51 protein-coding genes, 1 tRNA gene and 1 pseudogene (1 of these 53 running past the window's edge) are annotated in these 57,671 nt (G+C 41.1%); 25 read left to right on the top strand and 28 right to left on the bottom strand.

Translation table 11 applies throughout. From position 1 onward, the window contains the following. The 4 genes from I2I33_RS17320 to I2I33_RS17305 all read left to right on the top strand — a co-directional run. Window positions 1-110, top strand: partial view of an acyl-CoA carboxylase subunit beta gene (locus I2I33_RS17320; protein ID WP_087421607.1) — the final stretch only. It extends 1,435 nt beyond the left edge of the window; only the last 110 of its 1,545 coding nucleotides appear in the window; its start codon lies beyond the left edge, outside the window; the stop codon is at window positions 108-110. Between the two features lie 17 nt (window positions 111-127). Further along, window positions 128-442 (top strand): biotin/lipoyl-containing protein, encoded by a 315-nt coding sequence (locus I2I33_RS17315; RefSeq protein ID WP_087421606.1) that lies wholly within the window; start codon window positions 128-130, stop codon window positions 440-442. Between the two features lie 44 nt (window positions 443-486). Continuing rightward, window positions 487-1,407: an ABC transporter ATP-binding protein gene (locus I2I33_RS17310; RefSeq protein ID WP_087421605.1), complete on the top strand. Its 921-nt coding sequence runs from the start codon at window positions 487-489 to the stop codon at window positions 1,405-1,407. A gap of 117 nt (window positions 1,408-1,524) precedes the next feature. Then, window positions 1,525-2,865 carry an ABC transporter permease gene (locus tag I2I33_RS17305; protein WP_087421604.1) on the top strand — a complete coding sequence of 447 codons (1,341 nt, stop codon included), beginning with the start codon at window positions 1,525-1,527 and terminating at the stop codon, window positions 2,863-2,865. Window positions 2,866-2,911: 46 nt separating this feature from the next. Here the strand turns inward: I2I33_RS17305 and I2I33_RS17300 are convergent, their stop codons facing one another. The 4 genes from I2I33_RS17300 to gcvT all read right to left on the bottom strand — a co-directional run bounded on the left by I2I33_RS17300 (window position 2,912) and on the right by gcvT (window position 7,695). Further along, the gene (locus I2I33_RS17300; protein WP_087421603.1) at window positions 2,912-4,162 is read right to left on the bottom strand and encodes a DUF1015 domain-containing protein; all 1,251 of its coding nucleotides are present in this window, start codon (window positions 4,160-4,162) and stop codon (window positions 2,912-2,914) included. 114 nt (window positions 4,163-4,276) lie between these two features. After that, a complete protein-coding gene (locus I2I33_RS17295; protein WP_087421602.1) occupies window positions 4,277-5,194 on the bottom strand; it encodes a 3-phosphoglycerate dehydrogenase in 918 nt (305 codons plus the stop codon). 104 nt (window positions 5,195-5,298) lie between these two features. Next, complete coding sequence (gene serC / locus I2I33_RS17290; protein WP_087421601.1) at window positions 5,299-6,372, bottom strand: 3-phosphoserine/phosphohydroxythreonine transaminase; 1,074 nt, start codon at window positions 6,370-6,372, stop codon at window positions 5,299-5,301. A gap of 225 nt (window positions 6,373-6,597) precedes the next feature. After that, window positions 6,598-7,695, bottom strand: coding sequence for a glycine cleavage system aminomethyltransferase GcvT (gene gcvT, locus I2I33_RS17285; RefSeq protein WP_087421600.1), 1,098 nt, complete (start codon window positions 7,693-7,695; stop codon window positions 6,598-6,600). A 240-nt stretch (window positions 7,696-7,935) separates the two neighbouring features. On the opposite strand from gcvT, the gene I2I33_RS17280 reads away from it, so the two are divergent. Next, the gene (locus I2I33_RS17280; protein ID WP_087421599.1) at window positions 7,936-8,280 is read left to right on the top strand and encodes an STAS domain-containing protein; all 345 of its coding nucleotides are present in this window, start codon (window positions 7,936-7,938) and stop codon (window positions 8,278-8,280) included. 38 nt (window positions 8,281-8,318) lie between these two features. Here the strand turns inward: I2I33_RS17280 and I2I33_RS17275 are convergent, their stop codons facing one another. The 11 genes from I2I33_RS17275 to I2I33_RS17225 form a co-directional block, all read right to left on the bottom strand. After that, window positions 8,319-8,501, bottom strand: a complete 183-nt coding sequence (locus I2I33_RS17275; RefSeq protein ID WP_140402602.1) for a hypothetical protein — start codon at window positions 8,499-8,501, stop codon at window positions 8,319-8,321. 211 nt (window positions 8,502-8,712) lie between these two features. Further along, window positions 8,713-11,319 (bottom strand): zinc-dependent metalloprotease, encoded by a 2,607-nt coding sequence (locus tag I2I33_RS17270; RefSeq protein WP_162613820.1) that lies wholly within the window; start codon window positions 11,317-11,319, stop codon window positions 8,713-8,715. Window positions 11,320-11,344: 25 nt separating this feature from the next. Then, on the bottom strand, window positions 11,345-13,978 hold the full coding sequence (locus I2I33_RS17265; RefSeq protein WP_087421596.1) for a zinc-dependent metalloprotease: 2,634 nt from the start codon (window positions 13,976-13,978) through the stop codon (window positions 11,345-11,347). A gap of 98 nt (window positions 13,979-14,076) precedes the next feature. Then, window positions 14,077-15,627, bottom strand: coding sequence for a PKD-like family lipoprotein (locus I2I33_RS17260; RefSeq protein ID WP_162613819.1), 1,551 nt, complete (start codon window positions 15,625-15,627; stop codon window positions 14,077-14,079). Window positions 15,628-15,645: 18 nt separating this feature from the next. Continuing rightward, window positions 15,646-16,299, bottom strand: coding sequence for a DUF4843 domain-containing protein (locus I2I33_RS17255; RefSeq protein ID WP_162613818.1), 654 nt, complete (start codon window positions 16,297-16,299; stop codon window positions 15,646-15,648). A gap of 18 nt (window positions 16,300-16,317) precedes the next feature. Next, window positions 16,318-17,790, bottom strand: a complete 1,473-nt coding sequence (locus I2I33_RS17250) for a RagB/SusD family nutrient uptake outer membrane protein (protein ID WP_087421593.1) — start codon at window positions 17,788-17,790, stop codon at window positions 16,318-16,320. A gap of 13 nt (window positions 17,791-17,803) precedes the next feature. Beyond that, window positions 17,804-21,226: a SusC/RagA family TonB-linked outer membrane protein gene (locus I2I33_RS17245; RefSeq protein ID WP_087421592.1), complete on the bottom strand. Its 3,423-nt coding sequence runs from the start codon at window positions 21,224-21,226 to the stop codon at window positions 17,804-17,806. Window positions 21,227-21,315: 89 nt separating this feature from the next. Further along, a complete protein-coding gene (locus I2I33_RS17240; protein WP_158572061.1) occupies window positions 21,316-22,497 on the bottom strand; it encodes a FecR family protein in 1,182 nt (393 codons plus the stop codon). Between the two features lie 63 nt (window positions 22,498-22,560). Beyond that, on the bottom strand, window positions 22,561-23,106 hold the full coding sequence (locus tag I2I33_RS17235; protein ID WP_087421590.1) for an RNA polymerase sigma factor: 546 nt from the start codon (window positions 23,104-23,106) through the stop codon (window positions 22,561-22,563). Between the two features lie 199 nt (window positions 23,107-23,305). Beyond that, window positions 23,306-24,307: an ornithine carbamoyltransferase gene (locus I2I33_RS17230; protein WP_087421589.1), complete on the bottom strand. Its 1,002-nt coding sequence runs from the start codon at window positions 24,305-24,307 to the stop codon at window positions 23,306-23,308. 136 nt (window positions 24,308-24,443) lie between these two features. After that, window positions 24,444-25,412, bottom strand: a complete 969-nt coding sequence (locus tag I2I33_RS17225; RefSeq protein WP_087421588.1) for a carbamate kinase — start codon at window positions 25,410-25,412, stop codon at window positions 24,444-24,446. Between the two features lie 316 nt (window positions 25,413-25,728). On the opposite strand from I2I33_RS17225, the gene I2I33_RS17220 reads away from it, so the two are divergent. The 6 genes from I2I33_RS17220 (at window position 25,729) to I2I33_RS17195 (ending at window position 31,846) form a co-directional block, all read left to right on the top strand. Further along, window positions 25,729-25,974 (top strand): FtsB family cell division protein, encoded by a 246-nt coding sequence (locus I2I33_RS17220; protein WP_239428311.1) that lies wholly within the window; start codon window positions 25,729-25,731, stop codon window positions 25,972-25,974. Between the two features lie 4 nt (window positions 25,975-25,978). Continuing rightward, on the top strand, window positions 25,979-26,404 hold the full coding sequence (gene ruvX / locus I2I33_RS17215) for a Holliday junction resolvase RuvX (RefSeq protein WP_087421586.1): 426 nt from the start codon (window positions 25,979-25,981) through the stop codon (window positions 26,402-26,404). Between the two features lie 2 nt (window positions 26,405-26,406). Next, window positions 26,407-26,961, top strand: a complete 555-nt coding sequence (gene def / locus I2I33_RS17210) for a peptide deformylase (RefSeq protein WP_087421585.1) — start codon at window positions 26,407-26,409, stop codon at window positions 26,959-26,961. A 103-nt stretch (window positions 26,962-27,064) separates the two neighbouring features. After that, complete coding sequence (locus I2I33_RS17205; protein ID WP_087421584.1) at window positions 27,065-28,993, top strand: ComEC/Rec2 family competence protein; 1,929 nt, start codon at window positions 27,065-27,067, stop codon at window positions 28,991-28,993. A gap of 64 nt (window positions 28,994-29,057) precedes the next feature. Beyond that, on the top strand, window positions 29,058-30,401 hold the full coding sequence (trkA, locus tag I2I33_RS17200) for a Trk system potassium transporter TrkA (RefSeq protein WP_087421583.1): 1,344 nt from the start codon (window positions 29,058-29,060) through the stop codon (window positions 30,399-30,401). Further along, window positions 30,398-31,846: a TrkH family potassium uptake protein gene (locus I2I33_RS17195; RefSeq protein WP_195666858.1), complete on the top strand. Its 1,449-nt coding sequence runs from the start codon at window positions 30,398-30,400 to the stop codon at window positions 31,844-31,846. The genes trkA and I2I33_RS17195 overlap by 4 nt, the downstream gene beginning before the upstream one ends. Before the next feature lie 133 nt (window positions 31,847-31,979). Here the strand turns inward: I2I33_RS17195 and I2I33_RS17190 are convergent, their stop codons facing one another. The 8 genes from I2I33_RS17190 to I2I33_RS17155 form a co-directional block, all read right to left on the bottom strand. Continuing rightward, window positions 31,980-32,588, bottom strand: coding sequence for an L-threonylcarbamoyladenylate synthase (locus I2I33_RS17190; RefSeq protein WP_087421581.1), 609 nt, complete (start codon window positions 32,586-32,588; stop codon window positions 31,980-31,982). A gap of 9 nt (window positions 32,589-32,597) precedes the next feature. Continuing rightward, window positions 32,598-33,254 carry a fructose-6-phosphate aldolase gene (fsa, locus tag I2I33_RS17185; RefSeq protein ID WP_027201604.1) on the bottom strand — a complete coding sequence of 219 codons (657 nt, stop codon included), beginning with the start codon at window positions 33,252-33,254 and terminating at the stop codon, window positions 32,598-32,600. Window positions 33,255-33,393: 139 nt separating this feature from the next. Next, on the bottom strand, window positions 33,394-34,641 hold the full coding sequence (locus tag I2I33_RS17180; RefSeq protein ID WP_087421580.1) for a YeiH family protein: 1,248 nt from the start codon (window positions 34,639-34,641) through the stop codon (window positions 33,394-33,396). Between the two features lie 89 nt (window positions 34,642-34,730). After that, window positions 34,731-35,111 (bottom strand): SRPBCC domain-containing protein, encoded by a 381-nt coding sequence (locus I2I33_RS17175; protein ID WP_087421579.1) that lies wholly within the window; start codon window positions 35,109-35,111, stop codon window positions 34,731-34,733. Window positions 35,112-35,220: 109 nt separating this feature from the next. Beyond that, window positions 35,221-35,814: an OmpH family outer membrane protein gene (locus tag I2I33_RS17170; protein ID WP_087421578.1), complete on the bottom strand. Its 594-nt coding sequence runs from the start codon at window positions 35,812-35,814 to the stop codon at window positions 35,221-35,223. Window positions 35,815-35,903: 89 nt separating this feature from the next. Then, window positions 35,904-36,578 carry a hypothetical protein gene (locus tag I2I33_RS17165; RefSeq protein ID WP_087421577.1) on the bottom strand — a complete coding sequence of 225 codons (675 nt, stop codon included), beginning with the start codon at window positions 36,576-36,578 and terminating at the stop codon, window positions 35,904-35,906. Then, on the bottom strand, window positions 36,565-37,185 hold the full coding sequence (locus I2I33_RS17160; RefSeq protein WP_027201599.1) for an RNA polymerase sigma factor: 621 nt from the start codon (window positions 37,183-37,185) through the stop codon (window positions 36,565-36,567). The genes I2I33_RS17165 and I2I33_RS17160 overlap by 14 nt, the downstream gene beginning before the upstream one ends. Further along, on the bottom strand, window positions 37,176-38,306 hold the full coding sequence (locus I2I33_RS17155; RefSeq protein ID WP_087421576.1) for a glycosyltransferase: 1,131 nt from the start codon (window positions 38,304-38,306) through the stop codon (window positions 37,176-37,178). Before I2I33_RS17155 ends, I2I33_RS17160 begins: the two co-directional genes overlap by 10 nt. A 129-nt stretch (window positions 38,307-38,435) precedes the next feature. Between I2I33_RS17155 and I2I33_RS17150 the strand changes: the two genes are divergently transcribed. Beyond that, window positions 38,436-39,626 carry a 6-phosphofructokinase gene (locus I2I33_RS17150; protein ID WP_087421575.1) on the top strand — a complete coding sequence of 397 codons (1,191 nt, stop codon included), beginning with the start codon at window positions 38,436-38,438 and terminating at the stop codon, window positions 39,624-39,626. A 73-nt stretch (window positions 39,627-39,699) separates the two neighbouring features. Here I2I33_RS17150 and I2I33_RS17145 read toward each other — a convergent pair whose 3' ends face one another. After that, window positions 39,700-39,912 (bottom strand): hypothetical protein, encoded by a 213-nt coding sequence (locus I2I33_RS17145; RefSeq protein WP_140402600.1) that lies wholly within the window; start codon window positions 39,910-39,912, stop codon window positions 39,700-39,702. Between the two features lie 575 nt (window positions 39,913-40,487). Between I2I33_RS17145 and I2I33_RS17140 the strand changes: the two genes are divergently transcribed. The 4 genes from I2I33_RS17140 to lysA all read left to right on the top strand — a co-directional run bounded on the left by I2I33_RS17140 (window position 40,488) and on the right by lysA (window position 45,560). Further along, entirely contained in the window at window positions 40,488-41,849 is a 1,362-nt protein-coding gene (locus I2I33_RS17140; protein ID WP_087421573.1) for a TrpB-like pyridoxal phosphate-dependent enzyme, read from the top strand. A gap of 50 nt (window positions 41,850-41,899) precedes the next feature. Then, window positions 41,900-42,751, top strand: coding sequence for a 50S ribosomal protein L11 methyltransferase (gene prmA / locus I2I33_RS17135; RefSeq protein ID WP_087421572.1), 852 nt, complete (start codon window positions 41,900-41,902; stop codon window positions 42,749-42,751). Window positions 42,752-43,079: 328 nt separating this feature from the next. Next, window positions 43,080-44,396 carry an aspartate kinase gene (locus I2I33_RS17130; RefSeq protein ID WP_087421571.1) on the top strand — a complete coding sequence of 439 codons (1,317 nt, stop codon included), beginning with the start codon at window positions 43,080-43,082 and terminating at the stop codon, window positions 44,394-44,396. A gap of 18 nt (window positions 44,397-44,414) precedes the next feature. Then, window positions 44,415-45,560, top strand: a complete 1,146-nt coding sequence (gene lysA / locus I2I33_RS17125; RefSeq protein ID WP_087421570.1) for a diaminopimelate decarboxylase — start codon at window positions 44,415-44,417, stop codon at window positions 45,558-45,560. Window positions 45,561-45,645: 85 nt separating this feature from the next. Here the strand turns inward: lysA and floA are convergent, their stop codons facing one another. Then, entirely contained in the window at window positions 45,646-46,632 is a 987-nt protein-coding gene (floA, locus tag I2I33_RS17120) for a flotillin-like protein FloA (RefSeq protein WP_027201591.1), read from the bottom strand. 3 nt (window positions 46,633-46,635) lie between these two features. Next, the gene (locus I2I33_RS17115; protein WP_087421886.1) at window positions 46,636-47,103 is read right to left on the bottom strand and encodes an NfeD family protein; all 468 of its coding nucleotides are present in this window, start codon (window positions 47,101-47,103) and stop codon (window positions 46,636-46,638) included. Between the two features lie 364 nt (window positions 47,104-47,467). Here I2I33_RS17115 and folE point away from each other — a divergent pair, with 364 nt between their 5' ends. From folE to I2I33_RS17080, 7 genes are all read left to right on the top strand, one after another. Next, window positions 47,468-48,094, top strand: a complete 627-nt coding sequence (folE, locus tag I2I33_RS17110) for a GTP cyclohydrolase I FolE (RefSeq protein ID WP_087421569.1) — start codon at window positions 47,468-47,470, stop codon at window positions 48,092-48,094. 18 nt (window positions 48,095-48,112) lie between these two features. Beyond that, window positions 48,113-48,988, top strand: a complete 876-nt coding sequence (fabD, locus tag I2I33_RS17105; RefSeq protein ID WP_087421885.1) for an ACP S-malonyltransferase — start codon at window positions 48,113-48,115, stop codon at window positions 48,986-48,988. A gap of 217 nt (window positions 48,989-49,205) precedes the next feature. Next, window positions 49,206-51,266 carry an HD family phosphohydrolase gene (locus I2I33_RS17100; RefSeq protein WP_087421568.1) on the top strand — a complete coding sequence of 687 codons (2,061 nt, stop codon included), beginning with the start codon at window positions 49,206-49,208 and terminating at the stop codon, window positions 51,264-51,266. Window positions 51,267-51,284: 18 nt separating this feature from the next. Further along, window positions 51,285-52,319, top strand: coding sequence for a LacI family DNA-binding transcriptional regulator (locus I2I33_RS17095; protein ID WP_087421567.1), 1,035 nt, complete (start codon window positions 51,285-51,287; stop codon window positions 52,317-52,319). Window positions 52,320-52,448: 129 nt separating this feature from the next. After that, a complete protein-coding gene (locus I2I33_RS17090) occupies window positions 52,449-53,375 on the top strand; it encodes an ATP-binding cassette domain-containing protein (protein ID WP_087421566.1) in 927 nt (308 codons plus the stop codon). A 3-nt stretch (window positions 53,376-53,378) separates the two neighbouring features. Beyond that, a complete protein-coding gene (locus I2I33_RS17085; protein ID WP_087421565.1) occupies window positions 53,379-54,101 on the top strand; it encodes an ABC transporter permease subunit in 723 nt (240 codons plus the stop codon). A gap of 17 nt (window positions 54,102-54,118) precedes the next feature. Next, the gene (locus tag I2I33_RS17080; protein WP_087421564.1) at window positions 54,119-55,618 is read left to right on the top strand and encodes a GldG family protein; all 1,500 of its coding nucleotides are present in this window, start codon (window positions 54,119-54,121) and stop codon (window positions 55,616-55,618) included. A gap of 4 nt (window positions 55,619-55,622) precedes the next feature. Here I2I33_RS17080 and dapA read toward each other — a convergent pair whose 3' ends face one another. Both dapA and I2I33_RS17070 read right to left on the bottom strand, forming a co-directional pair. Continuing rightward, window positions 55,623-56,498 (bottom strand): 4-hydroxy-tetrahydrodipicolinate synthase, encoded by an 876-nt coding sequence (gene dapA / locus I2I33_RS17075; protein WP_087421563.1) that lies wholly within the window; start codon window positions 56,496-56,498, stop codon window positions 55,623-55,625. Window position 56,499: 1 nt separating this feature from the next. Further along, window positions 56,500-57,009 (bottom strand): DUF6913 domain-containing protein, encoded by a 510-nt coding sequence (locus tag I2I33_RS17070; RefSeq protein WP_087421562.1) that lies wholly within the window; start codon window positions 57,007-57,009, stop codon window positions 56,500-56,502. A gap of 198 nt (window positions 57,010-57,207) precedes the next feature. On the opposite strand from I2I33_RS17070, the gene I2I33_RS17065 reads away from it, so the two are divergent. Together I2I33_RS17065 and I2I33_RS17060 are read left to right on the top strand one after the other, a co-directional pair. Next, a tRNA-Arg gene (locus I2I33_RS17065) sits at window positions 57,208-57,280 on the top strand. Window positions 57,281-57,478: 198 nt separating this feature from the next. Beyond that, window positions 57,479-57,671, top strand: a pseudogene (locus tag I2I33_RS17060) (IS256 family transposase); the annotation flags it as partial.

Below are 57,671 nucleotides of genomic sequence, written 5' to 3'. Positions count from 1 at the left end.
CCGTGATCGAACCCGAGGAAACCCGGAAGATCCTGAAACACTCCATCGAGGTATCCAGCAACAAGTCGGTATTAACCCCGGCTAAAAAACATGGAATTCCTCCATTTTAAACTAAAATTATACCACGATGAGTACACCAAAATACGATTTATTAGAAATCGACGGCTTAAAATATAAAACCCAGTTTACCGAAAAATTTATTAATCGGAAACAATGGGAAAAACCCGATCCGGGAGCCGTTATCACATACATACCGGGATCTATCATCGATTTGTATGTAAAAGAAGGTCAAGAAGTTAAAGCAGGAGATCTACTTTGCCTCTTGGAAGCCATGAAAATGCACAATAAAATCCTGGCTCCCATAAGTGGTACGATCATGAAGATCCATGTCAACAAAGGAGATAAACTCCCTAAAGACGCTTTAATGTTTGAAATAAAATAACTTCAAAGGCTGCCGAATCGGCAGCCTTTGACAAATATCCGATTATGAGTTTCTTCAAAGCCTTGAACATCGTCAAAACCTATGCAAACCACAAGGCATTGGATGACGTGTCAATCAACATCCCGGAGGGAGCCATCTACGGGCTACTAGGCCCTAATGGAGCCGGAAAAACTTCTTTAATTCGAATTATTAACCAAATCACAGCCCCTGATTCAGGAGAAATATTTTTCAGAAATGAACATCTGAAACCGTCTGATGTCAACCGGATTGGTTACCTTCCCGAAGAGCGAGGACTCTACAAAAAAATGAAAGTCGGAGAACAGGCCGTTTACTTGGCTCGCTTAAAAGGAATCAGTAAACACGAGGCGATCGTCCGTCTTAAAATGTGGTTCGAGAAATTCGAGATTGAAGCTTGGTGGGATAAAAAAGTAGAAGAACTATCCAAAGGTATGGCACAAAAAGTGCAATTTATCACCACGGTACTTCATGAACCGGAATTGCTGATTTTTGACGAACCCTTTAGTGGTTTCGACCCCATCAACGTTGAATTACTGAAACGGGAAATTCTCGAATTACGCAAGAAAGGAACAACCATCATCTTTTCCACACACAACATGGGATCGGTTGAAGAAATCTGTAGCCATATCGCCTTAATCAACAAATCACGCAAGATCATCGAGGGACCAATCAATCAGATTCGTGAAAAGTATGCCAGTAACACATACCAGCTCAGCTGTCGCTACAACCCGGAATTCTCACCCGCACAAACAATCGGCTCAGAATTCGAGATAGTATCTCAACGTGTCGAAGGAGACCGTCAGGATATTATTTTGCAACAAAACACTTATTGCCCGGCAAACACCCTTTTGTCAAGAGTCCTGCCCAAAACAGACATCATCTCTTACCAAAAGATCATTCCCAGCATGAACGATATCTTTATAAAACTCGTAAAAGAGCAAGCCTAAATAATTTTTAGATTTATGATTTCAAATTTTAAATTAAAATAATTATCCCAGATTGAAAATCAGAATGACGTTTCCAAAACCTCATTTTCAATTTTCAATTTTCAATTTTCAATTAAAATGAACAAGATACTCATTATCATAAATCGGGAATTTACCACAAGAGTCCGTAAAAAGACCTTCCTTGTCGTCACAATTTTTGTCCCGATCCTGTTCGCGTTATTCTACGCTTTCCTCATGTGGATGCTACTACGAGACGACAGCCAAGAGCGTACAATTGCCGTTATCAACGAATCAACGTTAGAAACCCCGTTTCAAAAAATCAATAACACGAGTTTCACATATATCGATCAGGAGATACCGGAAACAGACTATATTGATTTCCTGAAAAAGAACGATTTTTACGCCATTACCCGCATCCCGGCCAATGTCATGACCCATGCCGAAATCCCGGTATTCTCAACGTCTCAAGTTCCCATGGAACTGAAAAACGAGATTGCATCACAATTACGCCAGAAAATAGAAACTGTCAAACGTGCTGAAGTGATTGCTAAAACCCAAATGCCGAATTTGGAGACGGAATTGGATGCCACCAAAACCCCCGTACTGGTGAGGACATTACTCGTCACGGACACCGGAGATGCCAAAGAAAGTTCGTCCGAAATCACGTCAATCATCGGACTGGTTGCCGGGCTAATCATCTACTTCTTTATTTTCATGTATGCCTCTCAAGTCATGAAAGGTGTTATCGAGGAAAAAACGAATCGGATTATTGAAGTGTTAGTTTCTTCGGTAAAACCCTTCCAGTTCCTATTGGGAAAGATTATCGGTGTGGCAGCCGTGGGACTTGTACAATTTTTGATATGGATTGTTTTGGGAGGAGGTATTATTTTAATTTCTCAAGCTTTTTTCATGCCGAATCTTGACTTGGAAGCCTTAAAAAATGCCAACGACCTAAATATGTTTGCTCAAGGAACAGAAATTAACCCCGAGCAATTGGCGATCATCCAAAATCTCGTAAAAACTATTGATCCCATGTTTATCTTGAAATTCGTGGGAGCCTTCTTATTCTATTTCATCGGAGGATATTTATTATATGCATCCTTATTTGCCGCCATTGGTGCTGCCGTTGATAATGAAACGGACTCCCAGCAATTCATGACCCCTCTGTCTATCATTCTGGTTGTCGCTCTCTACATCGGTGTTGCTGCCATGAAAAGCCCCGAATCACCCATGGTATTCTGGAGTTCTCTCATCCCTTTCACCTCTCCGGTCGTCATGCTTGTACGCATACCGTTTGGTGTTCCTGCATGGGAAATCATCACTTCAATGGGTTTACTCGTCGGATCCTTCCTTTTCTTCACGTGGTTATCCGGTAAGATTTACAGGGTAGGTATCCTCATGTACGGGAAGAAAGTCACCTGGAAAGAATTATACAAATGGCTTCGCTATAAAGCATAAGAAAAGCGACTCTTTCGAGTCGCTTTTTTATTGAGTCCAAGTCTTATTAGATCTTGTGGATTACCATTCCAGAACGAAGTTTCGGTTCGAACCAAGTCGTCTTCGGAGGCATGATATTACCGGTATCGGCAATATTGATCAATTGCTCCATAGAAACAGGGTACAAAGCGAAAGCCACTTTCATCTCGCCATTATCAACACGACGTTTCAATTCTCCCAATCCGCGGATACCTCCCACGAAATCAATCCGTTTAGAAGTACGCAAATCCTGAATATCCAAAATGTCAGCCAATACATGGTTAGAAAGGATTGTTACATCCAATACCCCGATCGGGTCATTGTCATCGTAACTTCCCGGTTTAGCCGTCAGCTTATACCATCTTCCACCTAAGTACATGCTGAATTCATGTAATTTAGCCGGGTGATAAATCTCCGTACCCATATCTTCAACCGTGAAATGTTCGCCCAATTTAGCCAACAATTGCTCTTCAGTCAAACCGTTCAAATCTTTTACAACACGGTTGTAATCAATGATTTTCAACTGATGATCCGGGAAGTGAACAGCCATGAAGAAATTATATTCTTCCGTACCGTCGTGGTTCGGGTTCTTTGATTTGAACTCGGCACCGATACGAGCAGCAGCAGCAGTTCTATGATGTCCGTCAGCAACATACGTGTAAGGAACTTTTGTTGCAAATAATTCCTCCAAACGTTTGTTGGTCTCCGGGCAGTTGATTGCCCAGAAATGATGACCGAACCCGTCTTCCGCCACGAAATCATAGTCAGCTTTTTTGCTCTTCACGATATCTTCAACGATAGCATCAATTTCCGGAACAGCCTTGTAAGCAAAGAATACCGGTTCCAGGTTAGCTTTTACATAACGGGTCAAGATCATACGATCCTCTTCCTTATCCGGACGGGTCAACTCGTGTTTCTTGATAATTCCGTTCATGTAATCCTCACAAGCAGCACAACCTACGATACCATATTGAGTTCTTCCGTCCATCGTCTGGGCGTAGATATAAAATTTAGCATCCTCATCCTGAACCAACCATCCCTTTTCCTGGAACATATTGAAATTCTCCACGCTCTTGTTATAAACAGTCTCGGAGTGAATATCAGTTCCTGCAGGGCAGTCAATCTCAGCTCTGGTAACATGTAATAATGAACGAGGTTTTCCTGCAGCCATTTGTGCTGCTTCCTCTGAATTCATCACATCGTAAGGTAGACACGCCAGTTCCTCACAAACTTCTTGAGATGGTGTACGTAATCCTTTGAATGGTTTTACTATTGCCATAAGTATATTTATGATTTAACGATTTACGATTTAATGATTCCAACCACACAGATCCACGCTTCAAATAGCGTCGTGAAAAATCACAGAATCATAAATCGTAAATCTAAAATTGATTTATTTGTTTACTCTGAATTTCTCGTCACCTTTCTCTATGAAGTTCACGATCTGGTGAGCAGCAGCCAATCCTGCGTTAACGTTAGCCTCTTCTGTTTGAGCACCCATCTTTTTCGGGGTAGCGAAGAAACGGCCTTCGAATTTGCTGAAACAATCACAATCCGGAGCGATATCCGTGATATAGTGGAAATCAGCTCTTTCTTCCATCAATTTAGCCAAACCTTCCTCGTCGATAACTTCCTTACGAGCGGTGTTCACCAAAACAGCACCCTTCGGCATATCTTTCAACAAATCATAATTGATTGATTTCTTGGTTTGTTCTGTTGCCGGGATATGCAAAGAGATGTATTGACACATCTTGTACATTTCCTCAGCTGAATGTAACGGGGTTGCCCCGGCATTTTTGATTTGCTCGTCTGTCATGAACGGGTCGAAAGCGTAAACTTCCATTCCGAATCCGCGAGCGATACGTCCAACGTTTTGTCCAACATTTCCGTAAGCGTGGATACCGATCTTCTTACCTTTCAATTCGGAACCTGATTTTCCGTTGAAGAAGTTACGAGCCATGTAAACCATCATACCGAAAGCCAACTCGGCCACAGCGTTTGAGTTTTGTCCCGGAGTGTTCATAGCCACTACATTGTGAGCAGTACAAGCAGCCAAGTCGATGTTATCGTATCCTGCACCGGCACGAACGATTACTTTCAAATTCTTAGCAGCCTCGATTACTTCTTTGGTAGCTTTGTCTGAACGGATGATCATAGCGTCAACATCAGCAACTGCAGCGATCAACTCGTCTTGTGAAGTATATTTTTCTAATAAAACTAACTCATATCCTTGAGCTTCTACGATTTCTCTGATTCCGTTAACGGCAACCGGAGCAAACGGTTTATCTGTAGCGATTAATACTTTAGTCATGATAATTACAATTTTAAATGAAAAAAGATTTACGATTTCAGACCATCATTGCCTTCATTTTCATGAAAGACAATTCTACATCCGAAATCGTAAATCGTCAATTATTAGATATGTTTTGCTTCAAATTCTTGCATTGCAGCAACCAAAGCTTTCACGTCTTCGATTGTACAAGCGTTGTAAGTAGAAGCACGGAATCCACCTACTGAACGGTGTCCTTTCAATCCTACCAAGTTTTTAGTCTTAGCGAAATCAAGGAATTCTTTCTCCAATGACTCGTATCCTTCTCTTAACAAGAAAGGAATGTTCATTCTTGAACGAGAACCTTCTTTTACAACCGGACGGAATACTTTGCTTCTTTCCAATTCAGCATAAAGCATATCAGCTCTTTCGATAGCTAATTTCTCCATAGCTTCAACACCACCCATTGCTTTTACCCATTTCAAGGTTTCTTTCACCCCGAAAATATTGATACATGGAGGAGTGTTGTACATTGATTCTTTATCCACGTGAGTTTTGTATCTCAACATAGTCGGGATCATTCTGTCAGCTACCACGTTGTTCAAGAAATCATCTTTAATGATCACGAAGGTAACACCGGCAGGTCCGAGGTTCTTCTGGCATCCCCCATAGATCATGGCATATTTAGACACGTCAACCGGACGGCTGCAAATATCAGAAGACATATCACAAATCAAAGGTACCGGAGAGGTCGGATCATAGAAAATTTCCGTACCGCGGATCGTGTTGTTTGAAGTGATGTGCATGTAATCCACGTCTGAAGGAATCGTGAATTCAGGATAATAAGTAAATCCGTCAGCCTCAGAAGAAGCAACGATTTCAACTTCACCCCACATTTTAGCCTCTTTAATAGCTGCAGTTGACCAAGTTCCGGTATTTACATAGGCAGCTTTCGTTTTCAAGAAGTTGAAGGGGATCATGCAGAACTGCATACTAGCACCACCACCCAAGAAAAGAACCGAGTATCCTTCCGGAATATTCAATACTTCTTTGAACAAGGCAACAGCCTCTTCGTAAACAGCTTGAAAATCTGCAGAACGGTGAGACACTTCCATGATTGATTGTCCCGTGTTACCGAACTCTAATACTGCTTTTGATACATTTTCCAATGTAGAATCCGGCAATTTACATGGTCCGGCATTAAAAATGTGTTTTCTCATCTCTAAAATATTTAAGTAGATAATTAATTAAAATCTTGTTTGCAATCGCGTTACAAAGATGCAAAATAAGTCCATATAAAAGACTTTTTTCCGTAATTTTTATTCGTTTTTCTTACCGCTTAATAATCAACAGTTTCAACATCTTCGAAAACGTTTTTGCTTCTATAAAAAGACTAAGCACCCGTTCCCGGGTGCTTAGTTATCGTCTAGCTCAAAAGCACCCGACTAAAAGAACGGGGTCTTGACAATTTTAGCTTTCAAAGCTTTGTTTCTTACACGAATGAAGATCTCCGTATCCAGCTTGTGGAAACCACTCTTCACGTATCCCGTACCGATTGACTTCCCGGTCCAGGGAGAAACAGTTCCGGAGCAAACGACCCCGATCTCGTTTCCTTCTGCATCCTCGATCACGTATCCTTGGCGAGCAATACCCTTATCTTGAAGTTCGAACGGTTTCATGTAACGGCTTGGCTTATCTGCTTTCATTTTTTCATGATAAGCACGGTTAATGAAATCATTTCCCGGCACGAATTTCGTGATCCAGCCCAAACCAGCCTCAATAGGAGAATGATCATCGTCAATTTCGTGTCCGTACAAGCAGAAACCTGCTTCCAAACGCAAGGTATCACGAGAACCTAACCCGGCAGGTTTGATTCCGAATTCAGCCCCAGCCTCAAACACGGCATGCCAAAGTTTCTCAGCATCTTTCACGTATGCATAAATCTCGCAACCACCCGCTCCGGTATATCCAGTCGTGGAGAAGATCACTTTATCGATTCCTGCAAACGGGATCTCTTGGAAAGTATAATATTCCATATCTACCACGTTAGCCGTGGTTAATTTTTGCATTGCCTTCAATGCCAAAGGACCTTGAACGGCAAGCTGGCAAATATTATCAGAAGCGTTTTCCAAATCGGTATCCACGTTCATACCTAATTCTTTTGCCCATTTCGTACACCATGCCCAGTCCTTCTCGATATTGGCAGCATTCACAACCAACAAATATTTTTCGGCACTGAAACGATATACCAAAAGGTCATCCACGATACCACCCGTTTCATTCGGAAAACAGCTATACTGGATTTTACCATCCGTGAGAGCTGCCACATCGTTAGAAGTAATCTTCTGTACCAATTCGAAAGCTTTCGGGCCTTTTACCCAGAATTCACCCATGTGAGAAACATCAAATACACCCACTTTTTCACGAACCGTGTTGTGTTCGTCTTTAATACCGGTATATTCAATCGGCATATTGTAGCCGGCAAAAGGAGCCATTCTTGCCCCAAGCTCCTCATGGAAATGTGTAAATGGAGTAGTCTTCATTTTTATATCGTTTAAATATTCATTATATTATAAAGTATAACTATAACACTCCGCAAAGTTAAAACTTTTATTGTTCTTGCCTACCCTTTCTAAAAAAATATTAGCACGTCAATTGAATCTTCGAAATCAGAAACAAACCGCCCGTTAACTTATTTGCAATCTCGGTAAAAATGATTACTTTTGTTCAATTCAACTGTGAATAAATTTACTACATATTAATCCTTAGAAACTAATTGAACAATGATTCTAAAAGTAATAGAACAAAATGGTATCACCATTGTCGAATTCGTAGACGTGACTCGTTTCACGTTAGCGTCGGCTGACGAAGTGAAAACGGAACTCAGACCTTTGTTAAATAATAAAGATTGTCGAATGCTCTTCGACTTTCACGACATTGAATTTGTAGATAGTAGTGCCATCGGTTGCATCATCGCCCTTTTCAAAACAGCGAAAAGCGTCGGATCCAGCCTAAAACTTTGCAACCTCACGCCGGAAGTGTTGAAAATATTTGAGCTCTTGCACCTGCAAGTGATCTTCGATATCACCGGAACTCGTGAAAGCTGCATGGCAGACTACGTAAAATAAAAGATAAAGCCTCCCTTTCAGGAGGCTTCACTTTTTTATTAAGCTATCGTCAGACAAACACTATCCGATGCAGCCTTTCCATTTTTCGTGGTAGCAAAAGCATACCCTTTCACATTCGTGGAATCCCACTCTTCTGGTAAGGATTCACTCGTGTTCCCGTTCTCTCCACGAGCTCTCAACAAAATAAGCTTACCTCTCTTCAACACGGTTTCGTACAACACGGCATACACCTGATCGTCAGCAGAAGAATAACCATCATTTTATTAAAAATAACATTTTCCATCATATACAACTTTCCAAATAATAAAAGAAATCGCTTCTCCTAAAATAGAATACCCTCTAAAAGTCTTTTATTTAACTTTTAAAGGGTATTTTTATGATATGAAATCTTAGAGAACGGTTACATATCATGAATCAAGCAAAGGTAATAAACTAATCCTTATTTTTCAAGGCTTTATCTATCCTATAAAGCAAGTAATTATAATGTGAACGAGTATCTCCCGAGCTTTGGGTTATAGCACTGGACAACAACTCTTTCACCTCTAACAGCATATCATAAAACAAATAAGCCGTCGTATTATCCTTGATTTTTACTTTAGACATGGGTTCAAAACCTTCTTCACGGGCAGAATGTTTCAACACGATCTTCGATATTGCATAGTTCGAAAAAGACTTCTGTACAAATTCATTCAAATATTGAGAACGGCTTGACAAAGCCAATGCATCGTCCTCTGAAGCAGGTAAAAAATTCTGAGCAGGTCCGGTTATACTGGAAGTAGCCATAATATTAGCAACAAAAAGATTTTGCAAATTCATATCCGTCTTCGTCAACTTTTGATTTTTTAAAGTCTTGTCCCAAATAATCCGGTAGAGATCAGACAGGTACTCTTGGGGTGTATAAGCTTCCAGCGATTTCTCAGCACCTAATGCAACATAACTAACCCTATTAAATAATAACCCGATAAGTTCTTCCTGTGCAGCTTCAGGAACCAAGTCTTTCAAGTTATACAGATACTTCAAGTCTCCATTATCCAACCAAGATAAATCTTTGGCAACATCAATCACATACTTCAACGCTTCTTTTTGTCTTTCTTTGGACTCCACTTGATAAGTCGTCCCCTTATCACCTTCACAAATTTCATTCAAATAGATTCCTCCAATATAAGCCATGACATTATTCATGCTATTTTTAAAAGTAAACACCAGATTATCATATAGCAGACCTCTCAACTCCAAGTCCCTATCTCCCTCCTTATACCACTCGTGATAATGCTGGAGTGCCCTTTTCAAATTACGGATATAATAATCCGTCGCTTTCAGATGATCATTTCCCAAATCGCCGTATAACGCAGTCGGATCGTATACAGTCGAAGTATATTGTCTCTTTTTGTAACGAAACATCGGATCTTCTGCAACTTCTTTTATCCATTTATCTAGAGTGGCAAATTCACTTTCTGGGGTCGTGGTTCCTTTGATTGGACAATACAACCACTTTATTGCATAATAGTCATACGGCCCAAGACCTTTAGGAGTAAGCCGAACCCCATTCTTCACATCTTCCGGTTGGGCTATATAATTATAAGCTATATCATCCATTATGGAGGCACTCAAACCATACTGTTGCGTGAACGAAGCTGAACGCAAAGAATCTACTGGATAAGCATAAGAAGCTCCAAAGTTAGAAGTTAACCCCAAACATTCACCCACGGATTGCATAATGCTGGTACGAATGAGATCCCCCATAACTTCTTCGGCAAGTACAGCCTGCCTCACGGAAGGGTCTGTTGCCATCGTAGATAATACCCGGGATAGATACAATGCATACCTCACATTATCGCTAATATAAATGGAAGCATTCAATATCTCTCCGGTACGAGGATCCGTGTGCATAGAAGTCAGGATTTCATCCAGTGTCAAGGGAGCATAACGAATAGTGGAATAATTCAAGTCATTAGCATTAAAAATCGAATCATTTTGAGGAAATTCAAGTACCCGCACGACATCCTTAAAACCAATTTTTTCAAAAGCCAAATTCCACTCTTCCGCTCCCGACCGGATATATTTTTTCCAAGTTTGAGGCATCAATGTATCCAAGTAAAACACAATCGGCTTTTGGGGTTCCACTAATTCTCCAGAGGCGTAAGCAACCGGATCCACAGGTTCAATCCGCCAACGATTAGAATAGAATACCTTTTTCAAACCGGTTTTAGCATTCTCCAATACGGCTCCCGTGTAATAAGAAGTTCCGATTCGAGGATCGGCCAAACGGGCCTGCATTGGGGTCTCCGGTAGCAACATTAATATTTTATCTACCAAAACGGTCACCGGAACATCTTGATTCATTATCATTGCTCCGAAAAACATATAATCCACATCATAACTCATCTCGCATCCCACAATAATACTGTTCTGATAGGCATGAGCATCCCTCAGGAACGAACGCTCTTCATCGAATTCATGTTCCCGAGTTACTAATCCGTAAAGTGAATTAGCTGCATATCCGGGGAAAGGCGAAGAATAATATGAATCTTCCAAGAACAGGCTGGTCATATCAACCACCACCGCACTACTATCTGGAGTCGGTGCTACAATTTTAAAACTCTGATATATTCCGCCAGTATTTGCCTCCTCAATAGCCTCTTCCACGGCTTGTTCTCCGATCCGGTTTACCAATCGATTCTGCAATATTAACCGAGCCTCCAAAATAGAATCGTTTTTCGTGAAAACCATGTGTAAAGGCTTTCCTGCAAACTCCCCAACAACACCTTCTCCATGATCACTGGTCTTTTGGATCGAAGAAGTCAACAACATATCTTTCCCGAGCAGAGATAACGGAAATTCAACAAACACATTCCCTTCCATAACATGAACAGTCATCATTCCTTTGGAAGTATGTACTTGCTTTCCCTTAAATAATTTCTCGTATGCGTTTTCCGTCTTTTGAACCTTTTTCGTTTTCTTACGTTTCGCCGCACTCCCTTCTATACTTATCCCAGTGAAAAGGACAAAAAGCACCAGTGCGTAAACTATTGTTCTCATAACTTTCTGCTGTTTCATCCCTCGTTTATTTTAAAGCTTGATTAATCTTGTATATCATTAATCGATAATGTTTACGGGTATCCTCCGATCCGGTATTCACCTTGCTCTCTAACAAAGTTTTTACTTTTCTCAAAGCATCATAATAAACATGCCCCATCGGTTCGCTTGGCGGAACTGCATCCACAGAAAATCCAAAAGCCTGTCGCTCGGCATTTTGGTAAGTCCTGGCTTGAACGTCATAAGAAGAAACTTCTTTATTCGTGTAAATTCCGACCAGACTTTCCGGTAAAACCCCATAAGTTTCCCGACTTTTCTCCTTAATAAAATCCGGAATAGGTATCATCTGGCCAGCCAGCCCGATCGAACTTCCTCCCATTCCTTTTTCTTCAATTCCGGATATACCCATAACAAAAGAAAGATAATTCAACTGTAACTTCTTATCCACCCGGGTTAAACTCTTACCTTGTCTCGTCGGCTCCCAAACAAAATTATAGATTCCATTCAGACAATCCACTTGTGTGTACGGGTTCTCTTTCATCTTGTCGGCACAACGAGCTACATGGGGAATACGTTTAAGTATCGATTCGAACATCATATCTTCCAAAACGGAAACAATATTGCCCTGCAAAGGCAAATTTTTCAAAAACTCCGGATTATTTAACCACTCCATATTCTTGATCTCTTTCATCATAAAGGCTAACGCCCGTTCTTGCTTTTCACGAGGTACAGGAGAATATCCCGGTAATTGGTCTCCCTCATAACGTTCATTCAAGTAAATACCACCAATATTAATCAACACGTTGTTCATATAACGTAAATACTGGTACATGATTTCGTTGTACATATTCTGCCGGAAAGTGAAATCCTTATCTTCATCAGCAACCCATTCATTCAAATGCTTAATCAAAAATTTCAAATTACGGATACCATACTCTGAGGCTTTCATCGCATCGTCACCTAAATCTTCCTCACATGAACTGGGATCTATTCTATAGGTGAATTGTTGTTTTCCATAACGATAAATCGGATTTCCCGATTTCTCACTGATCCAACGGTCCAAAGTAGGCACTTCCTCCTCGGACGTCTTTGCATCCAACAAGGGTGTATATAACCACTTTATAGAGAAATAATCAGCTAAACCCAAATCTGGCGGGGTCAATCTAACCCCTCTCTCCTTATCTCCTGGTTGAGCCACATAATTATTCCGGGCATAGTCCATGATGGAATAAGTCGTTCCGTATTTCTGCGTGAATGACGGAGAACGCAAAGAATCTACTGGAATCGAAGCAGAGCCCGCCATATTATGCATCAATGCTAAAGTATGCCCCACCTCGTGGGCAACAACGTACCGGATACAATCTGCGATCACATCATCACCGAGGACTACTTTCCGTACGTCCGGATCAGCCGGAGCCGTGTGTAAAAAGCGCCAATTCTGAACTAGTTCTATCAAATTATGATATAAATACACAGATGCATTAATAATCTCTCCGGTACGGGGATCAGTCCATGATGGCCCCATAGCGTTCGCAATCCAAGAGGGAGCATAACGTACGCATGAGTACTTGAGATTATCCGGATCAAATTCTGGGTCATCTTTCGGAAAATCTTTAGCCACAATAGCATTCTTGAATCCGATTTTCTCGAAAGCGGCCTGCCATCTTTCAACAGCATCTTTCACCGGCTGTTTCCAACTTTCTGGGAATTTATCGTCGATATAATAAACAATTGGTTGTTTGGGTTCCACCAATTCTCCACGCTTGTAAGCTTCCACATCAGAAGGTTCTAACCGCCAACGATTAGCAAAATGCACCTCTTTCACACTTCTTCCGTCATTACAGAATTCTGACATCTTTTGCGTGAATATATTGATCCGGGGATCAGCAATTCTCGGACGCATCGGATTCTCCGGAAGTAATATCAAACTCCGGGTCACGACAGCAGTGAATGGCATCTTATACACATAATAGTATTTCCGATCTCTCACACTCACAGAATAAGTCAACGAAGACTGAATCCCTACATTATCAGAAAAAGCTTTTATCTTTCCTACATGAGAAATCTCTTGCTTGAATTCCTTCTGCAAGGTCATTTCCTCACTTGACATGGCAGAATAGGGCGAGAAAGGACCTAGCTTTTCGTTGTCACTCACGAAATAGTCCGTTACGTCAAACAGAACCGCCGTACTATCCGTGTTATAAGTTTCAATATCAAAGTTCCCGATTATAGCCGGACGCGTACTTTCACTTAATCGTTCCGCTATATTTTTATCTTTCGTCAAATACTTCGTGGTCACTTCACGTAATTGTACCTGCGAATCGTTTTTCGTAAAAATCACATGTATCGGATCATATGGCTTTTCTCCGACACATCCGAAACGGTTATCCGTAATCGAAGTTATTGTTGACCCTAGCAACATATCCTTCTCCAGTAAATGTAAGGGGAGTTCAAAATATAATTTTCCCTCCATTTTATGCATCGTGATCAATCCCCGAACGGTCTCATATTTCTTACCTTGAAAAAACTCCTCATAGGGAGAATCTTGTTTTTTCTCAATCCTATTTTCCTGTTTGTTTTTCTTTTTGGAACGCACACTCGCATTTACCCACAAGGAAGTTCCAAGTAAAGTCAGAACAACAACTAAAATTTTAAATCTCATACACCATAATTTAATTTACAAACATTACAAACAACACAATAGTCTGCCAGGGAAATCCATTCAGGTTCCCCGGTAAACAATATTTCATACTTAATCCTTTAATTCCAATAGAAACCGTACATTACTTTAAAACGTGTATCCACAATTGATCCATAGGAAATTTCCGGATCATGATACAACACTTTAGGAACTAAATTATTCACGGCATCCCGACTAAAATTCATCACAAAAAAATGTCCGTTTTTCAGCCCCACACCGACACGCGTTCCGTCTTTTGACTCGGAATCAATAGATACAATCTCATCGGCAAACGTGTAATATTCTTCTAAAGATGCCCCGGTTTTACGGTTATACATATATAATACATTCCCCTTAGCAATCAACACATAAGGTGTAACATCGTAAGGCATCACGTTAAAAATAACCGGAGTAACACCATCAACAACTCCCCCCAAATCCAACTCTTCCTGGGTAACCTCAGCATAAGGATCGCCTCGATCTACCGACTCCACAAGAAAATCATAGCTGTATAATTGACCATCTACATCTTTCAATATAGCATAATATCCTTGATCCCATCGTCCCGTACGATAATACCCGCAATGTAAAACTTCCACATCTCCAAGATCATCCAAAGGCAAGCAATCCCGATCATAATCCTCAACGTCAAAATGTCTTATATCCCCTGCTTCCTGTTCATTAATATCCACGACAGCCAGAAAACGATTTCTGGATTTATCTATCGGACGATCGTACAGAACAGTTAAATCCATGTTGGCAGCAGGAGCTATGATTAGATTCCGCCCATCAATCTCTTCTCCCTCAAAAGTTAAAGGACGATTCAAGAACAATCCGGAATTAAACAATTTATCCGTTGTTTTTTTACGTGTATAAATTTTACCATCTTGATTCACCACAAAAGTAATCCACCTCATATCCAACATATTAATGGGTTCAAAATTAGCCGGTAGATCATTATCCAAGAACATATCTTTCATGGCAACATCCTTATGATAGGTTATCCCATCAATATCTATACATCCGTTCCCACCTTTTTGCATGATCCAGAATTGACTATTGCTCGTGTTAGACACAAAATGTTCCAACATTTTTATCGGTCCGGTACCCAGTTCTTCATTATTAACCAAGTTATACACATCCGGATGAGCTATATATTCATAAGTGATCGAACCATCCACCTCATTCTCGTTTTCATCTTCACGAATATAACTCAACATCGATTTTCCATCTTTTTCAGACAAGATCATCCATCCTCTCGCTCCATACGGAGAAGTAATATATAACGGAACTTGAGCTAAATATACAATATTGGTAACCGTGTCTTTCACACGTAACATCAAGTAGTCACGAGCCGTCGTATCTGCCTTAAATTCCAAATTACGATCCCGAGATATGATTTTTCCCAAAAAAGACCATTCAAATTTCAGCGCCTTTTGATCCTCCTTAATAGTAAACGACAATTGGGGTTCTATTTTTACAACTTCTCCCAGTACAGCACTATAAGAACGTTCATTAAACGTGATGGTGATGTCATTCATTGCTTCATAGTTATAATTTCCTTTATCATCATAACAAGCAGCTAACAGGGTTCCGATCATCACCCATAATATCATCAATTTCGTTTTCATAATCATTTATTTATTCGATTAAATAATAGGAACCTCTAAAGGCAGGTTATGTAAAGCAATATAATCCTTGAACTCTAAAGCTAATGCCCGTTTTTTAGATGGATCCATATCCGTTAGATCGGTCACTCCGGTACAACGTATAAATTCACTATACTTTAATGGTGAATACTCTCCTAAATACACCCGTTCGATCTCGTCATCCCACCACAGAGGCTGACTGGGCATATCATCAAATACGACACGAAACAAACGTTGTTCCACAAATCCCGGTTGAAAAACTTCATTTTCTTTAATCGTAAATACTAAATAACAGTTATCATCCTGTAATCTTGCAGTCCGCTTTAAAGTAATGTAGATCGTATCCTTTATCTGATGTGACGGAAATACGGGATTCAAATCCAACTCATAATCTTCCGTCGTAGCGGTTGTTAAAGAATCGACAATCTCCAGATTATACCCCATAGGTTCATCCAACGGGTCTCCGACTAACTGTACCTCACAAGCTACTTGACGAACATTATCATTCGGATAATGTGAAAAAGAAAGGAATACACTATCTTGATTCCGCATTGAAAAATAAAGTAATCTTTCTCCGCTAAAACGCTCGATATTATCCTTGTCACACGAAAAGAGTAACAAGGTTGTCAATGCCAATAATATATATCGTTTCATATGTTCCATGTTATTACATTAGTGAATAGTTTGGTTATCAGGCAACGGAAATACAAATTCAGCTTTACTATCCGGTTTTTGATTGAAACGCTTGTAGTAATAAAATGCCTGTCCTTCACACACCAGATCTTTTATAGCTTCTTTTAAAAGTTCATACTCCATCTCACTTTCATCACTAATCAACTCCTCCAATTGCCCTCCGCGAATTCCTCGTTTCATACGTACCCAGTCCAATAAAGAAATACCGTCACTAACATTTCCTAATTTATATTGAGCCTCAGCTGCGATATAATACATCTCACTTAAACGAATCATCGGGATCATATTATCCCCGTAAGAACCAGCTGTCTGTTTCATATATTTCTTTGACATCGCCCCGTCAATCGAGGTCGAAAACAATTTTTCATACCGTTGATCGTCGGAGTCATATTCATAAATATCATCGGCCAAAACAAACAGACGTGTATTACTGCTACTAGCTCCTGTCGTATAAGTACTGTAATCATCCACCATTCTCTTATTTGACAACGTAAATATCAATTCATCATAGAGTTTGTAATTATTCGCAAAATCAGTTGTTGCCGTAAAATTAAAGCAAGGATAACTGATTCCCGATTCCACAAATTTGGCATCAATCACCTCCATTGCCTGCTGATAAGCCTCTTGATGTTTACCCGCATATGAATACACTCTAGCTAATAAAGCTGTAACGGCATAATAATTCATCCGATATCCCCGATAAGTATAAAACAAATCTTTCGGTATATTCGGGTCATCAGAACCCTCACCTCCTGCCATCCGGTAGGAAGTTTTATGCCATATCATATGTTCTGCTATCGTATCACAAGCACCCACTAACTCTTTTGCTTTCAGCAAATCCCGTTCAACTTTAGAAAGAATATCCGTTACACTCAAATTCGGTTCAGAAATAGAACCATATCTCTCGTAATAAGGAATGTACCCCTTGTCATCCCCAGCTGCTTTCACCACCCGGGGAGAAGGAGCAAATAATCTCAACATATCAAAATGGATAAAGGCACGTAAAGCCAAGGCTTCACCCCATATCAAATTTCTTTCTTCTTCCCCTTCGGCAAATTTGGAAGGATCTTCCTTCTGAGCCCGATCAATCAAGTTATTACAATTAGCCACAGCATTGTAACTATTCGACCAAATACTTTGTATCAAAGATTTAATCTCTTTATCCTGATATTTGTATGACAAAGCCTTATCATAGATATGTCCGCTATTAATAGACCATGAATCATAACATTGAGCCAACACATCTAGAAACCCCCATGTCATTTCCCGTCCATATAGAGAAGTCACGGATAAATCCTTGTACACACCGTTCAATGCCGTCCGATACCCCTCTCCCGTTTTAAAGAGAGTCTCTTCATTTACCTGATCATCCGGTGCCACATCCAACCACGAATCACATGATCCTAGCGTGAACGCAAACAACACCAATCCTATTAATATTTTATTTTTCATAACGTTATCTATTTTAGAAACTAGCTCTTAAAGAAATATTTACAGTTCTCGCATATGGATAATTTAATCCTCGTTCCTCCTTCACGGAAGAGATACGGAAGATTTCGTTTGCTCCAAGCTCTAAACGTAACATACTCAATCCCCAAGATTTAATCAACTTTTGATTAAAATCATATCCCAGCGTGATAGAATTCAGTGATAACATATTATAATCCTGAACGAAACGTTCCGTTGGGTTCGTGGTTTTTATTTCATCCACACCGCTCTGTAGCGCCTTGTATTTCGCCCGGTCACCCGGTTTTTGCCAACGTCCGGTCAACACTCGTTTATCAACATTCTCATTATAAATATCCGCATTTTCCACCTTTTCCACCAATGTCGTATTATAGTGTTGTCCACCACATTCATACAAAAAGCTGGTATACAAGGAAAAATCTTTATACCGGACATTAAACCCGAACGATCCCTGAGCTTTAGGTTCAGTATTTCCAACCACAACCTGCTCTGAAGCATTCCAATCATACGTGTATGTACCATCACGACGAATCAATAACTCCTCTCCTGTTGCTGGATCAATACCTTTTGAACGCATCGCAAAAATAGACGTTGTCGATCCTCCTTCAATATATTGCGTGAAAGGTTCGGCTGTTGACCCGTCGTATTGATTCGAATTGATATAATGATCTTTTACTTGATCATTATATGCCTTCAAACTCTCGGAAATCTTCAATATTTCATTTTTATTGTGTGCCAAGTTCCCGTATAAGGCAACCATCAAATCTTTTCGGTTTACAAGAGTACTTCTGAACTGGAGCTCAAAACCTTTATTCATCATCTCCCCGATATTATCCATATACGTCGTGAAACCGGAAGCACTTGGGATCGTTACGTCATTAATCAGATCCACGGTTTTCTTCCGATAATAACTGGCTTCCAAATGGAATAAACCGTCATAAATCTGAAACTCAAAACCTAAATCTAATGTTTTTGTCCTTTCCCAACCTAAATTCTTATTTCCCAAAGCCATCAATGAAGCTCCGAAACCGGTTTGGTACCATTCGTCATTCTGAATCTGATACATAGTTTGAGCTGCATAAGGAGGGAAGTTTACTTTTCCCGTAATTCCGTATGAACCACGTATTTTTAATATATCTAACCCGTTAATACCCTTCATGAAATCATACTGGTGTATATTCAACCCTAAACCTCCGGCCCAAAACGTTGCAAAGCGACGATCCGAACCAAACTCGGAGGAACCATCCGAACGAACAGAGAAATCCATCAAGTATATATCATTATACGTGTAGTTAAGACTACCTACAAAACCGATAAGTCGAGTCCTATTCTGTGTTACCGTGGGTTTCGTCACGATCTCTTCAGCATAATTGGGAGAATTTAGCTCACCTGTCGGAAATCCTTGATACTCGGCAATAGTAGAAGAGGTCTCATTCGTACGAGCATTCATGGCCAAGTTCACATTCACATGATTTTTTCCAAAAGAACGGTTCATGGCCAATTGTACGTTCATATCAAATGCTAATCCTTTCCCGTTAGTTAAAGTCAACTCTCCAGAAGAATGATTATCAATACTCAAAGGCTTACTATTCTTCTTAGATCGGGGATCCAGAAAGTCCTTACCCTCCTCTATGGTTTTTGTTAAACTCAAAGTGCCTTTCAATTGCAACCAATCTGCAATATACCAATTCACCCCCAAATTATCCACGATCTCCTCTGTCTTATCCCGATTAAAACTAGACAATCCGGCCTCATAAAGAGGATTTGCACGTTCTTCCTCCTCTTCCCCATGCCATTGTCTCGTTACATCCAAATAATTCCCGTTTTCATCTTTATACTCATCATATGGTAATTTACGGGTATAATCCGAAAATGTCCCATAAGGAGAATCTGCAGAACGAGTCATATTGTACGAAACGTAATTCTTTATCTGTAAAGAACCAACCCGATAATCCACGTAAAATCCGGCTCCCGTTCTATCCCGGTAAGAACCCTTCATTACTCCGTCATCATTATTATACAAAAGATCTACCCCGAAACGAATATCTTGAGAACCACCTTCAATATACACGCTGTGTTTATGATTGAACACTGTACGCAAAGGTTTTGATAACCAGTAGGTATTCACCCCTTTGGTTATATTACTCAATTTACCATTATATTCTTGATCTAATTTGTATTGCTCATCTCGATCCTCACTCTTATATATCCCGGCTGCTATCTCCGTTGCAAACTTCTCCTTTGCATTCATCAAATTATAATCTGACAGATCCGGCATGTTCAAAGTTCCAGTCATACTATAAGACACGTTTACCTTTCCGGGTGTCGGGGCCACGGTCGTAATAATTACTACACCATTGGCAGCACGAGAACCATACATTGCGGTAGCAGCAGCATCTTTTAGGATTACGATACTCTCAATCCGGTTAGGATCGAAGTCGTACAATTTTTGCACACTGATCTCATATCCATCCATAATGAACGTCGGTAGATTCGGATTATTATCCAATTCAGATTTCGAAAGTGCATTCCGATCCAAATCCTTCACTCCAATTCCAGAACGACCTCTTATATACATTTCCGGAACGGCATTCGGATCTGATCCCCAGCGATTATTATCTTGAATACGAAAAGAAGGATCAAATACTTGTAAAGCTTGAATCACATTGGTCTTGGAAACTTTCAATAAGTCTTCCTTCTTAACGATCACCGAATTTCCTGTAAAACTTTCTTTTTTAATATTCGCATATCCGGTAACAACAACCTCCTGCATCTCTTTCACATCTTCCTGAAGACGAATAATAATCTCTTTTTCATCATCTTTAGGATCATTGGATAAACAGTATTCCTGTGAAGTCATCCCTACAAAAGAAAACACCAAAATAGTACTATCCATCTTAGAAACTTCTATCGAGAATTTTCCATCAATATCCGAAACCACACCAAGAGAGGTTCCTTTGATAATCACAGTTACTCCCGGAAGTTCCAATCCTTTATCATCCAACACTTTCCCCTTGATTTTCCGCATTTCCTTCTTCTCTTTATTATCATTTTCCTCTTTTTTCGAAATGACCAAAAAATCTTCCACCAACTTACACTCCCAACCACTCCCTTTCAGTGCGGCATTCAAAGCTTCTTTGGCATTCACGTTTGTCAAGTGAACCGTTACCCGATTCATGCTTTTCAATAAAGTGTTGTTATACACTACCACATACCCGGATTGGGTTTCCACCTCCTTGATAATGTCCTCAATCAAGGCATTTTCAAAGGAAATACTCACTTTTTCCTGCGCAACTCCAGTCTCAGCATGAAGCTGGAACAAAGTCACCAAAACAATCAATAATTGTAATCGCATAATTTTCCAAAATTTGGACCATACTTTTCCCGTCCGGAAAAGTTTATCCTTTAAAAATTTTTTCATAGATTTGTGTAACTATTTGTTTAAAATTCTCTCTTGCAGGAGAGGGTTATTAAAGCGAAAAAAGGGGAAGAGGCCAATCTTCCTCTTTTTCATTTTTTACTTATCCATATCATACCATCTTTTTGTATTGAAAATTTTACTGATTGAGTATTTTCTAATAATCTGAGCATAAAATCTATCGGTCTGTTCCGTAAAGCTGCCCCCGAGAAACAAACATCTTGCAAGGATTCGTCCTCAAAACGAAATTCGACATCATACCAGCGCCCCAAAGCTCGCACAATTTCTGACAACGGGGTATTGTAGAAATGGAAAGTCCCATGTCTCCAAGAGGTGTAATATTTCAAATCGACCGGATTAATTGTCACCTCACCTGATTTCTTGTCATAAACCGCCCGTTCCCCAATATTCACCTTATTTACGGTATTGTTTGCCAACAGATTGATGCGTCCAGTTTCAAGTATTGCGCAACAGTTATACTCATCCGGATAACAGGATGCATTAAACGAGGTTCCAGTAACTTCAATGGTTGCCCCATCCATCACAACATTAAATTTCCGTTTTACATCTTTCTTCACTTCAAAATAAGCCTCGCCCTTCAAACGAACTTCCCGAACATCCAAACCGAAACATAACGGGTATTCCATTTCTGTCTCTGAATTTAACCAGACTTTCGTCCCATCAGACAGTATCAACATGTATTCCCCTCCCCGAGGAACCACGATTTTATTATAAACGACCTTTTCAACTTGCCTTATGCCTCGAGAAGGGTCATAATAATTCAAAGTATTGCTCGTTCCTCGCAATAAAATTTCCTGTTCGGCTAATCCATCTCGTAAAGTGGAATCGCCTAATTGTAAAAGATCGATTTCCTGACCGTCTGATAAATAAAGAGTGGCTTTCGACATACCCGGCTGAATCTGATGGGCTATTACCGGGGACTCCATAGTCTCATTAGGAGCCATAAAATAATAAGCTATGGCAACGAGTATCAAGGGCAGAAGAATTCCAGCAGCATAACGTAACCACACATACCGATGAATGGAACGAGGTTTTATCCGCCTCATCACCTTTTCCAAAGCATTTTGCTCGTTCAATACATCATATCCTTTTACAAGTTCTCCTGATTCTATAATCGAGCGAATCTGTTCAAAGACAAGCCTATTTTTTTCAGAGGCTTCTATCCATTCTTGTAAAGAAAGTTTTTCCTCTTCTGAACAGATGCCCTGGTAGTCTCGCCATATAATATCTTCTATGTCTTCCTTTATCATCATAACAGAAATCATCTTGCTATTACTATAGAGAAGACGAAAAAAAATGGAAATGGGTGAAAGAATTTACTCGGAAACAGCAAAAAAAGCAAGAAATAATTTGAAATCATCCTTGTTTAGATTTTCACGCAAGATACGAATACTTCTAGATAGTTGTGTTTTCACCGTATTCAAAGAAATATGCATCTCGTCTGCAACATCCTTATATTTTCTGTTATTCACGCAGATTGCGGTAAACACATATCGGCATTTATCCGGAAGATTCTCTATTGCCTCCAATAATTTATCTATTTTGGAATCTTCCTCCGATTCTGCTTGAAAAAAATCTTCCAATTGGTCTGCTAAAGAGTTTACATCAACAGTATCGTATTTTTTTGCCCGGGCCAGATCAATACAGGCATTACGTACCATTCGGTACAAATAGGAACGCACGGAAATTCCTTCTGAATCTTCTTTAAATACATTCCAAAACTTAACAAATACCTCTTGCACGATATCCTCTGCCTCGGAAAAATCACCACAAAGTTTCGCCCCATACAAACATAGCGCTTTGTAATTTTTATTGAAAACATCAACAAACAATTTTTCCTTTATAGTCAAATCCGAAGACATCTATTTATACTTTATCTATATTCCATCTATCGGGGATAAAAGTATAAAATTATTCTATTTTTTCCGCCAAACAAGTAATTTTTAATTGTATACGTTTATTTCTCAACCACTAACATCATTAGAAAACAAAAGAAACGGCCCTGTCAAACAATAACAGGACCGTTCGGAATATATTCTTAGTAAAAAGACCTATACGTAATTAGTCACCCAAAGTAGCAACCATCACAGCCTTAATCGTGTGCATACGGTTTTCTGCCTCGTCGAACACGATAGAGTTCTCTGATTCAAACACTTCCTCGGTTACTTCCAATCCGTTCATTCCGAATTGTTTGTAAACGTCACGTCCTACCTGAGTTTCCAAGTTATGGTATGCCGGCAAGCAGTGCATGAATTTGCAGTTCTTGTTTCCAGTCAATTCCATAGCTCTCTTATTCACTTGGTACGGGGTCAACAATTTGATACGCTCTGCCCATACTTCTGCAGGCTCACCCATAGATACCCATACGTCAGTGTACAAGAAATCGCAACCTTTCACACCTTCTTCTACATTATCCGTGATGGTAACAGTAGCACCGGTCTCTTCTGCAATAGCCTTACAAGTAGCAACCAATTCTGCATCCGGTTGCAATTCTTTCGGAGCAACGATGCGAACATCCATACCCATTTTAGCACCACCTACCATCAACGAGTTACCCATGTTGAAACGTGCATCGCCAAGATAAGCGAAAGTTACTTTGTTCAACGGTTTGTCGGTATGCTCCATCATGGTTAAGAAGTCTGCCAAAATCTGAGTCGGGTGGAATTCGTTAGTCAAACCGTTCCATACCGGAACACCAGCGTAACGAGCTAATTCCTCAACAATAGCCTGACCGAAACCGCGGTATTCAATACCATCGTACATACGTCCCAATACACGAGCCGTATCTGCCATAGATTCTTTTACCCCAATTTGAGATCCTGAAGGACCAAGATAAGTTACCTGGGCTCCTTGATCGTGAGCAGCTACCTCGAAAGCACAACGGGTACGAGTAGAAGTTTTCTCGAAAATCAAAGCGATGTTCTTACCTTTCAAACGAGGTTGCTCGGTTCCTGCATATTTTGCTTTCTTCAGATCAGCAGCCAGGTCCAACATGTATTTTATCTCCTTCGGACTAAAGTCCAATAACTTTAAAAAGTTTCTGTTTCTCAAATTAAAAGCCATAACTTTATTTATTTTAGATTTATGATTTTAGATTCCAAATTCAAGGACTCCATACCTTGTATTAAAATCAGGTCAAAATTACAATATCCAATCGAGAATAAAAAAACATTTTCAGTTTTCAATTCTCCATATTCAATTATCTTCTGTCGTCTTCGTATTCCATGGTGATCTTTGAACCGTATCTCCGATCTTCCAACTTGGTAGCCTCGGTGATCACTGATTTCTGACCGCCATCCTTAACAAAACGCAGACAAGCACGGATTTTAGGAGCCATACTACCTTCGGCAAAGGTTCCATCTTCCAAATATTTCATCGTGTCGGCATAGTCCAAGAATTCCAGTACTTGCTGGGTCGGTTTCTTGTAATCCTTATAAATATAAGGTACATCCGTCAAAATATAGAATTCATCCGCTTTTACACGAGTTCCAACCATAGCTGAAGCCAAATCCTTGTCAATTACCCCTTCGATCGGCTGAATATCACCTTTCTCATCAATATATACCGGAATACCACCCCCACCGGTCGTGATCACGATGTTTCCTTCACGAGCCAAACGCTCTACCAAATCAGCATTCATAAAATCTTTCGGATCCGGCGAAGGAACCACACGACGCCAACCACCTTCTACCTTGATCTCTTCTTTGAACACCCAACCTTTCTCTTGAGCTAATTTATCAGCCTCATCCTTCATGTAAATTTTTCCTACCCGTTTGGTCGGATTCTGTAAAGCCGGATCGTTCTTGTCAACAATCACCTGTGACACCATAGAGATCACGTTACGTTGCAACCCGTGTTCTTTCAAGATATTACGTAAGTTACGTTCAATCATGTACCCGATTTGTCCTTGCGTGAAAGCCACACAAACATCCAATGGCATAGCGGCATTGTCATATTTCTCCACACCGGCAGCGTTATCCATCAAAACGTTTCCAACCTGAGGACCGTTTCCATGAGAAATAATCAGATTATATCCTTCTTTTATTAAATATACCAAATTCTCCAAAGTGTCGATGGTATTGGCATTTTGCTCTTCAATAGTACCTTTTTGATTTCCTCTCAAAAGAGCATTACCTCCCAACGCGATAACTGCTAATTTTTTTTCCATTACTCGTATTTTATTTATTATTTTCTTTTCTATTCGAAAAATTCTGCGTCCACAAAGCTAGCGAAATTAGTTATACAAAAAATAGGTAAAATCCTTTTTTATCAAAACACAAAATACTGTAAATCAAATTACTGTATAAATATTCTCCCCATTTTTATAAATATGCAGCGTAAAAACCGGACTTTTGACCATCCGGAAAAAATTTATCATTTATTTCTCTTAACCGTCTCTTTTTTTGTACCTTTGCGATATGCAAAACGAAAACAAACCATCATCGAGAAATTTGTTCCAGCGATTTGCAAACAAATACACTTTTGTGGGGTTGCTATTTGTTATCTGGATCGCTCTGTTCGATAAATACAGTTTTATCGACCGGTTACAGTTGCGTTCAAAAATCAACCAATTGGAGAACGAACAAAAGTATTACCGGGAGAAAATAGAAGAGGACAAACGTAAGAAAGAAGAGTTGTTGGGAAACCGGGATAACCTGGAGAAGTTTGCTAGAGAGCAGTATTTAATGAAGAAAGAAAACGAGGATATTTTCATCATTGTAAAGGAATAATCGATTGGGAAGAATTATTGCTATTGATTACGGGAAAAAGAGAGTGGGCATAGCCGTTACCGATCCATGCCAAATTATTGCCAACAGTCTAACCACGGTCAGATCACATGAGGTATTGCAATTTTTGCAGGACTATTGCTTGAAAGAGAAAGTAGACTTGATTGTTGTGGGACATCCCAAGCAAATGGACAACACGGATTCGGAAAGCATGACCTATATCAAACCCTTTCTTACTGCTCTCGGTCGCAAGCTACCGGATATACCCATTGTTATGTATGACGAACGTTTCACTTCCGTACTGGCCCATAAAGCCATGATCGAAGGAGGGGCAAAAAAGAAACAACGTCAGGACAAAGCGATAATCGATGCTATTAGTGCAACGATTATATTGCAATCGTATATGGAATCACAAAGAAATCTGAATATTTAAAAATGCTTTTACCTATTTACATTTATGGACATCCGGTTCTTCGGAAAGTTTCCGAAGACATCACCCCGGAATATGCGGGATTGAGTAAATTACTCGACGATATGTGGCAAACAATGTACGAATCAGATGGAGTCGGACTAGCTGCCCCGCAAATCGGAAAAAACATTCGTATTTTCGTAATCGACGGCTCCCCGTTCGAGGAACTGGATCCGGATTGCAAGGATTTTAAAAAAGCTTTTATCAACGCACATATCTTAGAGCGTTCGGGAGATGATGTACCTTTCAACGAAGGCTGTTTAAGTATCCCCGGAATTCACGAAGATGTTATGCGAAAAGACCGGATAAAAATTGCCTATCGGGATGAAAACTGGGTGGAACACGTGGAAGAATTCACGGGAACTCGCGCCCGCATTATCCAGCATGAGTACGATCATCTAGACGGGATTGTCTTCACGGATCACCTGTCTGCACTGAAAAAACGTTTACTCAAGGGAAAACTGAATAACATCAGTGCCGGAAAATTCAAACAAAGCTACAGGGTAGTATTACCCAAGTAAGTTTATAAGGTCCGTAAGGTTCATAACATCCATGAATTCTTCGGACCTTATCTTGTTTGAGCCAGGTAATCATTCAATTTAAAATCTAAAATTTGAAATTAGTTTGCGCCCTATTTACTGGCATAGATTTCCTTTTCTCTTTCTCGTGATCCCGTTGATCTTGGGAATTACTGCCAGTCAATATTTATCAAGCTTTCCTTCGACGTTCATTTTAGGTGTCATTATTATATCTTTTTCCCTGCTTTTTATTATCCAGAAGGAACGTTCCGGACTTCCATTTGTATTGCTCACTTTTACCGGACTTTTCTCCACGGGGCTATACCTATCGGATACCAAGACTCCCCCGATCATTTCAGGCGAAACTTATCAATTAACAGGACGCTGCAATCAAATTCTTTCCCCCGGAAAGCTTGTCATTTCCTCACCTCATTTATGCACGTATTTACAAATTCCAGATTCCATGAAAGTCTCGGTTGGGGATTCCCTTTCCGGGCTGATAAGATTATACCCTTTACAAACCTCACATAATCGTCATGATTTCAATTACAACAACTACTTACAACACCAAGGCATACAGGCCAAAGGCTTTCCGGTTGGTGAAATCCATAAAACCGGACACTCGCAAGACCTTTATTCTGTGTGTCACATGATTCGAAATAACTTAGCAACTAAACTACAACAGGTCATCCCAGATAGCATGACGTACAAGCTATTAGCAGCTCTTTGTCTGGGATGTAGGCAAGAAATTACTCCCGATACGAAAGAACTATTCCAAAACACAGGAACAATTCACATCCTTGCTATATCGGGATTACATATAGGAGCCATATTCGCATTTTTCTTGGGTCTATTAAAGTTATTCCATTTTAAAAGTAAAAAATTCCGCTTGATTCTGATCCCGCTAATATGGCTTGTTGCTTGCATTACCGGCCTCTCCCCTTCTGCTTGTAGAGCAGCAACCATCCTAAGCTTTATTACCATTGGAGAGGCATTCAGGCAAGAAACAATTCCTTTGAATGCCATTGCCGCTGCTGCCTTTTTTTCACTTCTTATCAATCCGGAATTACTCTATTCTGTCAGTTTTCAAATGTCATACGCAGCCTACACCGGAATCATTTTAATTTACCCGTTGATGCAAATTAAAAAGATGCACAAGTTCCTTCGCCCATTATACACGCTACTTTGCATCAGTTTTTCTGCACAGATCATGACACTACCCATCATGGCTTACTATTTCCATTCCATCAGTTTGAACAGTATCTTCATAAACCTTATCGCAGTACCCGCCGCTTCTTTCCTTTTATATGGAGGAATCATACTACTTGCATTACCGGAATTCATCAGTTTTTATTTGTCATATATCATCATAGGTCTAACACACCTATTTATTTTCAGCCTACAACTATTTTCCAGAATCGTGATAAACTTACCGGATTTATACCCGACGGCAACTCACGTCATACTATTTTACCTCATCATCGTCCTTGTCATCATTTATTTGATCACGAGAAAACGTCACGTTCTTAGGTTTATCTGTTGCAGCATGAGTATATTGCTCGTTTTTCATGGTTGTTTCACGTACTATATCCAAAACCATCAGGAAATCGTGATTCGTAATCTCTACAAACAATCTGCTATCTTATTGAATTACAAAGGTTATTACACTTACCTCAAAACCACAAGTCCCAATGATGGTTTGTCCACTTATATCACAGCCAATCATTTACAAGCTTTACCCACCCATGAAGCTTTTGTAGGACAACAAATAAAATTCATTCAGAATCACCTGTCATCTTCTCAATGTTCCATATCAATAATCGACCACACCAATCCTACATTTTCTCATGAAGATATAGTCATCATTACCGAAAATATCTACCCTCCCAACTTCCTCGAGTTCCATCCGCAACAGATTATCATGGACAACTCGAACACAAGCCACTGCACGAAAGCCTGGCAAAAATTCTGTTTCAAGAACCAAATTCCGTTTTTCAAAACAAGCGAAGTGGGAACAATTATCTTGAAAATATAGGCATTTTTTTATGGAATTCGGATTATAATGCTTTATTTTGCTCGTTAATTAACACCTAACTAAAATGGACATAGTCATAGCGGGAGCAGGAGAAGTGGGGACACATCTCGCGAACATGCTTAGTAAGCAAGAACATAATATAATGTTGATTGACAGCGATGAGGAAAAGCTGGAACTATTAGGCAATCAATTAGACGTTATGTCAATCGTGGGATCTTGTACCTCGATTGGTGCATTGAAAGATGCAGGAGTACACAAGTGTGATTTATTTATTGCTGTCAATCACCAAGAAGATCAAAATATCAACTCAGCGATCTTGGCTAAAAAACTCGGGGCCAAACAAACCATTGCCCGGGTAAACAATAGTGAGTACTTGGAAGACGAGAACAAAGAGTACTTGAAAATGATCGGTATTGATTCGCTGATTTACCCGGAACGATTGGCCGCAGAAGAAATTGTAGCCTCCTTAAAACAGAGTGGTTCAAGGCAGTTACACGAATTCTCGGATGGCCGCCTGCAATTATTAGGAATCAAACTTTGGGAGAATGCCCCGGTACTCAACTTGACCTTGATAAAAATGGCAGAACGTTACGGTGCCCAGCATTTCCGCGTCGTGGCTATCAAACGAGCAGACCACACAATTATCCCGCGAGGAAATGACTCTTTCCGCTACGGAGACCTGGTATTTATTGTAACCAAGCCTTTCTATGTCCCCAATGTATTCGCTCTTTGTGGCAAATCACAATATGAAGTTAAGAATGTCGTCATCGTGGGGGGCTCCCGTATCGGCATCAAAACAGCTTCCCTATTAGAGAAAAATTACAACGTGAAGATTATCGAAAAGGATCGGGAGAAATGTATTCTCATCGCCGACAAATTAAAATCCACGCTGGTAATCAATGGTGACGGAAGAGATTTGGCCTTATTACGAGAAGAGGGAATAAAAAACACCGATGCTTTTATCAGTGTAACCCACTCGTCAGAAACCAACATTCTTTCCTGCCTGTTAGCGAAAAAGCTTGGGGTAAAAAAGAGCGTAGCCGAAGTCGAGAACATTGACTACATTGATCTGGCTGAAAACATCGGCATTGGAACCCTCGTGAACACGAAATTAATTGCCGCCTCTCATATTTATCGTTACACGATGAACGTGGATGTGAAACATTTAAAATTCCTCACATTTTCGGAAGCAGAGGTATTCGAAGTTACAGCAGAGCCGGGTTCTAAGATTACCCGTAAAACTTTGGCTGATATGAATTTCCCTGAGAACGCAACCGTCGGGGGTGTTATCCGCAACGGGGATGCCATTATAGCGAAAGGAGACGTACAAATCGAGGCCGGAGACAAAGTTGTCATTTTTGCCTTGCCCAGTGCAGTGAAAAAAGTAATCAAACTATTCCAGAAATGATTAACTTTAGGTTCATTACCAACATCATAGGAAAACTATTATTTGTAGAAAGTGCTTTCCTGATCTTATGTATTATTGTCGCCTTGATATACGGGGAGAACGATCTCATGGCTTTCGTTTACTCCGCGATCATCACGCTGGGAGTCGGGAGCCTCATGACATTTACAGTGAAAGTCAAAGACCGGGTACTTGCCAAAAAAGACGGTTATTTTATTGTAACCTGCACGTGGATCATCTTCACCATCTTCGGTTGCTTACCTTACTTATTCGGAGGAACAATTCCGTCAATTGTTGACGCCATATTCGAAACCATGTCCGGTTTCACGACAACAGGTTCCTCAGTGATAAACAACGTTGAGGCCTTGCCACATGCCACTCTATTCTGGCGCTCCCTAACCCAATGGATGGGCGGAATGGGTATCATCGTGTTACTTTTAGCTATCATTCCCGGCTTGGGAATCGAGGGGCGTGATCTTTTCGTGGCCGAAGTACCAGGTCCGACACATGACAAGTTCACGGCAACCTTCAAATCAACAGCCCGACGTATGTGGTATCTCTATATTTCACTAACTGCCGCCCAAGCTATTTTACTGTTACTAGGAAATATGGATCTCTTTGATGCTATCTGTCACTCATTCACGACGATGGCTACCGGAGGATATTCGACCAAACAAGCCAGCCTTGCTTATTGGGATTCCGCATACATCCAATACGTGGTTATCATATTCATGTTCATTGCCGGAACGAATTTCGGTTTACTCTATGTCATGTTGCACGGCAAATTCCGCAAATTATTTCATGATGAAGAGTTTAAACTATATCTTTACATCACGTTAGGGGCTAGTGCAATCATCGCAATCGTACTATTCTTAAACGGTTATGCAAACTTAGAATTAAGCATACGGGAATCTATATTTCAAGTAGTTACCATTCTAACAACAACAGGATTCGCCACTGCGGACTATCTACTATGGCCACCTCTCACGAGTGCCATCATCTTTGCCCTCTTATTTATCGGGGCATGTGCCGGTTCAACTTCGGGAGGATTAAAATGTATTCGACTCAATCTATTATTCAAGAACTCGTTTATCGAGATGAAACGAATCATTCATCCTAACGGAATTATCAATGTCAAGTATAACGGGAAAAGTGTTCACCCCAATATTATGACCGGAGTGATGGGTTTCTTTATCTTGTACATGTTCATTTTCGCTATCTCCAGCCTGATCATGTCACTATTTACTCAGGATATAGCCACCGCTTGTAGTGCTGTTATCTCTAGTATGAGTAACGTTGGTCCCGGCTTCGGTGAGATTGGACCTATGGACAATTTTGCTAATCTACACGACTTTGCCAAGATATTTCTATCCATCCTGATGATGGTCGGACGTCTGGAAATATTCACGGTCTTCGTTCTATTCAGTAAAACATTCTGGAAAAAGTAATCTCTACCCACAAGATAATTTGGATCTCACCCAAAGAGAGGTATTTTCGGAGCTTAGATTCCGGGATACCTCGTTGCAAAAATAAAAAAGGACTGCCATTTCAACAGTCCTTTTTTATTCTTAGAAAAATATCCTACAATTCACCCAATCCTTGCCTTGTGACAACAATCTCATCGCCCGTACAATCAATCACTGTCGAAGGAATATTATTCCCATATCCTCCGTCTATGACCAGATCAACTAGACGATTATATTTCTCATGAATCAACTCCGGATCAGTGATATATTCCTCAACTTCACCTTCAGCAGCTTTCACAGAAGTGGTCAGCAAAGGCCCGCCCAGCTCTTCGACAATAGCCTGAACAATAAAATTTTTGGGTATTCGAATACCTATCGTTTTACGTCTATTCATTAAGACATTGGGCAACTTACTGGTAGCCGGCAACACAAAAGTATACGGTCCCGGTAAATATTGTTTCATCAACCGAAACTCTTCATTACTTACTTTTGCATAAGCAGCGATGTTTCCCAGACCCTTACAGATCATCGAGAAATTTGCTTTCTCTGCTTTCACACCACGAATAGCCGAAACCCGTTGGACAGCCTTCACGCTATTTATATCACACCCGATCGCGTAAATCGTGTCGGTCGGGTAAATGATAACACCACCATTACGCAAGAGCTCAACGATCTTTCGAATCTCCCGATCATTGGGATTGTCCTCGAATAAACGTACAAGCATGATCGTAAATTATGAATTCACTTTCTTGTGATCAGCCAAGAACGTAGCCAAACCGGAATCCGTCAGCGGGTGCTTTAACAAACCTTTGATCGCACTCAACGGGCAGGTTGCAACGTCCGCCCCGGCCTCAATACATTGAATAATATGTTGTGTGTGGCGAATTGAAGCGGCCAATACTTGCGTGTTGAAACCGTAATAAGCATACATATCCACAATCTTTTCCACCAACTCGATACCATCACTACTGATGTCATCCAAACGTCCTACGAAAGGAGACACGTAAGTTGCACCTGCTTTAGCAGCCAACAGAGCCTGTCCCGGAGAGAACACTAACGTACAATTCGTACGAATTCCCTTGTTGGTAAAATATTTGATAGCCTTAATACCATCAGCAATACAAGGTACTTTTACCACGATATTCGGGTGCAAAGCGGCTAATTCTTCCCCTTCTTTAATCATGCCCTCGTAATCAGTCGCAATTACCTCCGCGCTTACATCACCATCCACGATATTGCAAATCTCAACGTAATGTTTTCTACAATTCTCGTCACCTTTGATACCCTCTTTTGCCATTAAAGACGGATTGGTAGTAACACCGTCCAACACACCAAGGTCATTTGCCTCGCGAATCTGGTCAAGATTTGCCGTATCAATAAAAAATTTCATATTCTATCTGGTTTTATTGTTTAACTTCAATATCACAGGCAAAATTACAAACAATATCTGTAATCCGATCATATTTAGTTTATAAAGTTCACAAGGTTCATAAAGTTTATAAAGTAGCCTTATAAACTCTATAACTCCATTACGCGATTAGTCCGAAAAGAATCCAGGCTACAAGTAAAGTAAATACCACATTAAACGCTTGCGCACCCAGAAAAGCATACGTGGAACGACGATTTTCAGAGGTTATCAAGCTCTTGAAATCCGTTTCCAACCCAATAGACATAAATGCCAAGGCAAACCACATACCCTGAATATTCTTCAAAATTGGTTTAGCATCAGACACGACCTCTGGAGCAACGCAGAATGAAAAAACAAGAGAAGCAGCAACGAATCCCAACACGAATTTCGGAAAACGCAACCAAATTACTTTTAACGTCGGTTTCTCTTCTGTAACCTCTTTCTTCGAATAAGACCAATAAATACTGATTAAGAAGGCCGCAACTCCCAACAACACGTTCTGTGAGAATTTCACGATCGTACTCGTCTGCAAGGCTACTTCTCCATATATAGCGCCAGTTGCAGCCACGGCCCCGGTCGTATCAATTGTTCCCCCGATCCAAGCCCCTGCCATATCCTCAGGTAATCCCATCAACTTAGCCAAACCGGGCATGATCAAAATCATCGGCACGGCCACGACCAATACTAACGATACCACGTATGACAATTTTGTTTTATCCCCTTTGATAGCTCCGGCAGTAGCAACAGCTGCAGACACTCCACAAATGGACACAGCACTGGAAAGCATCAATGACATTTCTTTGTCAATTTTCATTTTACGACATAACCAAAAGCAGAAATTCCACACGGTAAAGACAACGACACAAGATTGTATCAATCCTAATGCCCCGGCTTTCAACAAATCATCAAAAAGTACAGTCGTCCCAAGTAACACCAAACCGATCTTCACGAAAAGTTCAGAAGAAAGTGACTCCTTCAACCACTTGGGAATAGAAAATATATTACTAATGAAAAGTCCTATCAATAAACTAAATATCACGGTTTCAAATCCCCAATCCTTTAGGAATTTATTTCCTCCGACAACCATGGCCAAAAGCGTAAGGAAGAACACGACCGGAAAACTTGCAGCAATCATTTTCAATTTTTTACCCGTAAATAATCCGGCAATCAATGCCATCAGGAACATAAAACAGAAAACAATCAGAGCATGCCCCACGTTATCCAACGTGAAAACCTTATTCATTAATGCGTCAGCATCCGGCCAACTGAAAGAAGGCCAATGAGGTTTTAATTGAAATACTACTAAAAGAATTATAAACCACCCCACGATAGTAGAGGTCCAATCTTCGGAAATCTTTAACTTGCTCATCTGGAAATTTATTAATTTAGTGAATAATTTCTGTGGCAAAGTTAATACCGAGAATCAAAAAAATAATCCGTATTTTTACTGATTCTGAATTAGTACATTTCCAATAGGCCCTTAATAGAGCCCAAGTAATACTCTTTCCAACCTTCAACGATCTCCTCGAAGACCTCATCTGGAATATTCGTATGTTCTAATTCTACACGAGTCCGGGGACCGTCTTTTTTTAATTTAATGGTCACAATAGAACGTTGATCCGTCTCCCCGAAAAACCATTCCTGAACAAGCAAATGATTGGGCTTTACCTCCAGATTCACGCCACAAATATCTCCCTCCCATAAAGAAAACACGAACCCTTCCTCTGCTTTCATTTCCGCGGGATAACCACTCCACAGTTCTATTTGAAAAGGATTCGTCAATGCCGTAAAGACTTCCTCCGGATCAGCCGTAATATCAATTGTGTATTTAAAATTCATTTATAATAAAAATATATACTTTAGGAACTTTCAGAACCAAAGACTCAACTATATGGACCTAATAAACAAGAAGTGTGATAAAATGACTTTTATCACACTTCGCTATTATTTATTTCTTCTTGTATTGTTCATTTAACTGATTTACCACATCATTGGTAATATCAAATCCCTCTTGCGCGAAAAGCACGTTACCGCCTAACGTCGTACTCAGTATTAATTGGAAACCTTTCGCTTTATTATACTCCGTCAAGAAATTTGTGATTGCATCATACAACTTCCGGTTTATTTCCATTTGCTCGCGTTGAGCATTCTCGGTCATTTCCTGTTGCAATTTCTGCAAATTTTGTTGTTTGATCATCAAATCCATCTGGGCTTGTTCGGCTCTTTCACGAGTCATAAAACCACCGTTTTCCACTTTATTCCGAAACTCTGCTGCCTCACGATCGAAGTTCTTCACTTTTATGTTCAACTCTGTCCGATTGGCTTCCAATTTCTTTAAAAACGCTTCATTCAACTCTCTCGATTGAGTATAATTGTTAAGCAATGTATCCATGTTAATGTAGACAATTTTTGCATCAGCGTTCACAGTTACAGTACCGCCTTGATTGCTCGTACTTTTACTATTTCCACTGAAATGCAAAATATACAAAACTATCACAGCAATCAACAATAACACATTTAATCCTATCGACAAATTCTTCATAAAATGTAACTTTGTTATTAATAAATCGATTCATTGAAATCTCGGCCCACACGAGGCTTGTTTCGAATACAAAGATAATCTTTCTTCTTTTAGTTATCCGATTTTTCTCTTTTTTCTATATAAAAAATTTTCTTTAACAGGTCTATTTCCTCAATATTAATGACTTTCCCTCTCTCCGCTTGCCGACGCGCCCGCATTAATCCTTGTAATGCCGTGATAGACTGAGTTCCAACACCTAACTTCACATCAACCATTCCTTTCATTTCTACCTTACGGGCAAAATCCTCGATCATCATACTCCTGTTCATTTCCTGATCCATCACTTTCACCGGTTTTGATGCGGCATGTATAGCTTGATTTAGATTGTTTTGGGCATTCAACAAAAAAGTATTCGATTTGTAATCCCCCGTAAGGAAACGCGGCAAGATTAAAACTTCCGACAGTAAAACAGTATCTCGTACCATAAAAACCCCCAGTAAGAAATCATTTTCTCTTAAACTGTCCGGAATAACAACTTGCATGGGAGCATAGCCTATATGCGAAAAACGCAAGGTATCCCCCACTTGTACACTCAATGAAAATCGCCCTTGTTTATCAACCCCTCGAACCTCTTTCCCCAACCGGAAGATTGCTTCCGGTAATGGCCGTATACTGTCCCGGTCACAAACTACACCCGTGACAAACACATTGCCTTTATCTTGGCTCTGCCCTTGCACTCCCAAGCAAAAGAATATAAAAAAAAATAGAAGGCTAAACTCTTTCATTTTCCCGGGCGATTTCACTATTCTGCAAAATGTTCAATAGCAATTCTCTCGCACGGAATAATTGAGCTTTCACGGTTCCTAACGGAATGGCCAGCTCTTGAGCAATTTCTTCATAAGAATACTCTTCAAAATAACGTAATTCTATCAATTTACGGTAACGCCCTTTCAACATGGCAACTTTTTCCCGCATAAATTCAGCTCGCTGCTTACGGATCGTTTCCTCTTCCGGATTCAACACGTCTGCCGGTACACTATTGATATACCCGCGATCATCCGGGTTTATATCATCCTTATCCAAAGAAACAATTTTGGCTTTTTTCTTCCGAATAAAATCAATCGTGTTATTAGAGGCAATTTTGAATAACCACGTACTAAACGCAAACTGAGGCGAATAGTAATTCAAACTCGTGAAAGCTTTCTCGAAAGCCTCGAACATTAAATCTTCCGCATCAGTTCTGTTATTCACCATCTTCAGTATCATAAAATATACTGAATCCTTATACCTCTTAAATAACTCGGCATAAGCCTGTTCATCTCCCGTTATTGCCCTCTTCACGACCTTATAATCATAAAGAGCTTTCTCTGACAAGTTGTTTGTTAACTCCATTTCCTCTTGTTAAAAAATGAATATCCATTTTCGTACACTCGATAAACAAAACCGATCGTACTAATAATAAACGAAGTTAGGAATAATTTTTTTTGTTTCAGACAAATAGCGCAAATATTTAACAAAATTACATCCGTTAAAAATACTGTCAACATGACAAGAAACACGTATATTGGGTAAAAACCTAAGACAATCAAACAAATAGCTGTCAAATAAAAGAACAAACGCACGATCATATCGCCATCTATCATAATCCTCTCCGTCATTGCCAATCTCATCTTGCTAGCATAATAATATGAAACTTCGTTTATTTCTCCTTTTTTGTCACTCTTATCAATTATCACATACGAGTCCGGATCTTTTGTCATCTTTATTGCCCCAAACCTTGATAATTCTCTAACCATATCATTATCGTATCCTAAATACGATTGTGAATTCTTCGCGAACCCACGGTTTTCTATATAATACGATTTTCGGTAAGCCATGTTACATCCATCCCCAAAAATATATTTTTTATTTTTCACCATGACCATCATTTTTATAAAGCGCAAGAAACGAAACATACGCAAATTTCTCACGTTTTGCTCGGTGAAATCATAATTTGCAAAACCGACGACAGCCGCCGTATTTTCATCAAAATATGACTCCATGGTCTTCACCCAATACATCGAAGAGGGACGGCAATTAATCTCTGAAAACAACAATATATCGTGCTTGGCAGCCAATACACCTATATTTATAGCCAATTTTTTAGTAAATCTGAATTTAGTGTCCGGAAATATTCGCGTACACCTCAACTGTGGATAATCTTTCTGTATCTCGGTCAATACATCCTGCGTGTCATCTTCTGAACATTCATCAACCACGATCACCTCAAAATTATCGTATGCTTGCATCAAAAAACTCGGTAAATTCCGTCTCAAACACTCCGCATTATTGTGTGACGTGATGATAACCGACACCCCTTCATGCTCTTGTTTATCCATCGGTTTTACTTTGCGAGACACGATCACACACCGACGAATAACGTGATAGATATAGGTGAGTGTCAATACAAACAGAAGTATTACCCCATACCTAAAAGCTCCCAGTTCTCCCCAAAAGACTCTCAAACTCTCCATATCATTATATTAACATTCTTTTATCCATAAAAAACAGACAAATATACTTACTTAATGGTGATTTTAACGTATTAATTGAACAATTTTGTGTACATTAGTTCGATTTTACTAACATAAAGCAACTACATTATGGGACAACAAAAAAACAGAGGAATTATAGGGATACTCACCGGCGGAGGAGACGTTCCCGGCCTGAATCCAGCCATCAGGGCGGTAACCATTCGAGCCCTGCGCGAAGGCTATAAAGTTATTGGAATCAAAAGAGGCTGGGGTGGCCTGATTGACATCGTACGAGATCCACAATATGACAACTCTGGTAATTTTTTTGAATTAACAGAGGAAATCGTGAACAAAGCCGGACGCACTGGTGGGACTTTCCTGCATACATCCAGAACCAGGGCTTCCCACGTACCTAAAGCAAATGTACCCAAGCATTTACAGGATAAATACTCGGACGACATCAACGATCTGACCCCGGAAGTATTAAAGAACTTAGAGTTCATGGGTATCGACTACTTGATCCCGATCGGGGGTGATGACACGTTGAGTTACGCGGTACGCTTGAGCAAGGAAAGCGTGAAAGTCGTGGCCATACCCAAAACCATGGACAACGACGTTCCCGGAACAGATTACTGTATTGGATTCAGCACCTGCATCACCCGTACGATTGCCCTCACGCATGATCTCCGGACATCTGCCGGATCTCACGAACGAATACTGGTTCTGGAAGTCTTCGGACGCTATGCCGGGTTCACGGCAATGCTACCAACCTTAGCCGGAGCTGCCAACCGTTGTGTGATTCCGGAATACGAATTTAACATCGAACGTCTGACCGAACTACTTTGCGAGGATCGTTTCACGAATCCCAGCAAATACTCGGTGGTTCTCGTATCCGAAGGAGCCACTTTTTCCGGTGGCAACATGATTTTCCAAAGTGAAGAAACAGACATGTTCGGACATAAAAAGCTGGGAGGTATCGGAAACATGATCTCTCAACAATTAAAAGAACTTACCCCACAGTTTAATCACGGACAAGTAATCAACACCATCACGCAAAGACTGGGATATCTGGTTCGCTGTGGAGATCCGGATGCACTGGATTCCATCGTACCTATGGCATACGGGAACCTTGCTCTGGATTTAATTAACAAAGGATTACACGGCAGGCTAGTTATCCTAAGAAACGGACGTTATGACAACGCCCCGATCGAGATTGTAACCAGCAGTAAAAAGATCGTGGATGTTCCCAAATTCTATAACACGGAGAGATTACGTCCCCAATACAACAGTTTCGAATTCATGCCACAGATGATACTATAAAGATAAAGCTCCCGGGAAACCGGGAGCTTTTCTTTAAGATAAAAGAATAGTACTAACTCTTAGTTTTTAGCTTTTATCTTGTAGTGTTCAGAGTGGTTGAATTGGGTGTGATACTATCTACCTCCACGACAACTTCCGACTCCTCCACGACGGTTCCTACCGGTTCTTGTACTTGTTTCCCCGACTGCACCTTGCTTTTCTGACTATTCCCACAAGAAACAAACATCAAAGTTGCAGCAACCGCCACCATGCAAATCCATCCAATTCTTCCAAAAGTTTTCATCATATTCAAATTTAGTTTAGCTAGAAATTCAACGTGAAATGATACGTAATCAAGACGGTATAGGTTACAAAAAGGTGGGTCACCATCACGGCCCCACCAAAGACAATTTAGAATTTTCGAAAATTGTTATGCAAAAACATAACAATAACTTCAAAACAAACGTTTAACTAACTTTATTAAGAAATGCCTCCGGCTCTTTATTAAATTAGATCCCACTCTGAATTTAACAAAAAAGACGTGCCATGCACACCGGAGGCAATCTCTTTTGCGCAATACACGTCTTTATAACTTCAATTCGAGTGGGATGCTGCAAATGTAAGCATTAAATTTCATTTAACAACATTATTTTTACGAGAGAATTTGGAAAAAAGAAAATCTCTATATAGCTTTGTCCCTGTAAAAACAAAGAAGCATGATATACAATCAACACATAACCCAAACTTGGTGGTGGCACCTCTTTAAACTTCATAGTAAACAATGAGGTTATGTGATTGTATTGCATAATTAATATAGAGAGAGCCTATTGTTTACGAACAGTAGGCTCTTTTTTTTTATTCACCTTTTTAAAATCAAAAATCATGAAACCAATCAAGAAATTTATGCTCACCGAGCAAGAAATGCCAACCCAATGGTATAACATCGTGGCAGACATGCCCAACAAACCCCTTCCCCCTCTCCATCCGGGAACAAAACAACCGTTAAAACCGGAAGACCTTTACCCGCTATTTGCCCAAGAATTGGCAAAGCAGGAATTCGCTACCGAACGCTACATCGAGATCCCTGATGAAGTCCAGAACTTGTACAAAATATGGAGATCGACCCCTCTCGTACGAGCCTATGCTTTAGAAAAAGCTTTGGATACTCCTGCCAAAATATACTTCAAAAATGAAGGGACAAGCCCGGCCGGCTCTCATAAACCAAACACGGCCATTGCGCAAGCCTATTACAATTACAAACAAGGCATCAAACGCATCACCACAGAAACCGGCGGGGGGCAATGGGGTACAGCATTAAGCTTTGCCTGCCAACATTTCGGTCTGGACCTGAAAGTGTTCATGGTAAAAGTAAGCTACAACCAGAAACCCTATCGTAAATTGATGATGAACACGTGGGGATCAGACGTGATACCGTCACCGAGTAACTTGACGGAGGCCGGAAGAAAAATCCTACGGGAATATCCGGATTCGGCCGGTAGCCTAGGTATTGCCATTTCAGAAGCAGTCGAGCTTGCCGCACAAGATCCTCTAACCAATTACTCCCTGGGGAGCGTGCTAAATCACGTACTATTACATCAAACTATCATCGGCGAGGAAGCACTTCTCCAGATGGAAAAAGCGGGAGATGAACCGGACATCGTGATCGGGTGTTTCGGGGGAGGTTCAAACTTCGCCGGAATCAGTTTTCCATTCATCCGCAGGAACTTGAAGGAAGGAAAACATACCAGAGTAATTGCCGTAGAACCACAATCCTGTCCGAAATTAACCCGTGGTCAGTTCCAATACGATTTCGGTGATACAGTCGGGTTAACCCCCTTACTTCCCATGTACACGCTGGGACATGATTTCCAACCCGCAAGTATCCATGCCGGAGGTTTACGCTATCATGGAGCCGGGGTTATCGTCAGTCAATTACTCAAGGACAAGCTGATGGAAGCCGTTGCCATTCCGCAACTGGAGACCTTCGAGGCCGGAATATTATTTGCCAAAACCGAAGGGATAATTCCTGCACCTGAATCCACTCATGCCATAGCACAAGCGATTCGGGAGGCGAAAATTGCCAAAGTCGAAGGAAAAACCAAAACTATCCTGTTCAATCTATCCGGACATGGTATGATTGATCTCTACGCCTACGAACAATACCTTGGGGGAAATCTCCAGAACTTCGAGCTTTCTGATCAAGAAATAGCTCAATCTCTCGATAAACTAGAGAAAATCATGTGAAGAGCATAGCTATCTGATTTTTTGCTACATTTGCAAAAAAATCAGATAGCATGTTTTATACAGAACTCACTTTCCATATCTCCCCTTACGTGGAGGACATTGCAGATGCGATTATTGCCGAACTCGGCGACCTCGGATACGACAGTTTTTCATACTCGGATGACGGTTTCAAAGCTTACATACCAAGCAAAAACTTCAACGAGGAACAAGTAAAGTCATTAGAAATCCTTTCTTTCTTCCAGTCTCTATACACGATCACCTGGGAAAAAGCAGAAATCGAGAATCAAGATTGGAATAAAATTTGGGAAGAAAACTTCACTCCGATCCTCGTGCAAGACCGGATTCTGGTAAGAGCCGGATTCCATCCCACGATTGAAAACATCGAACACGAAATCATCATTGACCCGAAAATGAGTTTTGGCACGGGCCATCATGCCACGACAGCTCTCATGCTCGAAACGATCTTAGACATGAAACCTGATTTCTCCGGCAAAAAAGTCCTTGACATGGGATGTGGCACTGGTATTCTATCTATCATGGCCGCACAAGCCGGAGCCCAATCGGTTACCGGCATCGACATTGACGAATGGGCTTACAACAACGCCATGGAAAACATTGCCACCAACAACATGAACAATATACGTGTTCTCATCGGGGATGCAACATTACTAAACGGGGTAGAACACTACGACATCATCTTGGCCAATATCAACCGGAATATATTATTGAATGATATGCCTGCGTACGTGAAGGTACTCAATGACAACGGTTACCTCATCATGAGCGGATTTTACACCGAAGATCTTCCCGTTATTCGCGAGAAAGCCGAACTATTGCAACTAACCTATCAATCCAACAAAGTAAAAGACAACTGGACTGCCGTCATTTTCCACAAAAGATAACTTTTGCGGAAAGTTACAGGTTAGCGCAGGTTGTTAAAAAAAGAACTTGAAACTTGCCAACCTGTAACTTGTAACGTGACGTAGTCACATATCTGTTAATATTTTAACAAAGGCTTGCTTTTTCAATTTCAATATGCAATATTTGCATCGTGAAAAATACAAAAGAAGAATGAGAACAAGATATACTAATAACTATAAACAGATGATGTGCATGCAAAGGCTTTTTGCAGGCTAACGCACTGTTGTCAAAAAACTGTCGAAAAAAGCCTGTGTGAATACACGGGCTTTTTTCATGTAAAGAAATAAATGATTTAAAAACAATAAACTTATGAACGTATTAAAATTTGGAGGAACCTCGGTTGGCTCCGCACAACGAATTCAAGAAGTGGCAAAATTAATCTCGGATGACCAACCCAAAATTGTCGTTCTTTCGGCCATGTCCGGAACGACCAACACGTTAGTAGACATAACTAACTATCTGTACCGCAATGATAGGCAGGAAGCTTTGACGACAATCCAAAATCTCGAACTGGATTACTTGATGACCATCAGCGACCTTTACAGTACCGAAGAATTCAAGCACCGGGGACAAGAATTTGTACAAACCATCTTCACCTATCTCCGTTCATTCATCAACAAGGACTTTTACCCGTTACAGGAAAAAGCCGTTGTTGCACAAGGAGAAATCATTTCCACCACACTAATGCATTATTACTTACAAGAACAAGGTATACCTTCCACGCTCCTGTCCGCCTTGGATTTCATGCGTATCGACAAAGACTGTGAACCGGACTATTTTTATATCGAGCAAAACTTAAAACGACTATTATCCAACCCAGCCACGGAACGTATTATCATCACCCAAGGATTCATCTGCCGAAACGCTTACGGGGAAATAGACAACCTGAAAAGAGGGGGTAGTGACTACTCGGCCGCATTAATCGGAGCCGCACTCAAAGTGGATGAAATTCAGATATGGACCGACATTGATGGCGTACATAATAGCGACCCGCGGTATGTGAAAAATACGAAAGCCATTCGTTCTCTATCTTTTGATGAAGCAGCCGAACTTGCCTATTTCGGAGCAAAGATTCTCCACCCGTCAAGCATTCAGCCCGCTAAAAAAGCCAATGTCCCCGTCCGCATGAAAAACACGATGAACCCAAGTGACGAAGGAACCCTGATCACGAAAGAAAGCCCGATCAAAGATTTCAAAGCCGTGGCAGCAAAAGACGGGATCACGGCCATAAAAGTCAAATCCAGCAATATGTTACTCGCATACGGTTTTGTACGGAAAGTATTCGAAATATTCGAATCCTGGAAAACCCCGATCGACATGATTGCCACGTCGGAAGTTGCCATATCTCTCACAATCGACAGTACATGCCACTTGGAAGACATCAAAAAAGACCTCACGAAATATGGTACAATCGAGGTCGAAGAATCTCTTTCCATCATCTGCATCGTCGGGGATTGCTCGATCAACAATAGCGGACTCGCGGCTCGGGCTCTCACTGCGCTGGAAGATATTCCCCTGCACATGATCTCCTACGGGGCCAGCGAACACAGCATTTCTCTACTCGTGAAACAAGCAGACAAACAAAAAGCACTTGAGGCTCTTAGCGAAAGATTGTTAAATAAATGAGTTCATAAACCCACCCACATGAATATAGAAACCATCAAAACATTTCAAACCTTGAAGACCCCGTTTTACTACTACGACACGACTCTTCTACAAGCCACGCTTCAAGCCGCTTCCCAAGCAGCTAACGAACATGGATTCAATTTGCATTACGCGATAAAAGCGAATGCCAACCCACACATTCTTGACATCATTCAAAGCCACGGAATTGGTGCGGACTGCGTGAGTGGTAACGAGGTGGCTCAAGCCGTAGCAAGTGGTTTTCCCTCGGAACAAATCGTGTATGCCGGAGTCGGGAAAAGCGACGAGGAAATCCGGCTGGCTCTTGAAAAAGAGATATTCTGTTTCAACTGCGAATCTTTACCCGAAATAGAGGTGATCAACATACTGGCCGGAGAAATGGGGAAAAAAGCCTCTGTTGCTCTTCGGGTAAACCCCAACGTGGATGCCCACACGCATCATTACATCACCACGGGAATCGAAGAAAACAAGTTCGGGTTCTACCTTTACGACCTCGACCACGCCATCACGGCCTGCCGGGAAATGGAACACATCAAGCTTATCGGACTACATTTTCATATCGGCTCCCAGATCACCGATCTCACGGTATTCCGAGGACTTTGTTTGAGAGTAAACGAAATACAATCCCGCCTGAAAGAACAGGGAATCATTCTCCCTCACGTGAACTTCGGCGGTGGATTAGGCATCAATTACGATTGCCCCACGTGTGGGCTAATTCCCGACTTTGCCTCTTATTTTCAAATTTTTGCTGATTTCTTCGAGGCCCAGCCGGGTCAGCAACTTCATTTCGAACTAGGCCGATCCCTTGTCGGACAATGCGGTTCCCTTATCTCTCGTGTCCTGTACGTGAAGGAAGGGAAACATAAAAAGTTCGTCATCTTGGATGCGGGAATGAACGACCTTTTACGTCCGGCACTCTACCAAGCTTTCCACCGGATAGAAAATTTGACCTCCGTGGGAGAACATGAAAAATACGACGTGGTTGGCCCTATCTGTGAATCATCTGATTGTTTCGGCAAAGACCGGGAACTCCCCCTCACCAACCGGGGAGACTTGATCGCCATTCGCTCCTGTGGTGCATACGGAGAAGTCATGGCCTCACGATACAATCTCCGAGAATTACCGGGAAGTTACTTTTCCCAGTAATTCGTGATATTCCTGCCAATGGACTTGAAAATGTGAAACAGACCCGTTTTTCCCCGGGTCTGTTTCACATTTTCAAGTCCATTCACTATTTCTGATTATTTTTCTTATCATTCGGCTTGGCAATGGATTCTCTCATTTGCGTATCAGCCTCGATATTCTTCATCTTGTAGTAATCCATAATACCCAAATTACCGCTACGGAAAGCCTCTGCCATAGCACGAGGAACTTCTGCCTCAGCCTCGATCACTCTCGCCCGCATTTCCTGTGCAAGCGCCTTCATTTCATGCTCGGTAGCAACAGCCATTGCTCGGCGTTCCTCCGCTTTCGCCTGAGCGATTTTCAAATCGGCCTCTGCCTGATCGGTCTGTAATTCCGCACCGATATTCTTACCAATATCAATATCTGCAATATCAATAGACAAAATTTCAAAAGCAGTACCAGAATCCAATCCCTTGTTCAACACCACCTTCGAAATAGAATCCGGATTCTCCAAAACCTCCTTGTGCGAGGCTGCAGAACCAATTGAAGACACAATACCTTCCCCGACACGAGCCAGAATAGTTTCCTCCCCGGCACCCCCGACTAACTGACGGATATTTGCCCGTACCGTAACCCGGGCTTTAGCTATCAACTGAATACCATCTTTAGCCACGGCAGCCACTGGCGGGGTATTAATCACTTTCGGGTTCACACTCATCTGTACAGCCTCAAACACGTCACGACCGGCCAGATCCACGGCCGTTGCAATTTGAAACGTCAAGTCGATATTTGCTTTAGACGCAGACACCAAGGCATGTACCACTTGAGCCACGTGTCCCCCTGCCAGATAATGAGCCTCCAGTAAGTCACGATAAAGCTCCAAGCCTGCCTTTTTCCCCTCGATCATGGCACGAACGATAACCGTGGGAGGCACTTTCCGCCAACGCATCAAAACCAATTGCAACAAAGATATTTTCACATCAGACACTAACGCTTGAAACCACAAGCCGATCGGAATAAAGTAGAGGATCATCCAAAGTAAAAAAAGACCTCCGGCGATAACCGCTACCAGAAAAAACAAACTACTCTCCATCTTCTATTCAGTTTTTAATTTAACTACAATCTTATTTTTATACACTTTCAACACGACGACTTCCCGGTTTTCCTCGATATACCCGGAACGGGATTCCGCCTCGACCACACTGTCCCCCACCCGTACTTTTCCCATCGGCGCCAAGCGTCCCTGCGTCATCCCAATATCTCCTTCCCGAATGGATTCATCCACACCTTCCACCGTGCTATCAATCTGCGTGTGTAACTGCATACGCTTCCACGTCTTCGATCGCAAGACGTAATAAGTCACCCCGAAACCACAAAGAGCCGTCCCCAACAAAGTGAAATGCCCGACCGTCGTTCCCATCGTAGAATAAGCGATATAAATAGCGATTCCCACGCAAGCGAAACCTAAAATCCCTGCCACGTTCACTCCCGGGAAAACAAGAAACTCAAGTATTAACAGGACAAAGCCTATCAAGATCAGCATGAATAAAACAAGCCACTCCATATACAACATTTTTTGTTTGATAAAGATACATTTTTTTATTTAATAATAGTATCATCGTACTGAAATATTTTCCACACTCCCACCCCACCTTCCCAACCGATCAGGCCGTAACACCCGAACGTGACAAAGGAAGGCTACACCCTAAAATACCTGTTTAACTACCAATATAAAGAGTAGGAGAAATCAGATTTTAATTACCCCGAAATTATTTCCCCGCCCTCTGGCACGGGTTGCAGTGCTAGCGAGTTTGAACCCGCACATTTTCAACATACGATTTTCAATTCTCAATTATTATCTTTTACTTTGTAGCCAATTTTTCATTACCCATGTAGGCAATGAGTCAAGTACATAAAAGAGAGGACGAATGAAATACACTGAATTGGATGACAATGAAGAATTCTACCGCAAAGTAGAATATTACAACAAGGCAAGAACTGAAAAATTAAGCTATCATTATAAAGAAATTCTCAAATTATTGGGAGAAGATCCCGAAAGAGAAGGATTAGTGAAAACCCCATACCGTGTTGCAAAAGCCATGCAATTCATGACACGAGGCTACACGGAAAACCCGGAAGAAATCCTTCGCTCCGCCCTGTTCAAGGAAGATTATCGCCAGATGGTGATCGTCAAGGATATTGAAATTTATTCTCTATGTGAACACCACATGCTCCCGTTCATCGGACATGCCCACGTGGCCTATATCCCGAACGGATACATTACCGGGCTGAGTAAAATCGCACGGGTAGTTGAGGCCTTTTCAAGAAGGCTCCAAGTGCAGGAAAGACTGACGAATGACATAAAAAATTGTATACAGAATACACTCAATCCCCTCGGCGTTGCCGTGGTCATTGAGGCCCAGCACATGTGCATGATGATGCGGGGTGTGCAAAAACAAAATTCGGTAACGACCACTTCCGATTTCAGCGGGGCATTCGAAAAACTTGCCACGCGGGAAGAGTTCATCCGATTAATTAGTAACAAATTTCATTAAGAAATAAACATGACGAGTATGAAAAAAGCATTTGTTTTCCCGGGCCAAGGAGCCCAATTCGTAGGTATGGGCAAGGACTTGTACGAGAACTCACCCGAAGCAAAAGAGTTATTTGAAAAGGCAAATGAAATTCTGGGATTCCGCATCACGGACCTGATGTTCGAGGGAACCGACGAAGATTTAAAGCAGACCAAAGTAACTCAACCAGCGATATTCCTTCACTCGGTGATTCTTGCAAAATCGTTGAACGAGAAACCGGATATGGTAGCGGGTCACTCGCTGGGAGAATTCTCTGCACTTGTTGCCAACGGTACACTTTCTTTCGAAGATGGCTTGCGTCTTGTTCACGCCAGAGCGCTTGCCATGCAAAAAGCATGCGAGGCTAATCCATCCACGATGGCAGCCATCCTCGGGCTACCGGATGAAACTGTCGAAAACATTTTAGCTGAAATAGATGATGTAGTTGTTCCTGCCAATTACAACTGTCCGGGACAAATCGTTATTTCCGGAACGACACAAGGAATTGCCACCGCTTGCGAAAAATTAAAAGCAGCCGGGGCCAAACGGGCTCTCCCGTTAAAAGTCGGGGGGGCTTTCCACTCTCCGCTGATGGAACCTGCCCGGAAAGAACTGGCCGACGCCATCATGAACACCCATTTCTCACAACCTTCATGCCCGGTTTACCAGAACGTGAACGCACAACCGGTGTCTGACCCGGAGGTGATCAAAAAGAACTTGATTGCCCAGTTAACAGCATCTGTACGTTGGACTCAAACCGTACAAAATATGCTGGCAGACGGGGCATCATCTTTCTTAGAAATCGGTCCTGGAAACGTACTTCAAGGATTGATCAAAAAAGTAAGTACCGAAGTTGAAACAGCAGGAATGCAATAGATTTTGTTTAAAACAAAATCTACTGGTTACAAGTTACAGGTTAGCAAGTTACAAGTTCATGAATCTTACATATCAAGAACCGCCTAACCCATGAACTTGTAACCTGCAGAGCCGAAGGCTCAACCTGAAACTTGTAACAATTTTAAAGCCTCCCATGGGAGGCTTTAAAATTTTATTTATATCTTTGAACAAAGATAATTCAAGATAAAACCGGGATATGCCAAACAATAAAACGAAAAAACACCGTACGATTCAATACGTGTTTAAAATCAGTACGATCATCATTATCTGTGGTCTCATAGTCTTATTACTTCCTAAAATAGAGGGTTTTAAATATTCTTACCAAAAAGGGATGCCTTGGAAATACGAGACATTGATCGCACCCTTAGATTTTCCTCTGCATAAAAGTGCCGAAGAACTTGCCGCTGATATTGAAAAAATCAAAGAAGAGCAAGCCCCCATTTTCAACTTCAAAGAAACAAATATTGAAGCCCAGATCAACAAACTTTCAGAAAAAATAAACACATATCGAACCGCGAACAACGGAAAAGATATGGATAAAATCATTCAAAAACTACGGGAAATTTATTCCAAAGGCATCTTACTGATGCCGGAAAAAATGGATCCGGCTAAAATCAAAAATATTCTTATCGTCAAAAACAACATTGCCTTCGACGAAAAGTTTTCCAACGTGTACACGCTAAAGCAAGCCTACGAAACATTGGTTAAATACATCGAGAGCCTGCACCTGGCTAAATCAACAGAGGAAGGAATACTCAGTCTAGGCCTGAACAATTACATCAATCCAAACCTCGAATACGATGCCGGAAAAACGAGCCTTGCCATTGAAACCAGCGTGAAAAGTATTACTCCAACCCAAGGGATGGTCAACCGGGGAGATATTATCATATCCAAAAACGACCTAGTAACCCCCGAAAAATATAAAGTATTGGAATCTTTCCGGATAGAACACGAGCAAAGTTTGGGATCAACCATTGACAGAATCCGAATCTCGGTAGCTCAAACCGTGTTGACCTTGATCGCCATCATGAGTTTCTCCATCTTCCTCTATGTCTCCCGGAAACGGCTATTCTACAACAACAGGGATTTCTTTTTCCTGTATAGTATGTTTTTGCTAACCATTGCCCTAGGAAGTATCAGCTATTTTCAACACATCAATATCCTCACGATTCCCGTTTTATTCTTCCCAATCATCGTGAACATTTTATTCGGGACAAGACCGGCTCTTTATCTATTGATCGGTACAAGCTTGCTGGTTTCCTACTACGCTCCCAACAATTATATGTACTTCTTCATGCAAATATCAGCCGGGATCGTAGCCATGTTCAGCCTCTCACACCTGCAACGCCGTTCTCAACTATTTATTGCACTAGGTCTGATATTCTTAACTTATATATTGGTATACGGGGCTTTCACGCTCATACAAGAGGGAACTCTCGCACCTAAACATCTGTTCGCTGTCGTGTTCCTCATCATAAATACCGGCTTGTTAAGCTTAATTTATCCCGCCCTTTACCTGGTAGAACGCCTCTTCGGGTACACGTCTGAAATCAGTTTACTGGAATACTCGAACCCGAATCACCCGGCCTTACGCAACCTGACGAAAAAAGCCCCGGGAACATTCCAACACTCCCTCATGGTTGCCAACCTAGCGGAAGAGGCAATTTATCACATCGGGGGTAGCCCGCTTTTAGCCCGTACCGGGGCATTGTACCATGACATCGGGAAAACATACAACCCGATCATGTTCGTGGAGAATCAAACAGGAGGCTTAAACCCGCACGATTCTCTGGATTTTGACGAAAGCGCCCAGATCATTATCAAACACGTAACACAAGGCTTGGAACTTGCCAATAAATACAAATTACCGGAAGTCCTCAAAGACTTTATCCGCACACACCATGGTAAAAGTAAAGTAAAATACTTCTACTACTCATTCAAAAACAAATACCCGGACAAGGAAATAGATGAATCCCTGTTCACTTATCCCGGTCCGGACCCCGTGAGAAAAGAGTGTGCCGTAGTCATGATGGCCGATGGAGTGGAAGCAGCCTCCCGGGCTCTGGAAATAAAGGATGAAGAAAACCTGACCAAACTGGTGAATAACTTGATTGACGGCCTTCTCCAAGATGGACGATTCGCTAACGCAGACTTGACATTCAAGGACATTTCCACGGTGAAACGAGTATTTACAGAAATGCTTATAAACGTGTACCATGCCCGTATCGCGTACCCGAAATTACAAACCAAAGCATAACCCTCAAGACCTAAATATATGACACAAAAACCAATAACCATCAAAGACATTGCAGAGAAATTAAATATATCCGTGTCTACCGTCTCCCGTGCGCTAAAAGACAATCACGAGATCAGTGCGCAAACACGTAAAACCGTGCAGGAACTGGCTAAACAACTCGGTTACAAACCCAATCCTATCGCCGTAGCACTGAAAACCCATAAAAGTCATTCGATCGGAGTTATTGTACCCCAGATCGTGAGTACTTTTTTTGCCACAGTCGTGAAAACGATTGAGGAAGTTGCAGACGGTCACGGCTACAACGTTTTAGTCATATCCTCGAACGAAAGTTTCCAAAAAGAACAAAAAAGCGTGGAAGTACTCATGGCCAACCGGGCGGATGGAATTATCCTTGCCTTATCACACGAGACGAAAGACTATGAACACATTAAAATGATACAGGAATCCGGAACACCTATCGTGCTGTTCGACCGTACCACGAATGAACTCAACGTGTCACGGGTCGTAACGGATGGTGTCACTGCCGCATTCCAAGCCGTTCAACACCTCGTTTCCGAAGGTTGCAAAAAAATAGCTTTATTATGCGGTCCCGAAAACGTTGCCATCGGGGGCAATCGCATGGAAGGCTACGAAAAAGCCATGGAAGCCAACCATCTTCCGGCTAAAACAGAACTAATCTGGCACTGTTCCGATTTCACGGTAGAGGCTGGAAAAGAAGCGACACGCCAGTTACTCTCCCGGAAAGAGAGACCGGATGCCATATTCGGCATCACAGACGATTTGGCAATCGGGGCTATTGAGGCGATCAAGGAAAAAGGACTTAACATCCCGGAAGACATTGCCGTTGTCGGTTTCTCCAACACGAAACGCTCACGCTACATGAACCCGACAGTAAGTTCCATCAACCAATTCCCGGAAAAAATCGGACGGGCCGCGGCTGAACTTCTGTTTGATCAGATTCTGAACAGCAAGCACGCACAGATTAAAAAAGAAATCATTAACTGCGAACTGATCGTTAGAGAATCTTCGGACAGACTATGTAAAACACTATAAATGCTAACATAATTGCTAAAATCTTAACAATATAAATTAAAACCTTGTTAATTACTCGGTTAAAGATTATTAAACCTAAAAATCAATGGTTTGAATGACTATTTTTGTAGAAATTAATAACAGCAGCCCATGGATGTAGTTGTGGAAAATCTGACGAAATCTTTCGAGAATCAGAAAGCCGTGGATTCAATTTCTTTTAAAGCAAAAAGAGGTGAAATCCTTGGATTCCTAGGGCCTAACGGTGCGGGTAAAACAACCACGATGAAGATCATGGCAGGGCTACTGACACCGGATTTCGGAAATATAACATTCGGGGACTATTCGATTTGGAAACAGGCAGGTAAAATAAAAAACATCATCGGTTACCTCCCGGAACGTAACCCTTTGTATGACGAAATGAACGTGATTGATTTTCTATTTTTTATTTCAAAACTTCACAATATTCCTAAATACAAAATCACGTCACGTGTTTTGGATATGATTCGTTTATGCGGGTTAGACAACGATAAGCACAAACAGATCGGCGAATTATCCAAGGGATTTCGCCAACGGGTAGGAATTGCCCAGGCACTAATTCACGATCCGGAAGTGGTCATTCTCGATGAACCGACAACAGGACTTGACCCCAACCAGATTTTTGGAATCCGTAAAATCATCAAAGAAATCGGGGAAGAAAAAACAGTTATTTTAAGTTCCCACATTCTTTCTGAAATCGAAACAACTTGCGATCAAGTGATGATCATGAGTAACGGAAAAATCGTGGCCAATGGCACGACATCCGAACTTCGTCGCAAATCGGATGCCGAATATTGCCTAAAAATAGGCATCAAGGGTGGGGAAACAACCGACATACACGAGGCACTGAACGACCTGCCGGGAGTACTCCACATCGAGATTATTCATAAACAAAATTTTGAACTCCAATGTAAACCCGATGTAGAAATCGAAAAGTCAATCTTTAACCTTTGCCAAGAAAACAACTGGTACATCAGCGAGTTAACTCCCGTACAAACCAGATTGGAAGATATATTTCGTAAAGTTACACAAAATGAATAATTCATGGGTGCAGTTAAAGTTATAATAAACAAAGAATTAAAAGTAGCATTTAATTCATTATTGATATACATCGCATACACGGCTTTCCTTTGTGTAACGGGATTTGCTTGCTGGTTCTCCGGGAAAAACATCTTTTCAAGCGGACAAGCTTCTCTAAGCAACCTGTTCAACGTGTTTTACTGGACGCTCTTTTTCCTAATACCGGCACTCACGATGAGAAGTATTTCAGAAGAACGCAAGGATGGAACCTTTGAACTCTTATTCTCAAAGCCGATTAAAACATGGCAGTTAATCATGGGGAAATTCTTTGCTATACTATTACAAGTAGTTATATGTCTAGCATTGACACTTCCCTACTATATCACGATTGCCTCACTGGGTAACGTTGATCATGCCGTTGGCTTTTGCGGTTACCTGGGGCTTATTCTGGTCAGTGGATGTTACATCAGTATCGGGATGTTCGCCTCGTCCCTCACCCCGAACACGATCGTGGCCTTCTTCATCACGTTTGCTATCGAGATAGGATTCGTGCTTTTATTTGAATTCATTGCTGAACTATGGGGGTCCGGATTTATAGCGGCATTATTCACGTATCTCTCCATTGGAGAACATTTTGATGCCATCCCCCGCGGAGTGATCGACACGAAAGACTTGATATACTTTATCAGCGTAATTATTATATTTTTAGCATTAGCAAGACATTATATCTGTAAAAATCGGTTTTAATATTTAGTACGAAAGTGATGAAAAAGAAATTGATATACAATCCGACCTACCTGATTTTATCACTGATAGCGGTAAATATTATTTCCTATTTCCTATTTATCAGGATTGACCTCACGAGTAACAAAAAATATTCTTTAAGCCCTGTCAGCAAAACGATGATCAAAAAAATCGACAAGGATATTTCCGTTACCTTATTCATGTCCGAAGGTCTCACGCCCGACAAAATAAAACTCGGACGGGAATTCCGACACTTGCTGAAAGAGTACAAGACAATCAGTAATAAAGCATTCACCATAAACACGATCATACCGAACAACAGTGACAAGGAAGCTCTGGCTGAACAACTAGGGATAGAACCAATGGCCCAGGAAATAGCCGAGAGAGACATGGTGAAAATTCAAAAAGTATACTTTGGAGCCGTCATCCAGATTGGCAACAAAAAAGAGGCAATAAACATTCTCCCGACCACGGCATTAGAATACGAGGTTACCCGCCGTTTAAAAGAAGCTTGCGACACGACCAAACCGACTATCGGTTTCTTACGTGGCCATAACGAAATGTTGAGACAAAAAACTCTGTTAATCGAGCATGAACTATCCCATAGTGCCAAGATTGAATCCATGCGCATAGACCAGTTTACAGATTTGAATGACTACAAAGTAATCTGTATCGTGGGACCGAAAGAATCATTCAGCAAGGAAGAACTCGTTCGATTGGGGCAATACTTGGAACAAGGGGGAAGACTCTACATTGCTTTGAATCACGCGGTCGGACAAATCAGTTACAGCCAGAATAACGGTTTCATCAACCGGGTCGGCATAGAAGATATGCTGGAAGAATTCGGGCTAAAAATCAACTATGATTTCGTCGTGGATAACTATTGCGGACGCATACTCGTTACTCAGGATCAAGGATTTCTACAACTCCAAAGTGACCGCCATTTCCCGTATATACCTATCATCCAGAACTTCAGTTCTCACGTAATCACGAAAGGACTGAATGCCATGCTATTACAATTTGCCAGTAGTATCACGAATGTAAAAACGACCTCCGCTTACACGTTCACCCCGTTGGCAAAATCATCTTCCATTTCAGGCGTGCAAAAAGTTCCGGTATTCTTCGATATTTATAAAACTTGGACAAGAAAACACGACTTTAATCAACCCTACAATACTGTTGCCGCATTATTAAGTAACGAAGATAACAACAGTGCTATTGTTGTCATCACGGATGCCGACTTCATGGAAGACAAATTCTTTGACCCGTTCTATATCAGTAATATCAATTTTGCCGTAAACTCCATTGAATGGCTGGCGGACGATTCCGGATTAATTAAATTGAGAAACAAATATATCGAGAATCAGTCATTAAAAGTAGTAAGCGACTCTTACAGGAGATTCTTAAAATATACCAACTTTTTCCTGCCCATCATGCTGGTATTACTTATCGGACTATATCAATACAGGGAATATAAAAGAAAACGGTTGAGACGTTCTCAACCGGGTCGTATCGATTAGGTGATTACTCACCTAATCGTTTTATTTTTTGATACAAGGCCTCGCTCACCTCGCATAACGGAGATCTTAACTTCTGGCAGGCAATCACACCTCTGGCATGTAACGCAGCTTTTATTCCCGCGGGATTTCCCTCTTCAAAGAGAGCTTTAAACATCTCACCCAACTGCAAATGAATCTGCCGAGCCTCCCCGTACTCGCCTTCCAATGCCAAATGCAGCATCGTGGAGAATTCATTCGGCATCACGTTAGCAATCACGGAAATAACGCCACTGGCCCCTATAGATACTAACGGTAAGGCAATACCATCATCTCCCGACAGGAAGATAAAATTCTCCGGCATTCCGGAAATGATTGCCGTAGCCTGTTCAAAATTCCCGGAAGCCTCTTTAATGGCGATGATATTCTCAAAATCACGAGCCAACTTCAAGGTTATCGCGGCAGTCATATTCACGGACGTACGCCCCGGAACATTATACAAGATCACGGGAAGAGGTGTATGCTCGGCTATCGCCTTAAAATGATTATACAACCCTTGTTGAGAAGGTTTATTATAATACGGGGTAACACTCAGAATGGCATCTCCCAACCGCAGATAAGGCAGCGTGGCAAGATCATGGATCACTTGAGCCGTATTATTTCCCCCGATTCCCAAAACAATCGGCAAACGTCCGGCATTCTCTTCAGCAATGACTTGCACGACAAAAGCTCTTTCGTCCGCTGTCATCGTTGCCGCCTCGGACGTCGTTCCTAAAGCTACCAGATAATCCACCCCACCATCAACCACGTAATTCACCAGGTTCCTCAGAGAATGTTCATCCACACGTCCCGTTTCGTCAAATGGAGTCACTAAAGCAACCCCTACTCCCGAAAACTTTTTCATTTCAATACGTATTTATCTTAGTTAATAATTTAAACAACCGCTCTATAAAATCATCTATATCCCGCACCCCGTCAAAATCAATATCATGTCCCGTACCGTAACCAATCTTGCAAGACGCCTTGGCCGACTTCACGATATAATCCCCACACACATCCGGTTTCAACGACAAATCAATCAACAGTCCCTCCTTCCTGTTCAGTATTTCCTGCACCCGGGGATCACGAAATCCTCCCTTGTAAGAAATACCAGAACTATCCAGATAAATAGCATCCTGTATTTGCTCCGTATTCAACTTAGGCTGCCGGATAAAAGCAAGCAAACAAACGTCCATATATTTGGCCAGAGCCTCCCGCACCTTATCGACAGAAGACACCGGGACATCATCAGCTACCCAAAACACGACACATTTTTTGGCCGTATCTAAATTATAAAACGACAATACCCGTTCATCTTTTACCACTATATTCTTCAAATGACGCTTTTTAAACCCTTCTGCAATACATTTAAACATACAAAACTATTTATCTGACTCTTACTCCTAACTTTATCATATTCATTTGTACATGAACAGAGTAACACAAATGTAGTAATAAAAACTATATGCACTCCACTTTGTTATTTTTCAAACATAAAAAAAGTATTTGAAAAAATTCCGTTAACTCTTGCAGGAAAAAAGAACATTCCCTATCTTTGCCACGCAAATCAAGAAGGACTCGTAGCTTAATGGATAGAGCACTTGGTTACGGCCCAAGAGGTTGTGGGTTCGACTCCCGCCGAGTTCACGAAAATCCCCCGAAAGACATCTTTCGGGGGATTTTTCATTAGTCAAACAATTGATCCAAATCTTTCTTCAACTCCGAAGGTTGTTTCGCTTTACTCCACAAAATTCACCCTTCTTTATCCAAAAGGATAGTGTTTCAAAAAGTGTGTAAATTCCGAATTGATTATTTTTGTAATGCAATTTTCAAAAATGAATAATTATGGAATTTACACGTGAACAAATCTCGGAAATAATTTCCGAAATCACAAACGGTGAACTAGGTTTACAAGGCTTGGTCAAACAAGGTTTAGAAAGTTTAATGTTATCGGAACGTGCTCTTCATAACGAGACACGTGGTGACGTGAGTAACGGTTTTCGTGGTCGTCGAGTATGTCATGGAGGTAAGGTCTTCG

Source organism: Butyricimonas sp. BSD2780061689_150309_C8, assembly GCF_015560935.1.
Lineage (GTDB): Bacteria > Bacteroidota > Bacteroidia > Bacteroidales > Marinifilaceae > Butyricimonas > Butyricimonas paravirosa.
This window is presented reverse-complemented; position numbering and strand designations above follow the sequence as displayed.

What these genes read in the sequence shown, in the direction of transcription:
- I2I33_RS17315 (WP_087421606.1), top strand. Translation starts at nt 128, where the DNA reads ATGAGTACACCAAAATACGATTTATTAGAAATCGACGGCTTAAAATAT.
- I2I33_RS17310 (WP_087421605.1), top strand. Translation starts at nt 487, where the DNA reads ATGAGTTTCTTCAAAGCCTTGAACATCGTCAAAACCTATGCAAACCAC.
- I2I33_RS17305 (WP_087421604.1), top strand. Translation starts at nt 1,525, where the DNA reads ATGAACAAGATACTCATTATCATAAATCGGGAATTTACCACAAGAGTC.
- I2I33_RS17300 (WP_087421603.1), bottom strand. Translation starts at nt 4,162, where the DNA reads ATGGCAATAGTAAAACCATTCAAAGGATTACGTACACCATCTCAAGAA.
- I2I33_RS17295 (WP_087421602.1), bottom strand. Translation starts at nt 5,194, where the DNA reads ATGACTAAAGTATTAATCGCTACAGATAAACCGTTTGCTCCGGTTGCC.
- serC (WP_087421601.1), bottom strand. Translation starts at nt 6,372, where the DNA reads ATGAGAAAACACATTTTTAATGCCGGACCATGTAAATTGCCGGATTCT.
- gcvT (WP_087421600.1), bottom strand. Translation starts at nt 7,695, where the DNA reads ATGAAGACTACTCCATTTACACATTTCCATGAGGAGCTTGGGGCAAGA.
- I2I33_RS17280 (WP_087421599.1), top strand. Translation starts at nt 7,936, where the DNA reads ATGATTCTAAAAGTAATAGAACAAAATGGTATCACCATTGTCGAATTC.
- I2I33_RS17270 (WP_162613820.1), bottom strand. Translation starts at nt 11,319, where the DNA reads ATGAGAACAATAGTTTACGCACTGGTGCTTTTTGTCCTTTTCACTGGG.
- I2I33_RS17265 (WP_087421596.1), bottom strand. Translation starts at nt 13,978, where the DNA reads ATGAGATTTAAAATTTTAGTTGTTGTTCTGACTTTACTTGGAACTTCC.
- I2I33_RS17260 (WP_162613819.1), bottom strand. Translation starts at nt 15,627, where the DNA reads ATGAAAACGAAATTGATGATATTATGGGTGATGATCGGAACCCTGTTA.
- I2I33_RS17255 (WP_162613818.1), bottom strand. Translation starts at nt 16,299, where the DNA reads ATGAAACGATATATATTATTGGCATTGACAACCTTGTTACTCTTTTCG.
- I2I33_RS17250 (WP_087421593.1), bottom strand. Translation starts at nt 17,790, where the DNA reads ATGAAAAATAAAATATTAATAGGATTGGTGTTGTTTGCGTTCACGCTA.
- I2I33_RS17245 (WP_087421592.1), bottom strand. Translation starts at nt 21,226, where the DNA reads ATGAAAAAATTTTTAAAGGATAAACTTTTCCGGACGGGAAAAGTATGG.
- I2I33_RS17240 (WP_158572061.1), bottom strand. Translation starts at nt 22,497, where the DNA reads ATGATGATAAAGGAAGACATAGAAGATATTATATGGCGAGACTACCAG.
- I2I33_RS17235 (WP_087421590.1), bottom strand. Translation starts at nt 23,106, where the DNA reads ATGTCTTCGGATTTGACTATAAAGGAAAAATTGTTTGTTGATGTTTTC.
- I2I33_RS17230 (WP_087421589.1), bottom strand. Translation starts at nt 24,307, where the DNA reads ATGGCTTTTAATTTGAGAAACAGAAACTTTTTAAAGTTATTGGACTTT.
- I2I33_RS17225 (WP_087421588.1), bottom strand. Translation starts at nt 25,412, where the DNA reads ATGGAAAAAAAATTAGCAGTTATCGCGTTGGGAGGTAATGCTCTTTTG.
- def (WP_087421585.1), top strand. Translation starts at nt 26,407, where the DNA reads ATGCTTTTACCTATTTACATTTATGGACATCCGGTTCTTCGGAAAGTT.
- trkA (WP_087421583.1), top strand. Translation starts at nt 29,058, where the DNA reads ATGGACATAGTCATAGCGGGAGCAGGAGAAGTGGGGACACATCTCGCG.
- I2I33_RS17195 (WP_195666858.1), top strand. Translation starts at nt 30,398, where the DNA reads ATGATTAACTTTAGGTTCATTACCAACATCATAGGAAAACTATTATTT.
- I2I33_RS17190 (WP_087421581.1), bottom strand. Translation starts at nt 32,588, where the DNA reads ATGCTTGTACGTTTATTCGAGGACAATCCCAATGATCGGGAGATTCGA.
- fsa (WP_027201604.1), bottom strand. Translation starts at nt 33,254, where the DNA reads ATGAAATTTTTTATTGATACGGCAAATCTTGACCAGATTCGCGAGGCA.
- I2I33_RS17180 (WP_087421580.1), bottom strand. Translation starts at nt 34,641, where the DNA reads ATGAGCAAGTTAAAGATTTCCGAAGATTGGACCTCTACTATCGTGGGG.
- I2I33_RS17175 (WP_087421579.1), bottom strand. Translation starts at nt 35,111, where the DNA reads ATGAATTTTAAATACACAATTGATATTACGGCTGATCCGGAGGAAGTC.
- I2I33_RS17170 (WP_087421578.1), bottom strand. Translation starts at nt 35,814, where the DNA reads ATGAAGAATTTGTCGATAGGATTAAATGTGTTATTGTTGATTGCTGTG.
- I2I33_RS17165 (WP_087421577.1), bottom strand. Translation starts at nt 36,578, where the DNA reads ATGAAAGAGTTTAGCCTTCTATTTTTTTTTATATTCTTTTGCTTGGGA.
- I2I33_RS17160 (WP_027201599.1), bottom strand. Translation starts at nt 37,185, where the DNA reads ATGGAGTTAACAAACAACTTGTCAGAGAAAGCTCTTTATGATTATAAG.
- I2I33_RS17155 (WP_087421576.1), bottom strand. Translation starts at nt 38,306, where the DNA reads ATGGAGAGTTTGAGAGTCTTTTGGGGAGAACTGGGAGCTTTTAGGTAT.
- I2I33_RS17150 (WP_087421575.1), top strand. Translation starts at nt 38,436, where the DNA reads ATGGGACAACAAAAAAACAGAGGAATTATAGGGATACTCACCGGCGGA.
- I2I33_RS17145 (WP_140402600.1), bottom strand. Translation starts at nt 39,912, where the DNA reads ATGATGAAAACTTTTGGAAGAATTGGATGGATTTGCATGGTGGCGGTT.
- I2I33_RS17140 (WP_087421573.1), top strand. Translation starts at nt 40,488, where the DNA reads ATGAAACCAATCAAGAAATTTATGCTCACCGAGCAAGAAATGCCAACC.
- prmA (WP_087421572.1), top strand. Translation starts at nt 41,900, where the DNA reads ATGTTTTATACAGAACTCACTTTCCATATCTCCCCTTACGTGGAGGAC.
- I2I33_RS17130 (WP_087421571.1), top strand. Translation starts at nt 43,080, where the DNA reads ATGAACGTATTAAAATTTGGAGGAACCTCGGTTGGCTCCGCACAACGA.
- lysA (WP_087421570.1), top strand. Translation starts at nt 44,415, where the DNA reads ATGAATATAGAAACCATCAAAACATTTCAAACCTTGAAGACCCCGTTT.
- floA (WP_027201591.1), bottom strand. Translation starts at nt 46,632, where the DNA reads ATGGAGAGTAGTTTGTTTTTTCTGGTAGCGGTTATCGCCGGAGGTCTT.
- I2I33_RS17115 (WP_087421886.1), bottom strand. Translation starts at nt 47,103, where the DNA reads ATGGAGTGGCTTGTTTTATTCATGCTGATCTTGATAGGCTTTGTCCTG.
- folE (WP_087421569.1), top strand. Translation starts at nt 47,468, where the DNA reads ATGAAATACACTGAATTGGATGACAATGAAGAATTCTACCGCAAAGTA.
- fabD (WP_087421885.1), top strand. Translation starts at nt 48,113, where the DNA reads ATGAAAAAAGCATTTGTTTTCCCGGGCCAAGGAGCCCAATTCGTAGGT.
- I2I33_RS17100 (WP_087421568.1), top strand. Translation starts at nt 49,206, where the DNA reads ATGCCAAACAATAAAACGAAAAAACACCGTACGATTCAATACGTGTTT.
- I2I33_RS17095 (WP_087421567.1), top strand. Translation starts at nt 51,285, where the DNA reads ATGACACAAAAACCAATAACCATCAAAGACATTGCAGAGAAATTAAAT.
- I2I33_RS17090 (WP_087421566.1), top strand. Translation starts at nt 52,449, where the DNA reads ATGGATGTAGTTGTGGAAAATCTGACGAAATCTTTCGAGAATCAGAAA.
- I2I33_RS17085 (WP_087421565.1), top strand. Translation starts at nt 53,379, where the DNA reads ATGGGTGCAGTTAAAGTTATAATAAACAAAGAATTAAAAGTAGCATTT.
- I2I33_RS17080 (WP_087421564.1), top strand. Translation starts at nt 54,119, where the DNA reads ATGAAAAAGAAATTGATATACAATCCGACCTACCTGATTTTATCACTG.
- dapA (WP_087421563.1), bottom strand. Translation starts at nt 56,498, where the DNA reads ATGAAAAAGTTTTCGGGAGTAGGGGTTGCTTTAGTGACTCCATTTGAC.
- I2I33_RS17070 (WP_087421562.1), bottom strand. Translation starts at nt 57,009, where the DNA reads ATGTTTAAATGTATTGCAGAAGGGTTTAAAAAGCGTCATTTGAAGAAT.